General features: G+C 60.5%; 48 protein-coding genes and 1 pseudogene (2 of these 49 cut by a window edge). 15 read left to right on the top strand and 34 right to left on the bottom strand.

The window, feature by feature from the left end; translation table 11 throughout:
• From gltB to hemE, 3 genes are all read left to right on the top strand, one after another.
• Positions 1-3943, top strand: the 3' portion of a protein-coding gene (gltB, locus tag EJA70_RS04410; protein WP_158829905.1) for a glutamate synthase large subunit. Its footprint begins 503 nt before the window's first position; 3943 of the gene's 4446 nt are visible here — the last part of the coding sequence; the start codon falls outside the window, past its left edge; its stop codon occupies positions 3941-3943.
• A 126-nt stretch (positions 3944-4069) separates the two neighbouring features.
• Positions 4070-5488, top strand: coding sequence for an FAD-dependent oxidoreductase (locus EJA70_RS04415; protein ID WP_039757038.1), 1419 nt, complete (start codon positions 4070-4072; stop codon positions 5486-5488).
• Positions 5489-5735: 247 nt separating this feature from the next.
• Positions 5736-6803 carry a uroporphyrinogen decarboxylase gene (hemE, locus tag EJA70_RS04420; RefSeq protein WP_158829907.1) on the top strand — a complete coding sequence of 356 codons (1068 nt, stop codon included), beginning with the start codon at positions 5736-5738 and terminating at the stop codon, positions 6801-6803.
• 139 nt (positions 6804-6942) lie between these two features.
• Here hemE and EJA70_RS04425 read toward each other — a convergent pair whose 3' ends face one another.
• A complete protein-coding gene (locus tag EJA70_RS04425; protein WP_158829909.1) occupies positions 6943-8217 on the bottom strand; it encodes an MFS transporter in 1275 nt (424 codons plus the stop codon).
• A 118-nt stretch (positions 8218-8335) separates the two neighbouring features.
• Here EJA70_RS04425 and EJA70_RS04430 point away from each other — a divergent pair, with 118 nt between their 5' ends.
• On the top strand, positions 8336-9232 hold the full coding sequence (locus EJA70_RS04430) for a LysR family transcriptional regulator (RefSeq protein ID WP_158829911.1): 897 nt from the start codon (positions 8336-8338) through the stop codon (positions 9230-9232).
• A 54-nt stretch (positions 9233-9286) separates the two neighbouring features.
• Here EJA70_RS04430 and EJA70_RS04435 read toward each other — a convergent pair whose 3' ends face one another.
• Positions 9287-9724: an excinuclease gene (locus EJA70_RS04435; RefSeq protein ID WP_158829913.1), complete on the bottom strand. Its 438-nt coding sequence runs from the start codon at positions 9722-9724 to the stop codon at positions 9287-9289.
• 191 nt (positions 9725-9915) lie between these two features.
• Between EJA70_RS04435 and EJA70_RS04440 the strand changes: the two genes are divergently transcribed.
• Positions 9916-10299: a type II toxin-antitoxin system PemK/MazF family toxin gene (locus EJA70_RS04440; RefSeq protein WP_105706014.1), complete on the top strand. Its 384-nt coding sequence runs from the start codon at positions 9916-9918 to the stop codon at positions 10297-10299.
• Positions 10300-10508: 209 nt separating this feature from the next.
• Here EJA70_RS04440 and EJA70_RS04445 read toward each other — a convergent pair whose 3' ends face one another.
• The 21 genes from EJA70_RS04445 to EJA70_RS04545 form a co-directional block, all read right to left on the bottom strand.
• Positions 10509-10952, bottom strand: coding sequence for an excinuclease (locus EJA70_RS04445; RefSeq protein WP_158829915.1), 444 nt, complete (start codon positions 10950-10952; stop codon positions 10509-10511).
• A gap of 20 nt (positions 10953-10972) precedes the next feature.
• The gene (locus EJA70_RS04450; RefSeq protein WP_158829917.1) at positions 10973-12208 is read right to left on the bottom strand and encodes a beta-ketoacyl-ACP synthase; all 1236 of its coding nucleotides are present in this window, start codon (positions 12206-12208) and stop codon (positions 10973-10975) included.
• Positions 12208-12936, bottom strand: coding sequence for a 3-oxoacyl-ACP reductase FabG (gene fabG, locus EJA70_RS04455; RefSeq protein WP_008077232.1), 729 nt, complete (start codon positions 12934-12936; stop codon positions 12208-12210). The genes EJA70_RS04450 and fabG overlap by 1 nt, the downstream gene beginning before the upstream one ends.
• A complete protein-coding gene (locus EJA70_RS04460; RefSeq protein WP_158829919.1) occupies positions 12929-13393 on the bottom strand; it encodes a hotdog family protein in 465 nt (154 codons plus the stop codon). Before EJA70_RS04460 ends, fabG begins: the two co-directional genes overlap by 8 nt.
• Entirely contained in the window at positions 13390-14586 is a 1197-nt protein-coding gene (locus tag EJA70_RS04465; RefSeq protein WP_158829921.1) for a beta-ketoacyl-[acyl-carrier-protein] synthase family protein, read from the bottom strand. Before EJA70_RS04465 ends, EJA70_RS04460 begins: the two co-directional genes overlap by 4 nt.
• Positions 14583-15041, bottom strand: a complete 459-nt coding sequence (locus EJA70_RS04470; RefSeq protein WP_158829923.1) for a DUF3261 domain-containing protein — start codon at positions 15039-15041, stop codon at positions 14583-14585. Before EJA70_RS04470 ends, EJA70_RS04465 begins: the two co-directional genes overlap by 4 nt.
• A gap of 155 nt (positions 15042-15196) precedes the next feature.
• The gene (locus EJA70_RS04475) at positions 15197-15922 is read right to left on the bottom strand and encodes a class I SAM-dependent methyltransferase (RefSeq protein WP_158829925.1); all 726 of its coding nucleotides are present in this window, start codon (positions 15920-15922) and stop codon (positions 15197-15199) included.
• Positions 15919-17166 carry an NAD(P)/FAD-dependent oxidoreductase gene (locus EJA70_RS04480; RefSeq protein ID WP_158829927.1) on the bottom strand — a complete coding sequence of 416 codons (1248 nt, stop codon included), beginning with the start codon at positions 17164-17166 and terminating at the stop codon, positions 15919-15921. Before EJA70_RS04480 ends, EJA70_RS04475 begins: the two co-directional genes overlap by 4 nt.
• Positions 17153-18316, bottom strand: a complete 1164-nt coding sequence (locus EJA70_RS04485; protein WP_158829929.1) for a sodium:proton antiporter — start codon at positions 18314-18316, stop codon at positions 17153-17155. Before EJA70_RS04485 ends, EJA70_RS04480 begins: the two co-directional genes overlap by 14 nt.
• Positions 18313-20652: an MMPL family transporter gene (locus EJA70_RS04490; protein WP_158829931.1), complete on the bottom strand. Its 2340-nt coding sequence runs from the start codon at positions 20650-20652 to the stop codon at positions 18313-18315. Before EJA70_RS04490 ends, EJA70_RS04485 begins: the two co-directional genes overlap by 4 nt.
• Positions 20636-21238 carry an outer membrane lipoprotein carrier protein LolA gene (locus EJA70_RS04495; RefSeq protein ID WP_158829933.1) on the bottom strand — a complete coding sequence of 201 codons (603 nt, stop codon included), beginning with the start codon at positions 21236-21238 and terminating at the stop codon, positions 20636-20638. The genes EJA70_RS04490 and EJA70_RS04495 overlap by 17 nt, the downstream gene beginning before the upstream one ends.
• On the bottom strand, positions 21235-21660 hold the full coding sequence (locus EJA70_RS04500; protein WP_158829935.1) for a thioesterase family protein: 426 nt from the start codon (positions 21658-21660) through the stop codon (positions 21235-21237). Before EJA70_RS04500 ends, EJA70_RS04495 begins: the two co-directional genes overlap by 4 nt.
• Positions 21653-23197, bottom strand: a complete 1545-nt coding sequence (gene hutH, locus EJA70_RS04505) for a histidine ammonia-lyase (RefSeq protein ID WP_008077612.1) — start codon at positions 23195-23197, stop codon at positions 21653-21655. The genes EJA70_RS04500 and hutH overlap by 8 nt, the downstream gene beginning before the upstream one ends.
• Positions 23178-24125, bottom strand: a complete 948-nt coding sequence (locus tag EJA70_RS04510; protein ID WP_008077610.1) for a glycosyl transferase — start codon at positions 24123-24125, stop codon at positions 23178-23180. The genes hutH and EJA70_RS04510 overlap by 20 nt, the downstream gene beginning before the upstream one ends.
• Positions 24122-24856, bottom strand: coding sequence for a glycosyltransferase family 2 protein (locus EJA70_RS04515; RefSeq protein ID WP_008077609.1), 735 nt, complete (start codon positions 24854-24856; stop codon positions 24122-24124). The genes EJA70_RS04510 and EJA70_RS04515 overlap by 4 nt, the downstream gene beginning before the upstream one ends.
• A 77-nt stretch (positions 24857-24933) precedes the next feature.
• The gene (locus EJA70_RS04520; protein ID WP_158829937.1) at positions 24934-26613 is read right to left on the bottom strand and encodes an acyl-CoA synthetase family protein; all 1680 of its coding nucleotides are present in this window, start codon (positions 26611-26613) and stop codon (positions 24934-24936) included.
• Complete coding sequence (locus EJA70_RS04525) at positions 26610-27155, bottom strand: hypothetical protein (RefSeq protein ID WP_158829938.1); 546 nt, start codon at positions 27153-27155, stop codon at positions 26610-26612. The genes EJA70_RS04520 and EJA70_RS04525 overlap by 4 nt, the downstream gene beginning before the upstream one ends.
• Complete coding sequence (locus EJA70_RS04530) at positions 27152-27406, bottom strand: acyl carrier protein (protein ID WP_007909503.1); 255 nt, start codon at positions 27404-27406, stop codon at positions 27152-27154. The genes EJA70_RS04525 and EJA70_RS04530 overlap by 4 nt, the downstream gene beginning before the upstream one ends.
• Before the next feature lie 9 nt (positions 27407-27415).
• Positions 27416-27676 (bottom strand): phosphopantetheine-binding protein, encoded by a 261-nt coding sequence (locus tag EJA70_RS04535; protein WP_158829939.1) that lies wholly within the window; start codon positions 27674-27676, stop codon positions 27416-27418.
• Entirely contained in the window at positions 27657-28466 is an 810-nt protein-coding gene (locus EJA70_RS04540) for a 1-acyl-sn-glycerol-3-phosphate acyltransferase (RefSeq protein ID WP_008077599.1), read from the bottom strand. Before EJA70_RS04540 ends, EJA70_RS04535 begins: the two co-directional genes overlap by 20 nt.
• A complete protein-coding gene (locus EJA70_RS04545; RefSeq protein WP_008077597.1) occupies positions 28442-29167 on the bottom strand; it encodes a beta-ketoacyl synthase chain length factor in 726 nt (241 codons plus the stop codon). The genes EJA70_RS04540 and EJA70_RS04545 overlap by 25 nt, the downstream gene beginning before the upstream one ends.
• A gap of 356 nt (positions 29168-29523) precedes the next feature.
• Here EJA70_RS04545 and EJA70_RS04550 point away from each other — a divergent pair, with 356 nt between their 5' ends.
• Positions 29524-30294, top strand: a complete 771-nt coding sequence (locus tag EJA70_RS04550; protein WP_008077595.1) for a ParA family protein — start codon at positions 29524-29526, stop codon at positions 30292-30294.
• Positions 30295-30421: 127 nt separating this feature from the next.
• On the opposite strand, the gene trxC is transcribed toward EJA70_RS04550, so the two are convergent.
• On the bottom strand, positions 30422-30856 hold the full coding sequence (trxC, locus tag EJA70_RS04555) for a thioredoxin TrxC (RefSeq protein WP_158829940.1): 435 nt from the start codon (positions 30854-30856) through the stop codon (positions 30422-30424).
• A 193-nt stretch (positions 30857-31049) separates the two neighbouring features.
• On the opposite strand from trxC, the gene EJA70_RS04560 reads away from it, so the two are divergent.
• Both EJA70_RS04560 and EJA70_RS04565 read left to right on the top strand, forming a co-directional pair.
• A complete protein-coding gene (locus EJA70_RS04560; protein ID WP_158829941.1) occupies positions 31050-31346 on the top strand; it encodes a type II toxin-antitoxin system HigB family toxin in 297 nt (98 codons plus the stop codon).
• Positions 31343-31744 (top strand): type II toxin-antitoxin system HigA family antitoxin, encoded by a 402-nt coding sequence (locus EJA70_RS04565; RefSeq protein ID WP_158829942.1) that lies wholly within the window; start codon positions 31343-31345, stop codon positions 31742-31744. The genes EJA70_RS04560 and EJA70_RS04565 overlap by 4 nt, the downstream gene beginning before the upstream one ends.
• A 19-nt stretch (positions 31745-31763) precedes the next feature.
• Here the strand turns inward: EJA70_RS04565 and EJA70_RS04570 are convergent, their stop codons facing one another.
• The 7 genes and pseudogenes from EJA70_RS04570 to EJA70_RS31335 all read right to left on the bottom strand — a co-directional run.
• Complete coding sequence (locus tag EJA70_RS04570) at positions 31764-32255, bottom strand: hypothetical protein (RefSeq protein WP_158829943.1); 492 nt, start codon at positions 32253-32255, stop codon at positions 31764-31766.
• A gap of 32 nt (positions 32256-32287) precedes the next feature.
• Complete coding sequence (locus EJA70_RS04575) at positions 32288-33448, bottom strand: hypothetical protein (RefSeq protein ID WP_158829944.1); 1161 nt, start codon at positions 33446-33448, stop codon at positions 32288-32290.
• Positions 33449-33538: 90 nt separating this feature from the next.
• Positions 33539-35002: a protein adenylyltransferase SelO gene (gene selO / locus EJA70_RS04580; protein WP_158829945.1), complete on the bottom strand. Its 1464-nt coding sequence runs from the start codon at positions 35000-35002 to the stop codon at positions 33539-33541.
• 48 nt (positions 35003-35050) lie between these two features.
• Positions 35051-38404, bottom strand: coding sequence for a mechanosensitive channel MscK (gene mscK / locus EJA70_RS04585; RefSeq protein ID WP_158829946.1), 3354 nt, complete (start codon positions 38402-38404; stop codon positions 35051-35053).
• 34 nt (positions 38405-38438) lie between these two features.
• Positions 38439-40181 (bottom strand): potassium/proton antiporter, encoded by a 1743-nt coding sequence (locus tag EJA70_RS04590; protein WP_158829947.1) that lies wholly within the window; start codon positions 40179-40181, stop codon positions 38439-38441.
• Positions 40182-40471: 290 nt separating this feature from the next.
• Positions 40472-41344 (bottom strand): methyl-accepting chemotaxis protein, encoded by an 873-nt coding sequence (locus tag EJA70_RS31330; protein WP_371042268.1) that lies wholly within the window; start codon positions 41342-41344, stop codon positions 40472-40474.
• A 30-nt stretch (positions 41345-41374) separates the two neighbouring features.
• Positions 41375-42097 (bottom strand): annotated as a pseudogene (locus EJA70_RS31335) (MCP four helix bundle domain-containing protein); the annotation flags it as partial.
• A gap of 276 nt (positions 42098-42373) precedes the next feature.
• Here EJA70_RS31335 and EJA70_RS04600 point away from each other — a divergent pair.
• From EJA70_RS04600 to EJA70_RS04610, 3 genes are all read left to right on the top strand, one after another.
• Positions 42374-42604: a hypothetical protein gene (locus tag EJA70_RS04600; protein WP_008077586.1), complete on the top strand. Its 231-nt coding sequence runs from the start codon at positions 42374-42376 to the stop codon at positions 42602-42604.
• Entirely contained in the window at positions 42601-42906 is a 306-nt protein-coding gene (locus EJA70_RS04605; protein WP_008077585.1) for a cell division protein ZapA, read from the top strand. Before EJA70_RS04600 ends, EJA70_RS04605 begins: the two co-directional genes overlap by 4 nt.
• A 624-nt stretch (positions 42907-43530) precedes the next feature.
• Positions 43531-45468 carry a methyl-accepting chemotaxis protein gene (locus EJA70_RS04610; protein ID WP_158829949.1) on the top strand — a complete coding sequence of 646 codons (1938 nt, stop codon included), beginning with the start codon at positions 43531-43533 and terminating at the stop codon, positions 45466-45468.
• A 201-nt stretch (positions 45469-45669) separates the two neighbouring features.
• On the opposite strand, the gene EJA70_RS04615 is transcribed toward EJA70_RS04610, so the two are convergent.
• Entirely contained in the window at positions 45670-47472 is a 1803-nt protein-coding gene (locus tag EJA70_RS04615; RefSeq protein ID WP_158829950.1) for an acyl-CoA dehydrogenase, read from the bottom strand.
• A gap of 274 nt (positions 47473-47746) precedes the next feature.
• Entirely contained in the window at positions 47747-51700 is a 3954-nt protein-coding gene (gene putA, locus EJA70_RS04620) for a trifunctional transcriptional regulator/proline dehydrogenase/L-glutamate gamma-semialdehyde dehydrogenase (protein WP_158829951.1), read from the bottom strand.
• A gap of 456 nt (positions 51701-52156) precedes the next feature.
• Here putA and putP point away from each other — a divergent pair, with 456 nt between their 5' ends.
• From putP to EJA70_RS04640, 4 genes are all read left to right on the top strand, one after another.
• Positions 52157-53641, top strand: a complete 1485-nt coding sequence (gene putP / locus EJA70_RS04625) for a sodium/proline symporter PutP (protein ID WP_158829952.1) — start codon at positions 52157-52159, stop codon at positions 53639-53641.
• 351 nt (positions 53642-53992) lie between these two features.
• Positions 53993-56008 carry a type VI secretion system tip protein VgrG gene (locus tag EJA70_RS04630; RefSeq protein ID WP_158829953.1) on the top strand — a complete coding sequence of 672 codons (2016 nt, stop codon included), beginning with the start codon at positions 53993-53995 and terminating at the stop codon, positions 56006-56008.
• Positions 55998-56711 carry a DUF4123 domain-containing protein gene (locus tag EJA70_RS04635; RefSeq protein WP_158829954.1) on the top strand — a complete coding sequence of 238 codons (714 nt, stop codon included), beginning with the start codon at positions 55998-56000 and terminating at the stop codon, positions 56709-56711. Before EJA70_RS04630 ends, EJA70_RS04635 begins: the two co-directional genes overlap by 11 nt.
• A 335-nt stretch (positions 56712-57046) precedes the next feature.
• Complete coding sequence (locus EJA70_RS04640; RefSeq protein WP_158829955.1) at positions 57047-57367, top strand: hypothetical protein; 321 nt, start codon at positions 57047-57049, stop codon at positions 57365-57367.
• A 94-nt stretch (positions 57368-57461) separates the two neighbouring features.
• On the opposite strand, the gene EJA70_RS04645 is transcribed toward EJA70_RS04640, so the two are convergent.
• Positions 57462-57671: the 3' portion of a hypothetical protein gene (locus EJA70_RS04645; protein WP_158829956.1), read on the bottom strand. Its footprint extends 207 nt past the window's final position; 210 of the gene's 417 nt are visible here — the last part of the coding sequence; its start codon lies off the right edge, out of view; its stop codon occupies positions 57462-57464.

Below are 57671 nucleotides of genomic sequence, written 5' to 3' on the forward strand. Positions count from 1 at the left end.
GGTGGCCAACGCCGTCGACTCCGACCACTACATCTGCAGCTTTTCGCACAAGACCATCATCTATAAAGGCCTGATGATGCCGGCCGATCTGGCCGCGTTCTATCCAGACCTGAGTGACGAGCGCCTGCAAACCGCGATCTGCGTGTTCCACCAGCGCTTCTCCACCAACACCCTGCCGAAATGGCCGCTGGCGCAGCCATTCCGCTTCCTCGCCCACAACGGCGAGATCAACACCATCACCGGTAACCGTAACTGGGCGCAGGCCCGTCGGACCAAGTTCACCAACGATCTGATGGATCTGGAAGAGCTCGGCCCGCTGGTCAACCGTGTCGGTTCCGACTCTTCCAGCATGGACAACATGCTCGAGCTGATGGTCACCGGTGGCATCGACCTGTTCCGTGGCGTGCGGATGATCATTCCGCCAGCGTGGCAGAACGTCGAAACCATGGACCCGGATCTGCGTGCGTTCTACGAGTACAACTCGATGCACATGGAACCGTGGGACGGCCCGGCTGGTGTTGTGATGACCGACGGTCGTTACGCGGTGTGCCTGCTCGACCGTAACGGTCTGCGCCCGGCACGCTGGGTCACTACCACCAATGGTTTCATCACTGTCGCTTCGGAAATCGGCGTCTGGAATTACCAGCCTGAAGACGTGATCGCCAAGGGCCGTGTCGGCCCGGGTCAGATCCTCGCCGTGGACACCGAAACCGGGCAGATCCTCGACACCGACGCGATCGACAACCGTCTGAAGTCCCGTCATCCGTACAAGCAATGGCTGCGCAAGAATGCCCTGCGCATTCAGGCGACAATGGAAGACAACGACCACGGCTCGGCGTTCTACGACGTCGATCAGCTCAAGCAATACATGAAGATGTATCAGGTCACGTTCGAAGAGCGCGATCAGGTACTGCGTCCGCTCGGCGAACAAGGCTACGAAGCCGTTGGCTCGATGGGCGACGACACGCCGATGGCCGTGCTCTCGCAGCGCGTGCGCACGCCGTACGACTATTTCCGTCAGCAGTTCGCGCAGGTTACCAACCCGCCGATCGACCCGCTGCGTGAAGCGATCGTGATGTCGCTGGAAATCTGCCTCGGTGCCGAGCGCAACATTTTCCAGGAGTCGCCGGAACACGCCTCGCGCGTGATCCTCAGCTCGCCAGTGATCTCGCCGGCCAAGTGGCGCTCGTTGATGAACCTCGACCGTCCGGGTTTCGAACGGGCGATCATCGACCTCAACTACGACGAAAGCCTCGGCCTCGAAGCGGCAATCCGCAACGTTGCCGATCAGGCTGAAGAAGCCGTGCGCGCCGGTCGTACCCAGATCGTCCTGAGCGACCGCCATATCGCCCCGGGCAAGCTGCCGATCCACGCTTCGCTGGCGACCGGTGCGGTGCACCACCGCCTGACCGAAAAAGGCCTGCGTTGCGATTCCAACATCCTCGTTGAAACCGCGACCGCCCGTGACCCGCATCACTTTGCGGTGCTGATCGGTTTCGGCGCCTCGGCGGTCTATCCGTTCCTCGCGTACGAAGTGCTGGGCGACCTGATCCGTACCGGTGAAGTGCTGGGCGACCTCTATGAGGTGTTCAAGAACTACCGCAAAGGCATCACCAAAGGTCTGCTGAAGATCCTCTCGAAGATGGGCATTTCGACCATCGCTTCGTACCGTGGTGCGCAGCTGTTCGAAGCCATCGGCCTGTCCGAAGAAGTTTGCGACCTGAGCTTCCGTGGCGTGCCGAGCCGCATCAAGGGTGCGCGTTTCGTCGACATCGAAGCCGAGCAGAAAGCACTCGCCACCGAAGCCTGGAGTCCGCGCAAGCCGATCCAGCAGGGCGGTCTGCTGAAGTTCGTCCACGGTGGCGAATATCACGCCTACAACCCGGACGTGGTCAACACCCTTCAAGCCGCCGTGCAGCAGGGCGACTACGCCAAGTTCAAGGAATACACCTCGCTGGTGGACAACCGTCCGGTGTCGATGATCCGCGACCTGTTCAAGGTCAAGACCCTCGACACGCCGCTGGACATCAGTGAAATCGAGCCGCTGGAATCGGTGCTCAAGCGCTTCGACTCCGCCGGTATCTCGCTGGGCGCCTTGTCGCCGGAAGCTCACGAAGCCCTGGCCGAAGCCATGAACCGCCTCGGTGCGCGTTCCAACTCCGGCGAAGGTGGTGAAGATCCAGCACGTTACGGCACCATCAAGAGCTCGAAAATCAAGCAGGTTGCGACTGGCCGTTTCGGTGTAACCCCGGAGTATCTGGTCAACGCCGAAGTGCTGCAGATCAAGGTCGCGCAAGGCGCCAAGCCGGGCGAGGGCGGGCAACTGCCGGGCGGTAAAGTGAACGGTTTGATCGCCAAGCTGCGTTACGCAGTGCCGGGCGTAACCCTGATTTCGCCACCGCCGCACCACGACATCTATTCGATCGAAGACTTGTCGCAGCTGATTTTCGACCTGAAACAGGTCAACCCGAAAGCACTGGTTTCGGTGAAGCTGGTGGCTGAAGCAGGCGTCGGCACCATCGCCGCCGGTGTGGCCAAGGCTTATGCGGACTTGATCACTATCTCCGGCTACGACGGAGGCACCGGTGCTTCGCCGCTGACCTCGATCAAATACGCTGGCGCACCGTGGGAACTCGGCCTCGCCGAAACCCACCAGACCCTGCGTGGCAACGACCTGCGCGGCAAAGTCCGGGTGCAGACCGACGGTGGCCTGAAAACCGGCCTCGACGTGATCAAGGCAGCCATTCTCGGCGCTGAAAGCTTCGGCTTCGGTACTGCGCCGATGATCGCGCTGGGCTGCAAATACCTGCGTATCTGCCACCTGAACAACTGCGCCACCGGCGTCGCGACGCAGAACGAGAAGCTGCGCAAGGATCACTACATCGGTACCGTCGACATGGTGGTGAACTTCTTCACCTACGTCGCCGAAGAAACCCGTGAGTGGCTGGCCAAGCTCGGCGTGCGCTCCCTCGAAGAGCTGATCGGTCGTACCGATCTGCTGGAAATCCTCGAAGGGCAGACCGCCAAACAAAACCATCTGGATCTGACGCCGCTGTTGGGCAGCGATCACATCCCGGCGGACAAGCCGCAGTTCTGCGGCGTTGAGCGCAACCCGCCGTTCGACAAAGGCCTGCTGGCCGAGAAAATGCTCGAGATGGCCTCGTCGGCGATCAACGACATGAGCGGCGCCGAGTTCGATCTGGATATCTGCAACTGCGACCGTTCGATCGGCGCGCGGATCTCCGGCGAAATCGCCCGCAAGCACGGCAACCAGGGCATGGCGAAAGCGCCGATCACCTTCCGTTTCAAAGGCACTGCCGGTCAGAGCTTCGGCGTGTGGAACGCCGGCGGTCTGAACCTGTACCTGGAAGGCGACGCCAACGACTACGTCGGCAAAGGCATGACCGGTGGCAAGCTGACCATCGTGCCGCCGAAGGGCAGCGTTTATAAGACTCAGGAAAGCGCCATCATCGGCAACACCTGCCTGTACGGCGCCACCGGCGGCAAGCTGTTCGCCGCCGGCACCGCAGGCGAGCGTTTCGCCGTGCGTAACTCCGGTGCCCACACGGTTGTGGAAGGCACTGGCGATCACTGCTGTGAGTACATGACCGGTGGTTTTGTCTGCGTTCTGGGCAAGACCGGTTACAACTTCGGCTCTGGCATGACCGGTGGTTTCGCCTACGTGCTCGATCAGGACAACACCTTCGTTGACCGGGTCAACCACGAACTGGTGGAAATCCAGCGGATCAGCGGCGAGGCGATGGAAGCCTATCGCAGCCACCTGCAAAACGTGCTGAACGAGTACGTCGCGGAAACCGACAGCGAGTGGGGTCGTGAACTCGCCGAAAACCTCGATGACTATCTGCGCCGTTTCTGGCTGGTCAAACCGAAGGCGGCGAGTTTGAAATCTCTGCTCTCCAGTACTCGTGCGAGTCCGCAATAACGGCGCAGCTGCAAGCCACTGGCTTCGAGCGGCAAGCTGGAGCCAGTGCGCGCTGTAACGGACTAATGTGATTTTCTTGCAGCTTGAAGCTTGTAGCTTGGAGCTGTCGTGTAAGAGGTTTTGAAGATGGCCGAACGTCTCAGTAACGACTTTCAATTCATCGATGTCGGGCGCAAAGATCCGAAGAAGAAACTGTTGCGTCAACGCAAGAAAGAGTTCGTCGAAATCTACGAACCGTTCAAACCCCAGCAGTCGGCCGATCAGGCCCACCGCTGCCTGGGTTGCGGCAACCCGTATTGCGAATGGAAGTGCCCGGTGCACAACTTCATTCCCAACTGGCTGAAGCTGGTGGCCGAGGGCAACATCCTCCAGGCCGCCGAGCTGTCGCACCAGACCAACACCCTGCCGGAAGTCTGCGGCAGGGTTTGTCCGCAGGATCGTCTGTGCGAGGGTGCCTGCACCCTTAACGACGGCTTCGGCGCGGTGACCATCGGTTCGGTCGAGAAGTACATCACCGACACCGCGTTCGCCATGGGCTGGCGCCCGGACATGTCCAAGGTCAAGCCGACCGGCAAACGTGTCGCGATCATCGGTGCAGGCCCGGCGGGTCTGGGTTGTGCCGACGTGCTGGTACGTGGCGGCGTGACCCCGGTGGTGTTCGACAAGAACCCGGAAATCGGTGGTCTGCTGACCTTCGGCATCCCCGAGTTCAAGCTGGAAAAGACCGTGCTGAGCAATCGTCGCGAAGTCTTCACCGGCATGGGCATCGAGTTCCGTTTGAATACCGAAGTCGGCAAAGACGTGACCATGGAACAACTGCTCGCCGAATACGATGCGGTGTTCATGGGCATGGGCACTTACACCTACATGAAGGGCGGCTTTGCCGGTGAGGATCTGCCGGGCGTTTATGACGCACTGGACTTCCTGATTGCCAACGTCAATCGCAACCTGGGCTTTGAAAAGTCGCCTGAAGATTTCGTCGACATGAAAGGCAAGAAGGTTGTGGTACTCGGCGGCGGCGACACCGCGATGGACTGCAACCGCACGTCGATCCGTCAGGGCGCCAAATCGGTGACCTGCGCTTATCGTCGTGACGAAGCGAACATGCCCGGCTCGCGCAAAGAGGTGAAGAACGCCAAGGAAGAAGGCGTGAAGTTCCTCTACAACCGCCAGCCGATCGCCATCGTCGGTGAAGACAAGGTCGAAGGCGTCAAAGTGGTCGAGACCCGTCTTGGCGAGCCGGACGCCCGTGGCCGTCGCAGCCCCGAGCCGATCCCGGGTTCCGAAGAGATCATCCCGGCCGACGCCGTGGTTATCGCCTTCGGTTTCCGCCCGAGCCCGGCGCCGTGGTTCGAACAGTTCGAGATCCAGACCGACAGCCAGGGCCGCGTCGTTGCGCCTGAGCAGGGTCAGTACAAGCACCAGACCAGCAACCCGAAAATCTTTGCCGGTGGCGACATGGTGCGCGGTTCCGACCTGGTGGTAACGGCAATCTTCGAAGGCCGCAACGCCGCCGAAGGGATCCTTGATTACCTGGGCGTCTAAACCCGTCTAGCTGACTGCAATGCAATACCTGTGGGAGCTGGCTTGCCAGCGATGCAGACACCTCGGTTTGTCAGGCAAACCGAGGTGATGCTATCGCTGGCAAGCCAGCTCCCACAGTTGTTTGTGGTGTTGCGAAGATCTGTATTTATAACGATAAATTGACCCGATAGACAAAAGGCTGACCTGCATCCGTGCCTTTTGCGTCGCGCTCTGAGAAAATGCCCGCACTTTTTTTCCGGATGCCGACATGACTGCCCTGAAGAACGACCGTTTCCTCCGCGCCCTGCTCAAGCAACCCGTTGACGTCACCCCGGTGTGGATGATGCGCCAGGCCGGCCGCTACCTGCCGGAATACCGCGCCAGCCGCGCCCAGGCCGGTGATTTCATGAGCCTGTGCATGAATCCGGAATTCGCCTGCGAAGTCACCATGCAACCGCTAGACCGCTATCCACAACTGGACGCGGCGATCCTGTTTTCCGACATCCTCACCATCCCCGATGCCATGGGCCAGGGCCTGTACTTCGAGACCGGTGAAGGTCCACGCTTCAGGAAAGTCGTCAGCACCCTCGCTGACATCGAAGCGTTGCCAATTCCTGATCCACACAAAGACCTCGGCTATGTGATGGACGCGGTCAGCACCATCCGCCGCGAGCTCAACGGGCGTGTGCCGTTGATCGGTTTCTCCGGCAGCCCGTGGACCCTGGCGACCTACATGGTCGAAGGCGGCTCGTCGAAAGACTTCCGCAAGACCAAAGCGATGCTCTACGACAACCCGCAAGCCATGCACCTGTTGCTGGATAAACTGGCGCAGTCGGTGACCTCGTACCTCAACGGCCAGATCATGGCCGGCGCGCAAGCGGTGCAGATTTTCGACACCTGGGGCGGCAACCTGTCGGCGGCGGCGTATCAGGAGTTTTCGCTGGCCTACATGAAGAAAATCGTCAGCGGCCTGATCCGCGAAAACGACGGTCGCAAAGTGCCGGTGATCCTCTTCACCAAAAACGGCGGCCTGTGGCTGGAAAGCATTGCTGACGCTGGCGCCGATGCACTGGGTCTGGACTGGACCTGCGACATCGGCAACGCCCGCGCCCGCGTTGGCGACAAGGTTGCCCTGCAAGGCAACATGGACCCGACCGTGCTCTACGCCAAACCGGAAGCGATCCGCACTGAAGTCGGGCGTATTCTGGCCAGCTACGGCAAGGGCAGCGGTCACGTATTCAACCTTGGCCATGGCATCACGCCTGAGGTTGATCCGGAACATGCCGGTGCGTTTTTGCGCGCAGTACATGAGTTGTCGGCGCAGTATCACGAGTGATCGCCACACAGCTCTAAATAACAGAAAACAAAACGCCCGGCTTATGCCGGGCGTTTTTTCAAGATCAAAAGATCGCAGCCTTCGGCAGCTCCTACATGGGATTAATGTAGGAGCTGCCGAAGGCTGCGATCTTTTGCTTTCAGGCTTTGACACCACCGAGTGGCGGCAACTTCGCCAGTTTCAACGCCACCAGCAGCGCGATCAGCAACAACGAACCGATAAACAGGCCAATCCCGTTCCACCCGCCCATATGCCAGAACACCCCACCCGCCGTGCCGGCGATGCTAGACCCTGCGTAATAGCTGAATAGGTATAACGACGACGCCTGTCCCTTGGCCTTGGTCGCGCGCCGACCGATCCAGCTGCTCGCCACCGAGTGCGCGCCAAAGAAGCCAAAGGTGAAAATCAGCATGCCGACAATCACCAGCAACAGCGGCGTAAACATCGTCAGCGCGAGGCCGGCGAACATCAGCGCAATGGTCGCCCACAACACTTTGCGTCGCCCCAGCTTGTCCGCCAGCGACCCAATTTTCGCCGAGCTGTAGATCCCCGACAGATACACCACCGACAGCAAGCCTACGAACACCTGATCAAGGTTGTACGGCGCCGCCAGCAAGCGATAACCGATGTAGTTGAACAACGTGACGAACGCGCCCATCAGCACGAACGCTTCTAGAAACAGCAGCGGCAGACCGGCATCGCGAAAGTGCATGGTGAAACCATCAAGCAAGCTGCGCGGATGCAGCGAACGCGAGCGGAAGTTGCGTGATTCCGGAAGGATCTTCCAGAACACCGCTGCGGCAATCATCGCCAGACCGCCAATCACCAGCATCGCCGTGTGCCAGCTGACAAAGTCGATCAGCACGCCGGTGATCAAGCGCCCGCTCATCCCGCCAATCGCGTTGCCGCCGATGTACAAACCCATCGCCAGGCCAATGTGCTGAGGATGAATCTCCTCACTCAGATAAGTCATTGCCACCGCCGCCAGCCCGCTCAACGACAGCCCGATCAGCGCGCGCATGATCAGCACGCCGTGCCAGCTCGGCATCATCGCGCTGGCCATGGTGCACAGCGCCGCCGCGAACAACGCGGCAACCATCACCGGTTTGCGCCCGACCCGATCGGAAATCGGCCCGGTGATCAGCAGGCCGATGGCGAGCATGCCGGTGGCCACCGAGAGGATCAGGCTGCTCTGTGCGGCATTGATCCCATATTCGTGCGACAGCAACGGCATCATCGGCTGCACGCAATACAACAGCGCGAACGTCGCGAAGCCGCCGCTGAACAGCGCCAGCACCGTGCGCATGAACATCGGCGTGCCTTTTTCGATGTAGATCTCTTGCAGTTCGGCGACGACATCGTCCACCGCAGCAGGCGGGACTTCATGGGCTAGGGGCGCAACAGCAGTTTTCACTTCAGACCTCGGAGGGCACGGCCGGGCAGGCAATGAAAAAATCATATAGCTGGCTAATGTTTCTATCCAATATATTGTTCGACCTGTTTGAGAGCTTTTACGACCTAATGGGGTTTCCATGGAATTGCGACATCTGCGCTACTTCATCGCCGTCGCCGAAGAACTGCATTTCGGCCGTGCCGCTCAGGTGCTGGGCATCTCCCAGCCGCCACTGAGCCAGCAGATTCAGGCGCTGGAGCAAGAGGTCGGCGCGCGATTGTTCGAGCGGACCAATCGTCGGGTCGAGTTGAGCGAGGCTGGCCGATTGTTTCTCGAAGAGGCGCGATTGGTGCTGGCCCAGGTCGATAAAGCAGCGGACGTCGCCCGACGTGCGCAACTCGGTGAACTGGGCGAGTTGAAGATTGGCTTCACCTCTTCGGCACCGTTCAATTCGACCATTCCGCAGGCAATTTTTGCCTTTCGCCAACGCTTTCCAGCGGTGCACCTGAACCTGCGCGAGATGAGTAGCACGATGGTCGCCGATGCCTTGGTCGATCAGTCGATCGAGGTGGGGATCATGCGCCCGCTGGGATTGCCGGATTCGTTGAGCGTGGTCGAGTTGATGCGTGAGCCGCTGGTCGCGGTGCTCAGTTCCAAGCATCCGCTGGCGCAGGGCTCGGAAGAGGGATTGTTTCTGGCGGCGCTGGCCCACGAACCATTCGTGTTTTTCCCACGCAGTTACGGCAGCGGTCTGTACGCGCAATTGCTCAGCTTGGCCCGCGACGCCGGGTTCAGTCCGCATTTCGCGCAAGAGGCCGGCGAAGCGATGACCATTATCGGCCTGGTGGCAGCGGGGTTGGGCGTGTCGGTGATGCCGGCGTCGTATCAGCGGATGCGCATCGATGGCGTGGTCTATCGGCCATTGCTCGATCCAGAAGCGGTGACGGCGGTGTGGCTGGTGCAGCGCAAGGACCAGAAGTCGCCGATGGCCAAGGCCTTTGTCGAGCTGCTCACGCGCAAGGTCGAGTCCGCCTAAAAGATCGCAGCCCTGTAGGAGCTGCCGCAGGCTGCGATCTTTTGATCTTGGCCATTACGGCAACCGCACCAAATCCCCCTTCAACGCCACCCGCGTGACAAAAATCCCTGCCCGGCATTCGTACGTATTCAAATCCTTGCGCACATGCTGGTCGTAATAACTGACGAGATTGACCACCGCATTCGCCCCGACCCGTTTGGCGTCCGCCTGCAACTTGATCAGGTTCGACTGCAACACCCACTCGCAGGAATCATGATCGCTCTTGTTGAAACCATTGGTACCCAGATCACTGATCACATCCCGGCGCAGCAACTGCTGAGTCCCCTGCGGCCCATTGCCGGCCAGATAAAACTTCACACTGCCATCCAGCCGCCCGGCCCGCAGCGCGTCCGACACGACGGTTTCGAACGGCATGTACATGAGGTTGGTGGCATGGCTGGCGCCCGGTAACAGAGCGAAAAGCGTGGCGGCGATCAGAGCTTTCACTTGCATGGTCATCTCCTTGACGGTGAAAGAGAAGCGCGGGCAGGCATGGTGCTGATGTGGTTTGAGGGAGTGTAGATGCTGCGTGTTCAGGTTGCAGGTTGAAGTCAGTAGCGAAACTTACATTTTCAGTAACGGAACAGCCTTAGTGAAAACTCCGTTTTTTGCGCAAAATCGGTTCTTTTCAGTGAGCGCAACGGATGCCACTTCGTTACCAGCCCAAGGAGGGCAGTGTGCTGATTTGTGATTTTAGGGGGTATGAAGTCCCTGAGATGGTCAAGATCAGACCCGTAGTTGTCATACGTAAACACAGGACTAACAGCTTGTTGGTAACCGTCGTGCCACTGAGTACTACGGCGCCCGATATCATGCTTGGTCACCACCTTGAACTCGCAAGTCATCTGCAGGGCGCCAGCCCCACATGCTGGGCAAAGTGCGACATGGTGGCGACAGTTAGCCTTTCTCGGCTTGACCGTATAAAAAGCAAGGATCGAGAAGGACGGCGCGTTTACCTGATTTCACATCTTGCAATAGACGAGTTTTCTGCGGTCAAAGCCGCCGTTAGACTCGCGCTTGGGCTGTAATGGCAGCAGGGGTGGCACGGCAAGGCCAAACGCCAGCCGTTGTCCGGCAATCCAATTCAGGCAATACTGTGGGGGTTCCCGTAAGGGGCTTGTGAGACTCTGAGGATCCTGGGTAACCAGCCATCGCAGAGCCAGACAGGTAATCGGCCATGACAAGCCAACCTGTCTGTGAAAGGGCGCCGAAAGGCGCCCTTTGTCGTTTTTGGCGGTTACTGGACCTTGGCCAGATCACCCTTCAACGCAACACCGGCCATGATGGCGCCGGCGTGGCATTCGTAGGTCTGCGAGTCCTTGCGCTCGTTGCTCTTGTAGAAGCTGACGATGTTGGTCACGGCATTGGCGCCGGCGCTTTTTGCGGCCTGGTGCAGGCTGATGATGGCCGACTGTGCAACCCATTGGCAGGCTTCTGCGTCGGACTTGTTGAAGGCGTTGGTCTTCTTGTTGGTCACGGCGCCGGGGCTGATGACGCTGACTTTGCCGGCCGGGGTGTTGCCGGCCAGGTAGAACTTGACGCTGCCATCGATTTTTCCGGAACGCGTGGCTTCGGCGACGGCTTTGTCGAACGGCAGGTAAACCGCCGTGTCACGGGCCTGGCTGACGGTCGGCAGGGCGCAGAGCAGCAGGGTGGCAACAGCGAGTTTCTTGAAGTGCATGGAGGTCTCCTTGACCCGGATTAATTCGGTTGCGGCCAGCGGCGGAAAATCAACGAGGTGTTGACGCCACCAAAAGCAAAATTGTTGTTCATCACGTAGTCGTGGTGCATCTGGCGAAATTCGCCGCGCAGGTAATCGAGTTTGCCGCAGTGCGGGTCGACCTCGTCGAGGTTGAACGTGTGCACGTACTGGTCGCTGTTGAGCATTTCGATACTGAACCACGATTCCAGCGCCCCGCAGGCGCCGAGCGTATGGCCGAGGAAGCTTTTCTGCGAACTGATCGGCATGCGCTCGCCGAACAGGCTGCTGGTCGCCAGTGTTTCGGCAATGTCGCCCTGTTCTGTAGCGGTGCCGTGACCGTTGACATAGCCGATCGCGTCCACCGTCAGCCCGGCGTCTTCCAGCGCCAGCTCCATCGCGCGACGCATGGTCACTTGCTCCGGGCGGGTGGTGTGCTGGCCGTCGGCGTTGCTGCCGAAACCGACGATCTCGGCGTGGATGTGCGCACCGCGGGCGAGGGCGTGTTCGAGCTCTTCGAGGACCAGCATGCCGCCACCTTCACCGATCACCAGACCATCGCGGCCCTTGTCGTACGGGCGCGGGCTGGTCTGCGGCGCATCGTTTTTCAGGCTGGTGGCGTAGAGCGCGTCGAAGACCATGGCTTCGGTCGGGCAGAGCTCTTCGGCACCGCCGGCGAGCATCAACGGCAGGCGCCCGAACTTGATCGCCTCGTAGGCATAACCGATGCCCTGGCTGCCGCTGGTGCAGGCGCTGGACGTCGGAATCAGGCGCCCGGTGAGGCCGAAGAAGATGCTGATATTCGCAGCGGTGGTGTGCGGCATCATCCGCACGTAAGAGTTGGCGTTAAGCCCCTCGGCCACCGAGTTGAGCAGCATGTTGCCGAAGGCTTTAATCTCGTCGGTGCTGCCGGTGGACGAGCCGCAGGCCACACCCATGCGCCCGTCCTTGATCGATTCATCGCCGAGCAAACCGGCATCGCCGAGGGCTTTTTCCGCCGCGCCGACCGCCAGCCGTGACACCCGGCCCATGCTGCGCAGTTGTTTGCGCGTCCAGTGCGCCGGCACGACAAAATCATCGATCGGCCCGGCCAGGCGCGTATTGAGTTCGCTGAAGCGATCCCACTCGTCCATCCGGCGGATGCCGCTGCGGTTGGCCGCAAAGTTGCCGGCGATGGTCTGCCAGTCGCTGCCCAGCGAAGTGATACCGGCCATGCCGGTGACGACGACGCGCTTCATCAGCACAAGCCTCCGTTGACCGCCAGGACCTGGCGGGTGATGTACGAGGCTTCCGCCGACATCAGGAAATTCACTGCACTGGCCACCTCTTCAGGTGTGCCCATGCGTTGCGCGGGGATCATTTTCATCAGTTCTTCCACCGGCACGTTTTCGTCGAGCATTGCGGTGTCGATCAGACCCGGCGCGACGCAGTTAACGGTGATTTTGCGCTTGCCCAGCTCGATCGCCAACGCCTTTGCCGCGCCGATCACGCCGGCCTTCGAGGCGCTGTAGTTGACCTGGCCACGGTTGCCGATCAACCCCGAGACGGAAGTGATGCAGACAATGCGACCGGCGGCGCGACGACGGATCATCGGCATCATCACCGGGTGCAGGACGTTGTAGAAACCGTCGAGGTTGGTGCGCAGCACCACGTCCCAGTCGTCATCGCTCAGCGCGGGGAATGCGCCGTCGCGGGTCAGCCCGGCGTTCAACACCACGCCGTAATAGGCGCCATGGGTTTCGACGTCGGCTTCGAGAATGCTTTTGCAGGTTGCACGGTCGGCAACGTCGAATTGCAGGATGCGCGCCTGGCGCCCCAGCGCTTGGATTTCAGCCTGCACCGCTTGCGCCTCAGTCACGCCGCTGCGGCAATGCAGAACAATGTCGTGGCCGGCTTGCGCCAGGCGCAGGGCAATGGCGCGGCCGATGCCACGGCTGGAGCCGGTGACCAGTACGGATTCAGTCATCGTTCGACTCCTTTTTTTGCACAAGATAATCAGCCGCTTCAGGCGGACGGAACACATTCAACCGGGCAGTCGCTGCGATGCCGGGGGCGTTGATATGGCATTCGAAAACGCCCATGCCGTTGTCGTCTTCCAGTGAGCGGATGCCATGAATGGTCAGCTCGCTGCCCACGGGAAACGCGGCGACGTTGCACTCGAACTTGCGTGTGCCGAGCAGGAAACCCAACTCCACCGCATTGCCTTTCTGGCGGGCGTGGCAACCGGCGAAGGCGGCGACACTTTGCGCCATCAGCTCGACGCCGACCCAGGCCGGCAGGCTGCCGTCGGGCAGGTTGAACAGACCGTCAGGCTTGACGGTGAGCCGGGTGAAAATCTGCTCATCGTCGAAACTGAGGATCGTATCGATCAGGATCATGTCGCCGGCGTGGGGCAGCAGTTCGGCGAGCGGCCAATCGGTCATGGGGCGTCTCCGATAATCAGGCTGACGTTGTTGCCGCCGAAGGCAAACGAGTTGCTCATCAGGTAGCGGGGTGCAATGGACGACAGGCGTTGGCTCGCGGTCACCCATTTCAGCGGTGGCAGAGCGGGGTCTGCCTGGCCGTCCCAGACGTGCGGCGGCAAGGCGTGATCGATGTTGTCGGCGCTCAGGCTCAGCCAGCAGAACGCCGCTTCCAGCGCGCCGGCCGCACCGAGGGTATGGCCGGTCAGCGGTTTGGTCGAGGAACAGGCGACGCCGGCGGGGAACAGCGTGGCCACCGCCAGGCTTTCCATGGCGTCGTTGTGCTGAGTGGCAGTGCCGTGCAGGTTCAGATAGTCGATCTGATCGGCCTGCAGTCGGGCGCGGCCCAGGGCTTTTTGCATCGCTTGCAGGGCGCCGCGACCGCTCGGCTCCGGGGCGGAAATGTGATGCGCATCGGAGCTGGCGCCCGCGCCGAGCAGGGCGATGGCCGGGCCGTCGCCTTGCTGTTTGCTCATCAGAAACAGCACGGCCGCCTCGCCGATGTTGATGCCGTTGCGATTGGCCGAGAACGGATTGCAGCGCTCGTCCGATACCGCCTCCAGCGACGAGAAACCGTTGAGCGTCAGTTTGCACAAGCTGTCGACGCCGCCGCACAGCACCGCGTCGCACAGGCCCAGATCGAGCAGGCGCTGGGCGCTCATCAGTGCACGAGCGCTGGAGGTGCACGCGGTGGAAATCACGTAGGTCGGACCGCTCAGTTGCAGCCAGTCGGCGAGGAAGTTGGCCGGGGCGCCGAGTTCCTGTTGTCGATAGTCGTACTCGGCCGGGAATTGCTGTTCGCGAATGAAATGCGCCAGGCCACGGCTGGCTTCGTCGATCCCCGAGGTGCTGGTGCCGAGCACCACGCCGATACGTTCGCGGCCATACGTCTGGATCGCCTGGTCGATGTCATCGCGAATCTGCAACGCGGCTTCGAGCAGCAGCTGATTGTTGCGACTGCTTTGCTCTGCGAGTTGCGGGGGAATCGGCGCCAGCTCACCCTGCACCGCCGCCACAGGCAATTCACGCTCGGGCACCCAGCCAGGCTCGCGACGCATGCCCGAGCAGTCGCCGGCAAACAGATGGCGTGCGACTTGCGACTTGTCGCGACCCAGCGAGCAGATCACGCCGAGGGCATTCAGGTAAGCGGTCATGGCGTCGATTCACTCAGCGGAGAAACGCGATAGTGCGGGCCTTGGGGCAGGTTCAATTCGAAGCTCGACGGTTGTGCATAACGCACGTCCCAGCGTGCTGGCAGGGAGCGTTGCTGACCCTGTTGCACGGCCGCAGGATAGTTGCGCAACAGCTCGCCCGACGGCGTCAGCGCGAACAGCAGCGCGGCAAACAATTCCCGGGCCTCCGGGTTCGGCGGCAGCAGACCATCGGCCTGCCAGCGACCGTCGATCAATTGCTGACGCGCCAAGGGAATGCCCAGTGGGTCCATCATCGACCAGCGAATGCCGGGGCCTTCGCGCTGGATCACCAGCAGCCAGTCCTGGCGTTGCCCGGCTTGCTCGCGCTCGATGTGCAGTTGCAGGGGTAGGGGCAATGTCGGGTTGCCTGCTGGCAATGGCGCGTGACTGGCGCAGGCACTCAATAAAAGCACCATGCAAAACACAAAAAGTCGCCACACCCTGGACCCTGTGGGAGCTGGCTTGCCAGCGATGGCGGCGGCACATCGAGCATTGGGGTTGACTGATACACACCAATCGCTGGCAAGCCAGCTCCCACAAGGTTCCAGGTGTGCAGGTTGACGGTGTTGCATCAGATAGCGCCCTCAAGCGGCTTGCGCGCCACGACGTTGACCAACGTCTCTTCGCGCTGCCCAAACGGCTTCGGCTTGCGCAATCCAGACCGCTCCAGCAAGCCAAAATCCTTCGACCGGCTCCACCACAGATACGGGTACGAGACGTTCTGCTCGGCAAACTCGAAACCCTGCCCGCGAATCATCTCAAGGTACTGCGCGGCACTCTTCTGCACGTGCATCGGATGGCGAAACAACCAGCGAATTACCCAGGTATCAATGTAAGCCTCGGTGGACTCGGCGAACAGCAGATAACCGCCGGGTTTGAGTACGCGATAAAACTCGGCCAGCGCTTGTTCCTGCTCGACCAGATGATGAAAGGTCTGGTGGCAGAACAGCAGGTCAACGCTGGCGTCCGCGACATTGAGGGTCGCGCAATCGCTGCCGATCAGTTCGACGTCCAGGCCCTGACGCGCCGCTTCTTCGCCGCTCAGTTCAAGGCTGTGTGGGTCGGCGTCAACGCCGATCAGGCGTTGCGGGGCAAAGGTCTGGCGCAGATGAGCGAACGACTTGCCCTGACCGCAACCGGCGTCGAGCAGCACCGGATGCTCCGGCAGCGCTTCGCTGAACAGCCCGCGCAAATCATTGATCGCCACGCGCAAGACATGGTGCTGCCAGGTATGGCTGCGCAGGAACCAGAAGCCGAAACGGGTTTCCTCGACGTAGCTGTCGCTCAAGTAATTCATGTGGCGTCCTTTGCACAGAGTTCGGAAATCATCTTCAAGCGACGGCGCGCTTCGCTGACAAACGGGTTGCGCTCATCCCAGGCGTAACCGGCGAGGATCGAGCAGATCATCCGGCGAATCTCGGCCTGGCTGTCCTCGTAGAAAATCACGTCCTGAAAGGTGCCCGCGTACCAGCCTTCGACGTAGCAGCGGAAGGTGTCGACGCCGCGCTTCAGCGGCTCGGCGAACTCGCTCTGCCAATCGACCGTTTCGCCTTGCAACTGCCGATGCAGCACCGCCGCCGCCATGCTCGCCGAACGCATGGCGATGGTTACACCGGAGGAGAACACCGGGTCGAGGAATTCCGCGGCGTTGCCCAGCAGTGCGAAACCCGGGCCATGCAAGGTTTTGACGTTGGCCGCGTAGCCGCCGAGGGTGCGCGCCGGGGTGTCCCACACGGCGTTGTTCAGCACGCCGGCCAGGCTTGGGGTTTCAGCGATGAAGCTGCGCAGGCAGGCGTCGAGGTCGGCATCGCGACCGGCAAAATGCTCGGCGGCAGCGACCACGCCTACCGAGCAACGACCGTTGCTGAACGGGATCGTCCAGAACCAGATATCGCGATGCTCCGGATGGGTGGTGACGAGGATTTTTTCGCGGTCGAACGCCGGGTGGTCGATGTTATCCTCAACGTGGGTGAACACCGCTTGGCGCACCGGGAAGTTCGACGGTGCCTCCAGATCGAGCAGGCGCGACAGCACGCGACCGTAACCGCTGGCATCCAACACGAAATCCGCTTCAACGCGGTATTCGCTACCGTCTTCGCGGCGCACGTCGAGGTGCGGTTTTGTCCGGTCGAAATCGACGCTGACGATGGCATCGCCATAACGAATCTCGGCGCCTTGCAGGGCGGCTTGATCCGCCAGCAGCTTGTCGAAATCGGCGCGCTGCACCTGGAAGGTACTCGGCTTGCCTTCGCTGAAGGTGTCGCTGAAATCGAATGCGCTATAACGCTCGCCCCAGGCGAATGCCGCGCCGGTCTTGCGCTGGAAACCGGCGGCGTTGACGGCCTCGAGCATGCCGGCCTCCTCGACAAAATCCAGGCAATGGCTGAGCAGGCTTTCACCAATGGAAAAGCGCGGAAAGTGCTGGCGTTCAATCACCAGCACATCGTGGCCCTTGCGCTTGAGCAATGCCGCGGCAATGGCGCCGGAGGGGCCTGCGCCGATGATCACGACCTGACGGGATTCCATTTCAACGATTGGCACGCGAGCTCCGGGGCAAATGATGTTCAAGGTTAAGCGGGGCGCGATGCAGGCCGATCACGGCCGGCAACAGCGTTGCGATCAGACCCATCAGCATCAGCGCGAAATACAGCGCCGGGGTGATGAGTTGTTGTTGCAGCAATAAATTCAGAAAGACGATTTCGCTCAGGCCACGGATGTTCAGCAGCACGCTTTCGCGCCAGCGGCTGGCGCCCTCGAACGAGGCGCCGGCCCAACCGAGGCCGAGCCAGTTGCCGAGCAGTTTACTGGCGATCGGCAACAGCAGCAGCGCCGCCCATTGCAGTGCGCCGAGGCTGGCGAGGGCGCTGTGCACATCGATCTGGACGATGCCGAAAGTGAGGATCAGCGGGATCGCGATCCACGTCTGCAAACGGCTCATCCAGCGCGCCGGCAACGGCAGCACCAGCGGCACTTTCAGTGCGGCCATGCACAGCAGATAGCCAACGCCGAAGATCAACGCATTGAGTTTGTAATGCTCGGCCATCACCAGCAGGGCGAAAAAACCGAGGCTGTAGGTCAGCGGCCGGCGCACCCCGACCACACGCAGCAACAGCGGCACGCACGCGAGCCCCAGCGGCAGCAACAGACTACTCAGGTGCAAACTGCCCTGAGCGAGGCCGAACACGGTCCAGCAGGTGAGGTCGATCAGGATCGCTGTCTGCACCAGCCGTCGCGTGGCGGCGGGCGGGTAGTCGATATGGCGCAGATACAGGTACAGCACCGGGATCGCGGTAATCGCGAACACCAGGCCGATCGCCAGCGAGTTCAGCCACGGTTGCGCCGGCAACAGCCAGGCCGCGACGGCGACACCGCAGGCAAACGGCACGGCGAAACTCGGCAGCGCGATTTTCACGCTCTGGCGATCCAGGCGCAGGTCAATCACGTCACTGAGGATATGCCCGAGCAGCACGGCAAAACTCAGGCTGTAGAGGTTTTTCAACCAGTCTGGCGCAATCAGGGCAGCGCCGCTGAGCTGCCAGCCCGGCTCGATCCAGAAATACATCAACAGCGGCAGGCCGAAGCTCGCCAGCAGCAACTGGCTAACAATCGGGATCAGACCGAAGTGGCGACCGACACGGGTGGCCACGGCAAACAACGCCAAGGCCAGTAACCAGAACGCAACGACCATCATGCTGCCGACTCGGTGGCGCTGACGGCGTGTGGCTGGCGTCCGGCCCACGGCGCGAGCATGAAGCTGAAGGCCAGGCCGAGGCTGACCGACAAGCCGAAGTTGCTCACCGCCGGCGTGCTCGAAACCGCCAGCAAACCAAACGACAACCATGTCGTCAGCGCTGCCAGCAAGGTGCCCAGCAGACTGACCGCCGCGCCGCCGACCTGTTCGCGCATGAGGATGGCGTAATCGACGCTGATCGCCGTCACCAGCAGCAGGCCGAACAGGCTGAACAGGGTCAACGGCTGGCCGAGCCAGCCGAGACTGGCGAGGCTGCACAGCGCCGCAAGCAGCGGCAGCGCGACGATGCGCAACGCGCCACCGAGGCCGAACGGCAGGATCAACACCAGCACGATCAGCACGCAGGAGGCGAGTTTCAGTTCGGCAGCGCTGATCTGTGTCGCGGCGAAGACTTCATTCAGTTCGCCGAGCCGATCGACCAGCATCACCCCCGGCAAGTCCAGCGCCTGCACCCGCAGCAAGGCCGGGTTGTTCAAGCCTTGCAGGCTGGTCATCGCCGCCACGCCGTCTTCGGTCGCGCCGAGCCAGAGGGTGCGATAAGGCTCGCCGAGCGGCCCGGCCAGTGCGGCGTCGATGTCTTCGGCGGGCACGGTCTGCAACTGTTGCAGCTCGGTTTGCAGCGCCGCGAGCGGCACGCCGAGGTCGAGCAGCGGTTGCCAGTATTGCGGCAGTTTGTTCAGCGCGGCGCGCACTTGCTCCTGTTGGCTCGGCGGGCTGACCAGTTGATCGAGGGCCAGATAACCCTGCAACTTGTCGAGGTTGACCAACTGTTCCAGACGCTCGCTCAGCGCAGCCTGACGCTCCAGCAGTTGTTGCTGGTTGGCCGCGCGCACGAGGAAGAACTGGCTGGTCGGTTGATAGCCGGTAATTCGCGCAATGGTCTGTGCTTCATCGGTCAGGTGCTGCGGTGCACCGACCCATTGGCGGATGTCGTTTTTGCTTTGCAACTGCACCAGACCGCCGGCGCAGAAGGCGATCAACAACGCCAGCAGCACCGGCGTACGCACATGTTCGAGAAGTTTTTCGCGCAGCGTCACCAAGCGTTCGGCCAAGCGCAGCGGCCATTGCGCCGGGCGCAGTTCGAGATTGTTCAGCAGCGCCGGCAGCAGGCATACCGCCGACAGGTAGGCGCCGAGCAACCCGGCAGCAGAGAACACCGCAATCTGCGTCAGTGCCGGGAACGGCGTCCAGGCCAGCGCCAGGTAGCCGATGGCGCTGGTGATCAGGCTCAGCGTCAGGCCCACCCAGGTCAGGCGCAGCGCCGGCCAACTGCGCCAGGGTTTCAGGCTCCAGCTCTTCGACAGATAGTGCAGCGGGTAATCCACCGCCACGCCGATCAGGCTTGAGCCGAGTACCAGCGTCATCACATGCATGTGCCCGAACAGCGCCACGCAAGCGACTGCGCCGAACAACATGCCGACCAGCACCGGCACGAAGGCCAGCAGCACACGCCAGCGGCGGAAGGCGAGCAACAGCAGCAACAGAATGCCGACGGTGGCGCCGCCGCCGACCCAGGTCATCTCGCGAGTCGCTTGTTGCTGACCATTGGCGGCGTACAGCAGGCCACTGGCAGCGAGCAGTTGCACGTCGTCTTTGGCCGCCTGTTCACGGCTATGCTGGAGCAGAGCCGCCACTTGCAACGGCAGGTTCATGTCGAAGGCATTGCCGGTGGTGCGTGCTCGCAGCAACACCCAACTCTTGCCATCGGCGTCGGCGATCAACGCGCCGCTGCCGATGTCCAGTTGCACCGCGCCGTGCTTCGGCTGGCTGTTCTGGATACGCCCGGTGAGGCCCAGCCAATCGTCCTGACTCGGCACCAGGCTGAAGCCGTTGAACGGGTCGAACAACGCTTGTACGCGCTGCTGAATAAAGACGTCGGGGTGTTCGACCAGCAATTGCCGATCATCCGCCGAGAGCATCGCCAATCGCCCTTGCAGCAATTGCGTGCGCAGCGCGGGGAGATCCGCTTGCAGGTTCCACTGGACTTTTTCGAACAGGCCGCTGGCTTGCCATTGCTCGCCCAGCGTCTGCGCCATGGCCACTGCTTGCTGACGATCGGCATGGCCGACCAGCACCAGCATTTCGCGGTTGAGCGGCTCCTGCATGCGTTGTTCGGCGCGCAGTTCAAGGGCGTCAGGATTGGTGCCGGGCACCAGCTCCATCAGGTTCGCCGACAGCGGCGCGCCGTCGCGCCACTGCCAGCCGGCCAGCGCCACAACTGCCAGCAGCAGGATCAGAAACAGCCAGGGCAGCCTGCGTTCACTCGGCAAAGTCATGTTGCTCCGCGTCGCTCAATGGTTGGCCAGCGGTGCTGTCCTGCATGCGCAGCACGGTGCTGTCGCCCTGGGTTTCCAGTAGTTCGATGGTTTGCACCAGTGCGCCGCCGTCGATGTTGATCTGCTTGAACACTTGCTTGAGCAGCAGCGAGCGCGGGGTCAGCGTGAGTTTCCACTGTTGGGCGTCGCCGCTCAGGGCCAGTTCGAAGTCGCGTTGCAGGCCGCTGCTGTCGCCTTGCAGCACGGCAAGGAACAAGCGGTTCTGCTCCGCCCCGGCGCTCTTGTTCGGCAACATTTGCCAGCCGTTGTCGTCGCGGCGGGCGATGCCGTTGGCGCTGATGCGGTAATCCTGCTGCAGCGGAGTTTTCAGCAGCCAGAGCAGGCCGTGATTTTTTGCGAGGACGAAGCTGCCCTTGCTGATCAACGGTTGCGGCAGGGCGCGCAGGTGTTTTTCCTGGATGAACTGGCCGTGGATTACGTCCGGTTTCGCCAGTTGCTCGCTGAGTTGTTGCAGGTCAAAGGCGTTGGCCAGCGCTGACATCGTCAGCAGCGCCAATACGCTCAAACTTTTAACAAAAACATTCATCGCAGCATCCTTTCCACGGCATCGGTGAAAACTTTCGGCGAAGCCAGCTGCATTTCGCGGCTGTTCACGTCGACGGCGACCTGCACAGAGCAGGCACGGGTCAGGCGCTCACCCGTTTGCAGGTCGGTGATCAGGTAATTGATCTTCAGACGGTTTTCCCACTCGACCAGATTGGCGCGCACATTCAGTCGTTGACCGAACACCGCGCCGCGCACATAGCGCAGTTGCAGGTCGATGACCGGCCAGGCGAACCCGGACTCGACCATGTGCGTGTAGTTGTGGCCGATCTTGTCCAGCAGCGCACACCGCGCGACTTCGAGGTATTTGACGTAATGGCCGTGCCAGACCACGTGCATGGTGTCGACGTCAAAAAACGGCACGAGGATTTCGGTGTCGGCGTGAAGTACTCCGGCGCTACGCATGCAGCCTCCAGTGTTGCGCGGCGATGCGTTGCAGGCACAGGCGCAGTTCGCCTTCCAGTGCGCGGTCTTCAATGACCGGCGGGAAGTCTTTTCCGAGTTCTTCGTGCATCGCTGCCAGCGATGGTGGCAGCGGACGGGCGTCTTCAGCCTGCGCACGCAGCCATACGCCTTGATTGGCGGCGAGCAGGGTCGCGGCGGCGACCTGCTCGGTCAGTTCCAGCACACGGATTGCATCGCGGGCGGCGATGGTGCCCATGCTCACCTTGTCCTGGTTGTGGCACTCGGTGGAGCGCGAGAACACGCTGGCCGGCATGGTGTTTTTCAGCGCTTCGGCGGTCCAGGCGCTGGTGCCGATCTGCACGGCTTTGAAGCCGTGGTTGATCATTGCGCGATCCGCTGGCGCGCCGGATAGATTGCTCGGCAGACCGTGGTTGTAGCGTTCGTCGACCAACAAGGCGAGTTGCCGGTCGAGCAGGTCGGCGACGTTGGCCACGAGGTTTTTCAGGCTGTCCATGGCGAACGCAATGTGCCCGCCGTAGAAGTGTCCGCCGTGCAAAACGCGCTCGGCTTCGGCGTCGATGATCGGGTTGTCGTTGGCGCTATTCAGTTCGATTTCGATAAACGAACGCAGCCAGTTCAGGCTGTCGGCCAACACACCGAGTACGTGCGGGGCGCAGCGCAGCGAGTAGCGATCCTGCAAGCGATGCAGTGGCGCGGTCGGTGCGTCGATCGCCAGATCTTTGCGCAGCCACGCGGCAACCTGCATTTGTCCCGGATGCGGTTTGGCGGCGAACAGACGTTCGTCGAAGTGCTCCGGATTGCCTTGCAGCGCGACGACATTGAGCGCGGTGATGCGCGTGGCCAGTTGCAGCAGGTAATCGGCGCGGGCGAACGCCAGACAAGCGAGGCCAGTCATCACGGCGGTGCCGTTCATCAGTGCCAGCGCTTCTTTCGGACGCAGCACCAACGGCGTCCAACCGAGTTCACGATGCACCTCGGCGGCCTGACGGCGTTCGCCACGGAACATCACTTCGCGTTCACCCGAGAGGGTGGCGGCGACGTAAGACAGCGGCGTCAGATCGCCGCTGGCGCCGACCGAACCTTCTTCAGGAATCAGCGGCAGAATGTCGTATTCGAGGAATGCGTGCAGACGCTCGAGCAATTCCACGCGCACCCCGGACACGCCGTGGCACAACGACTGCAAACGCGCCGCCAGCACCGCGCGGGTTGCTTGCGCGTCGAGCAGTTTGCCGAGGCCGCAACCGTGGAACGTGTAGAGATGACGCGGCAACGCTTCGACGTGATGCAGCGGCACCGCGACCACGCAGGAATCGCCGTAACCGGTGGTCACGCCGTAGATCACGCCTTCCTTGTCCAGCAGCGAATCGAGGAACCGCGCGCCTTTGGCGATGCGCTCGCGATAGTCGGCGTCACTCTGCAACTGCACGGGCGCCTGACGGTTGGCCAGGGCCAGCACGTCTTCGATGCGCAATGGGCGTTCGCCGAAGGTTACCGGCTCATGGGTTGGCGTCGTCATCGGTCTTCCAGAAAGGGTAAAAGTTGAACCATTGTTGCGGCGCTTCGAGGCAATAGTGACTCAGGCGCTGCGCATAGCGGGTGGCCCACTGATGAATGACCTGCTCGCGCTCGCTGCGCTTCCACACGATGGTGTCGGCAAAGGGTTCGAGGGTCAGGCGATAGTGGCCGTCCGGCTGTTTCAGGCACATCAACAGATTGACCGGGCATTTCAGCAGACCGGCGAGCAACCACGGACCTTGCGGGAATGGCGCCGGGTGGCCGAGAAAGTCCACGGTGACACTGCGCCCGCCGTGCAGCGGCACGCGATCGCCGGCAATCGCCAGCCACTCGCCGCGCTCCAGCCGTTCGTGCAGTTGCAGCATGATCACCGGGTCGAGCTCACTGACCTGAATCAGGCGCAGGTTGGTCGCTCCGGCTTCGCCGAGCAGGCGGTTGAATTGTTCAGCGTGCTTGGTGTGTACCAACACGTTCATCGTGACCTTTTCGCCGATCTCCGCCAGCGCGCGGCAGACTTCGAGGTTGCCCAGGTGCGCGCCGACCAGCAGTTGCCCGCGACTGCCGCGCAATTGATTGCGCAGCAGTGCCGGGTCGACGATTTCGATCTGTTCGATGCGCAGCTTGCCGTTCCACACGTCGAGCTTGTCGAGCATCGAATCGGCGAAGGCCATGAACTGGGCGAACACCCGCCAATGGCTCGGGCGCAACGCTTCGCGCTGGCTCCATGCGGCCAGCCGTTGCTGGTACTGCCAGGCGCTGCGGCGCGCCGTGCGGCCGAACAGGAAAAAGTACAGAACGATGCCGTACAGCAACGGACTGAGCAGACGGCGGCCGAGGACTTTGGCGGCGAACGCGGTGAATTTCATCAGCAGAAAGCTGCCGCGTTCTTCGCGGTCGGCCCAGTGCTTCTTGTCGGTTTCGCCGGTCATGCTCGCCACCGTCGCCAGAGGATCACCGGAAAGCGCAACAACATGCCGAAGAACAAGCGGGTGTGCATGCTCGAAATCAGCGCGTTGTCGTGGAACAGCCGGAAGTGCGACACGCCGTCCAGCGGGTAATGCACGCTGGTCTGCAGCCAGCGCATCGGCTGATTGCGCCACGCCAGGCGCACGAGAATGTCCGAGTCGAAATCCATGCGCTTGCCGACTTTCGCGGTGTCGATCAGCGCCAGTGTCGGCGCCAACGGGTACACGCGAAAGCCACACATCGAGTCGCGGATCTGCAGCGACAGCGTGTTGATCCACACCATCACGTGGGTCAGATAGCGCGCGTACAAACGGCCTTTCGGCACGCTCTCGTCGAACAACGGATAGCCGCAGATCATCGCGTCGGGGTGAGCTCGGGATTCTTCGACGAAACGGGCGACGTCGTGCAGGTCGTGTTGACCGTCGGCGTCGACCTGCAACGCATGGCTGAACCCCAGCAACGAGGCCTCACGCAGCCCGGTCATCACCGCGCCGCCCTTGCCCTGGTTGGCAGCAAGACGCACCAGATGCACGTTGTCGCGTTCGGCCAGAGCATCGAGTACACGCGCACAGGATGGCGTGCTCGCATCGTCGACCAGAATGCACGGCAGACCCTGCGCGAGCAGAGCATCGACCACCGTACCGATCGCGGTTTCGTGGTTATAAACCGGAATCACCGCGCAAGGGTTATGCATAACAGTTCTCCTGTGGAAAACCGCGATCCCTGTAGCAGTGAGCCTGCTCGCGATTGAGTGCGCAGCACTCACCAAGGTCAATCATGCTCTACATCCAAAAGAATCCGCCCGCTGGAGCATGTCGCCGTGTCATTGCGATAAGCGAAATACAACTTGCTGCGCTCCGGATCAAAACGCAGATGCAGCTGAATTTCATCCCCTGGCCGCACCAGTTGCTGGAATTTCAGCACTTCCATCCCGGCAAACGCGCCACCCAGATTCAGCAATTGCCGCCCAAGATTGAGCGCCCATTCCACCTGCACCACGCCTGGCAGCACCGGGGCCTTGGGGAAGTGGCCGCTAAAGTAGGCCAGATCCGGGGGCACACTCAGTTGCAAACTCCATTCACCCTCGGTCTCGACCTGCGACAGCACTTCCGGCGCTTTCGGGCGCGGGGCCAGCAGCAACGCCTCGACCTCGGCCTGCGGCAGTTTGCCTTGGCTGTTCAGCGGCAATTGCCGCACCAGACGCCAGCGTCGTGGCAGGGCCAGCGCTTCACAGTGTTGGCTCAAATGCTTGCGCAGGCCTTCAGTCAGGCTGCGCCGGCCGTGTTCACGCAAGGCAAACAGGCCTGATTCGCTGAGAACCAGCAGGGCACCCAGCGATGCACGATTTTCCTGCACCACGCCCAGCCGCGCTTCGGCGACCCAGGCGTGGGCGACCAGGGCTTGCTCAAGCATCGGCAGGGAGATGCGTTTTTCTTCCAGTTTGACGATCCGGTCCAGACGTCCAAGCAGCTCGAAACGACCGTCGGCGGCGATGCGCGCGGCATCGGCGGTGTGTTCGATGTGGCCGGCAGGTAGATAAGGCGACGCAATCAGCAGTGCACCGTCGGCGTCCTGACTGAGTTCAACACCGGCGAACGGCTGCCACAGTTGTTCGCCCTGACGCCAGGCGATACCGCCGGTTTCCGAGCTGCCAAGAATCTCCGTCGGCCATTGTTGCAGGCGTTGCTGCAGGCTCTGCGCGGCTTCTGCCGGCAGCGCGCCGCCGGAGGAAAACACCCGGCGCACGGGGCTCAGCGCGGGCCAGTCGAGGTTGTCGCCCATGCGCTTGAGTAGCGCCGGGCTGGCGACCCAGGCGAAGGCCGGATGCTCGCGGCTGGCGCGCTGCATGTCTTCGGGGAATGCCAGTTGCTTGCGCACGAACGGCCGTCCGGCGCACAGCGGCCACAACACACGAAACAGCAGTCCGTAGATGTGCTGGGTGGCAACGCTGCCGATGATGCAGGCTTCACCGAGATCCGCGCCCCAGAGTTGTTCCAGCGCCTCGACCTCATTGGCCAACTGGCGCAGGGTTTTGTCGATGCGCTTGGGCTCACCGCTGGAGCCGGAAGTGCACAGGCTCAACTGACATTGATCGAGATCCAATTGCGCAGCGGGCAATGCTGGCTGCTGGAAGTCGTTCAGTTGCGCGTCTTCGGCGTGATCGGTCAGCCAGAGATCGACTTCACTCGACCAGCGCTGGCGGGTCTGCGGTTGCAAATCAGACGGCAATAACACGCTAACGCCTGCGCGCCACGCGCCCAACAGGGCAATGGCCAGATCAGCGGCGTCTTCCAGGTGTACGGCCAAACGCTTCACGCCCTGCGCTTGCAGGCCGGCGGCAACGCTCAGCGCCTGAGCGTGCAGTTGCGCGTGATCGAGTGCCGGCGCAGCGCAGATCGCCCGCGCCGGCAGAGCCTTGAGCAACAGCTGCTCAAGTTTTATCCAGTTCATGTACGGCCTCTTACCCGTTGTCGTATCAGCCATTCAATGGCAAACATCAGGCCGATCAATCCATAGGAGATCAGGCCGGTGTACAACATCCACCAATTCAGCGGCGCCCACAGGGTCAGGAGGGCGGCGCACAAACCGTTGCAGAAGAAAAACACGCTCCAGGCCACCGTGACCTTGCGCGTATAGCGAATCGCAATGTCCGGCAACTCCGGCTCGCGCAGGCGCGCCAGGCGCTCGACCATCGGCGGGCCGTATTTCAGACTCAGGCTGAACAGCGCCAGCATGAAGCCGCTGATCAATACCGGGTACCAGCGCAGCAACAGCGGACTGTCGAACAGCGCCAACAACACGCAGAAGACGATCGCCACACAGGCCATCCACAAGCTGCCGGGTTTGCGCTCGCCGGTCAGCGCTCGCGCCAGCCACAGGCCGCCCAGCAGCAAGCCGAACTGCCACGGGGCAAAGTGCTCCATGCCGAAATACACCGCGAAGGGGTAAAGCAGACCGGCCAGCAGCAGGCCGAGGCCGATCAATCGACTCATGCGGCGGGTTGAACCAGACGGTAGACCGCCTCGACCACGTCACCGACGGTACGCACTGATTTGAATTCTTCGGCGGCGATTTTCTTGCCGGTCTGGCGTTTGATGTGGTCGATCAGATCGACCGCGTCGATGCTGTCGATTTCCAGATCCTGATACAGGTTGGACTCCAGACTCACACGGGCCGGATCCAGTTCGAACAGCTCGACCAGGGCATCGCGCAGGGTGTTGAAAATGTCGTCACGAGTTTGCATGGTCCGGTCTCAAGCTGCCTGTTTGGCCGTGACGAACGCCGCAAGGCTGGCCACGTTGGTGAAATGGTTGCGGGTGTCTTTGGCGTCGGCGTCGATCTTGATGCCGTACTTTTTCTGGATCGCCAGACCCAGTTCCAGCGCGTCGACGGAATCCAGGCCCAGGCCTTCGCCGAACAGCGTCTGGTCGTCGCCGATGTCGTCGGCGCTGATGTCTTCAAGGCCGAGGGCGTCGATGATCAGCAATTTGATGTCACGGTGTAGTTCGCTCATCTTCGGCGAGCTCCTTGATGAAGTAGGTATGCAAATAGTCATTGAGCTTGCGCGATGCCTGCGGTGCAGGCCCCTGCGCAGCGAAAGTCTGTGGGTCTATATCGGCCCCGACACGAAAACTGAAGTGCACGCGGCGATGAGGGATCCGATACCAGGGTTCGGCTTTGGTCAGGGTGGTCGGGCTGACCTTGATGATCACCGGCGTGAGGATTTTCGCACCGCGCAAGGCAATCGCCGCGGCGCCCCGATGAAAGGCCGGTGCCTGTCCCGGCTGAGTACGCGTGCCCTCGGGAAAAATGATCAGGGTCTGGCCGTTTTGCAGGGACTCGGCGGCAGCGTCGAGCATGTCCATGCTGCCGTCGTTACTGATGTATTCGGTGCTGCGCAGCGGGCCGCGGGTGAAGGGGTTTTCCCACAGGCTTTTCTTCACCACGCAATTGGCCTGGCGCACCAGGCCGATGAGAAACACCACGTCGATCAGCGACGGGTGGTTGGCAATGATCATCTGTCCCGGACGGCCAAGGCGTTCGGCGCCTTGAATGTCGTAAGTCAGCACGCCTGTGCGGGCCATGAACCGGACAAAAAACCAGAACAGCCGACTGACCATCTGCCGCGCGCGCCGGCGGTGAGCCAAGGCATCGCCGGGCAGGCAGCCGAGGATCGGGAACACCACGAGGCGCAGGCACAGCCCGCCGAGCCCGAACAGGGCGAAGCTTGCGGCGGTGGCCAGCAACCGCCAGTAATAGGCGTCGCGGTTTTTCTCGGTCACGGGCTGCGTTGCCAGGTCCATAGACGATTTTTCCAGGCATGTTGGCAAAGGGTTTGCTGGCCGAGCAGGGTTCGCAGCAGATTGAGCGCGTGGGGCCAGTGCGTTTTGGACAGTGCTTCTGTAGTGCTGTTCAGGGTCAGCCGCCAGTCGGTACCGGGGGTGAGCAACAGGCCGAGCGCGTAGGGAAACGGCACGTCATCGATCCACTGCGAATAGGCCTCGGGCGGTTGTTCTTCGGTGATCACCAGCAGCACCGCCGGCGCGCCTTCATTGAGTAGCGCCGCCGCTTCGAGCATGCCGTGTTCAAGGCCGTCGCCTGCGGCGGCGAGGGCGGTCATTTCGCTGGTTTCGCCGCGCATGATCGACCACAGGCCAATGATCGCGTTATGCACCGACAGGCTGAACTGGGTTGGAGACAGTGGCTGATGGGTCGCCAGATCGCTGAGGATCTCGTAGGTGCGCGGGGTTTCTCCATGACGGGAAACGAATACCAGCGGCAGGTTGTCCCGTCCGTCGGCGAGCGGCCAGCCCACGCTGAAAGCCATGCGTGCCAGGCGACTGAGACGGCGGCGTTGCATGGCCGGCAAAAACGACACATCGGGCGCGGCATCACTGCGCTGGAGCACCACCGGCTGTCGGCTCCAGGCCTGCCAGGCGTCCACGCTGTCGAGCCCGGGAGCCCACGCGCGCCATTGGGCGATGTTGAAGTTGATCACGGACATTCATCCCGCCCCTGCGGGCATTTGTTGACGCGTTGAGTCGCCGGAGCCGCAGCAGGCTTGACGTGGCGCTGGGCGCCGGGTGGCGCGCATTATCCCGGTGCGAGGAGTGTGTAGCAAATGCTGGTTACATTTTGCCCAACGAAATGTACCGATTGGTTCGCGAAAAAACTGTCACTTGGCCATTATCCAGATTATCAGCGGCCTGTCTGTCGGCCATCTCGTCGATCAAAGGCAGTTTTTACGCCGTCAGTCTGTGGATATTTGCACCTGACCCTGTAGTCCATGTCCGAGAAGGTAGCGAAGCGAGGTCGCGCGCATCTACACTCGGTCATTCTTTGATACACGGAGGTTTTGTCATGCGGCGCGTGGTGTTCAATCAGAAAGGTGGTGTAGGCAAATCCAGCATTGCCTGCAATCTGGCGGCGGTCAGCGCCAGCGAGGGTTATCGCACGCTGTTGGTGGATCTCGATGCCCAGGCCAACTCCACTCAGTATCTGACCGGGCTCACTGGCGACGACATCCCGATGGGCATTGCCGACTTCTTCAAGCAGACGCTGTCCTCGGGGCCGTTCTCGAAGAAGAACCAGGCGGATATCTACGAAACCCCGTTCGACAACCTTCATATCATCACCGCCACCGCCGAACTGGCCGACTTGCAGCCCAAGCTTGAGGCCAAGCACAAGATCAACAAGCTGCGAAAGTTGCTCGATGAGTTGGCCGAAGATTACGACCGGATTTACCTGGATACGCCGCCGGCGCTGAATTTTTACGCGGTATCAGCGCTGATTGCTGCTGATCGAGTGCTGATTCCCTTCGATTGCGACAGCTTCTCGCGTCAGGCGCTATACGGTTTGATGGCTGAAATCGAGGAACTGAAAGATGACCACAACGAAGGCCTGGAAGTCGAAGGCATCGTGGTCAACCAGTTCCAGGCCCGCGCCAGCCTGCCGCAACAGATTCTCGACGAGCTGATTGCCGAAGGATTGCCGGTGCTGCCGGTGTACCTGACCAGTTCGGTGCGCATGCGCGAGTCGCACCAGGCCAGCACGCCGCTGATCCACCTCGATCCGCGCCACAAGCTGACCCAACAATTCGTCGAATTGCACAACCTGCTCGAAGACCATTGATCTTTCGCAACCCCCCCATTCCTGTGGGAGCTGGCTTGCCAGCGATGAGGTCGGAAGATTCAGTATCTCTAGTGACTGATCCACCGCAATCGCTGGCAAGCCAGCTTCCACAAGGTTCGGTGGTGGGTCAGATGCCCTGGCTACGCAGCCACGCCATCAATTGCGGCAGCGGGAATGCGCCACTCTGCCGCGCCACCTCGCGGCCGTTCTTGAACAGAATCAGACTCGGAATCGAGCGAATCCCCAACTGCGCCGACAACTGCTGATTCGCCTCGCTGTCGAGCTTGGCCAACCGACACTTGCCCGCCAACTGTGCCGCCGCCTGCTCGAACACTGGCGCAAACGACTTGCACGGCCCGCACCAATCCGCCCAGACATCCACCAACAACGGCAGATCGCCCTCGATCTGACTGGCGTAATCGCCTTGCTTGAGTTCGAAAGGCTTGCTCAGCAGGACTGCGGATTTGCAGCGTCCGCACTTGGGTTGATCGGCGAGGCGCTCGGCGGGGATGCGGTTGAGGCCGTTGCAGGAGGGGCAGGGAATGAGGAGTGGGTCGGACATGATCGAGTTCCAGTTAAGAGCGGATAACAGCTAATTGGAGACGTTTGCTCATATTTTCAATCGTGCAGTGTTCGACGTTGAATCTAGGCTGAGAGGAGTGAGCGCGGCCACTGGTCTGCCTATCGTTATCGCAACTTGCGATAATTTTGGTTTGTGATTAACTCCCCATAGCAGAATGCGATAAGGATGTTGCATGCATGTGTTCAGTGAAAAACCCATTCGAGAGGCCAAGGAGCAGTGGCCGCAGGCAGCAAGCGCGTTGGCGCAGTGGTTTCGTCTGGCAAGTAGGACCTGTCCAAAAGACTTCTCGGCGATGAAATCGATATTTCCTGCAACTGACAAGGTGGGTGAGTTTCACGTCTTCGACATCGGTGGTAACAAACTCAGGCTGATCGCCTTTGTCAGTTACCGATCCCAGCGTCTCTACATAAAGCATGTAATGGATCACCGTGAATATGAGCGCGGTAAGTGGAAGGAGAAAAGCGTATGAATGCTTTGATCAGAACGGTTGCCGAGCACTGGGAGTTTGTTTCTCCATTGTTGCGCAAACCAAAGAACGAAGAGGACTACGACGCCCTGGTGCGGGCAGTCGACGAGTTGCTTGAGATGACCGGCGATGATGAGTCGCATCCGTTGATGAGCCTGGTCGATATCATCGGGGACTGGATCGAAGAGTGGGATCACACCCATCACCCGATGGCCCAAGCCAGTGGTGAGGAGGTTCTCGGCTATATGATGCGCGAACACGGCCTGACTCAGAGCGATCTGCCTGGCGTCGGAACGCAATCGGTCGTATCGGAAATCCTCAATGGCAAACGCAAGCTCAACCTGCGCCAGATCCGCTGGCTGGCCGAGCGCTTTGGTGTGCCCGTAGACGTGTTTATCTAAGCCAGGCGTTTATCACTTGCTATTGCGCTCCTGCGCCAAACATTCGTTGCTTCAACGCGGCGCTTGCATCGACCAATGAGTAACTGTCGTTACAGGTCAGGACGATGCCGACGTTCTTGCAAAAGGCCACTTCGACCGTGTTGTGTTCGCGGGTGAAGTCCGTCAACTGATCCAGCGCCATGAACACTGCAACGCGCTGTATCGAGTAGTGCACTTCCCCGCCCCATTGCGAGTTGTAACCGGAGATCTTCAATGGGCCGCGCAGGGTGTAGACCCCGGCCGCTTTGCCTTGGGCAGTCTCCAGTTCGCGGAAGGGCAGGACGGTCGTGCCGACCATATGAATGAAGCCGATCGCGCGACTGTCCATAAAGGCCAGCGCGGCTCTCTCGGCATCGTTCAATTCGCGGCACGGCTGGGTGTTGGCGATAAACCGGCGGGTCGACCAGGACAGGGCAACTAGTTTCCAGAGAAATATCACCGCCGGTGCGATGAGTAGGACGACGAGGGTCATCAGTGCAATCAGTTCAAACTCTGCCTTCCCCATCACGAAGTACTCAAACGATCGGACACTGGCCGACGTTGCCACAGACGTCTGATCAGGTTGATGCCATAAGCGATGCACAGCCCGCCGCTGGCATATTCGATCCACGCCTGGGCATTGCTGCGATCCACTTCAGGGTAAGACAGATGCGCGACGAACCATGAAAGCGCGAGCAGCCCGCACATCACGGCGTTGCCGAGCCACTTTTCGTGTTCCTGGTAGCGCCAGCCCGCGTAGGTGTCAGGCAGACCTTCTACGTTGAGCACCCAGTCATACCAGCCCTTATCAGCGTTGACGGTGATATGCGCAATGACGGTCTGACCTTCCTTGAGGTGGTCGGTGATTTGTTGCCAGGCCGATGATTCGGCGTATATGCGTCTTTTGCCGATGGTCATTCCCACGTCCGGTGCCTTGCGGTAAACACCTTGAACCCGGTTGACCTTCTCACGGGGTCGATGCTTTTCCATGACCATGGGCAGCAAGCCTGTAATGGCAATGAAGAAGAAAGGGACAAACCATTCCTTGGCGGTCAGCCACCCGAAGGCCATTGTCCAGAACAGCAACACGCTCGCGACAACAGCGCATGAGCCCAGCAATCGTCTGATGCAGGGCATGTGCTCATTCATCTCATAGGCGAGGCGGCGTCGCTCTTGTTTGGTGGTGCGCCGTTGGCCCAGGATCAGCGTCTCCTCGTCTTCGAGGCAGGGGCCTGGAATGCCGAACTTCCATTGAGCAGACACTCTCTGGGCTGTTTCGACACGCAGCGCTAAGGCTTCGATGTGGTAGTCGTCGTTCAAACGGATCACATACGCGCGCTTCTTGCCGCAGATGACTTCAGCGCGGTTGTTGCCTTCTTTTTTCAGGAATTTCAAGGCCAGTTCAGGCAGAAACACCGGCAGCTCGGCGATGCGGTCCATGCCAGTCTGGTCTTTCATGGTGCCGGTTTTTCGATGGCATCCGTTGATCAAGTGAACGTCGCGGTCGAACGTTTCCTTCGGATAGTAGAGAGCGAGTAAGCGTTGCTCCTCTATCGTTGCACAGCGCAACGGTTCATTACGGCGCAGCGCATTCAGCCTGAACTGGCAGGCCCAGATACCGCCGATGTAAAAAAGCAATGAAAGCGCCTGGAACAGCGTGATGCCAACGGAAAGCCAACCTGCCACGGAAACGTCCTTGTCCTGTATTGCCGCGATGTCCGATGCGCAGCGGTATTTTATGAAGCAGAAATGCCAGGTTTCGTCACAGACAATGACTTATGACGAACAACTGATCTCCAAATGCTTGCCCCACTCCGGTGGCCGCTCCGCATAACCCTCCATCCCCGGCTGCTCCTCAAACGGTTTGCTCAGCACCGCATGCAGTCGGCGTACCTCGGCGTAATCCCCTTGTTCCGCCGCATCAATAGCCTTTTGCGCCAGATAATTGCGCAGGATGTACAGCGGATTCACCGCGTGCATCCGCGCTCGGCGCTGCTCTTGATCGGCGTCGCCATCGCGGGCAACCCGGACGATGTAGCGCTCGCCCCAAGCATCAAAACCCTTGATGTCGACGAAATCGTCGCGCAAACGGACTACGGCTTGTTCGGCTGACTCTTCGCCAAGTCGGCGGAAAAACAGTGTGTAGTCGACGCCGCTGTTCTGCATCAGTTGCAGCAAGTCTTCCAGCAGCTTCTGGTCATCGTCTTCAGTCGTGGTGAAACCAAAGCGTCGGCGCATCAAGTCCAGGTAGTGCGCCTGAAACAGCGGCAGATACAAACCCAGCGTTTCGCGCAGGGCTTCGACACTGATAAACGGTGTCAACGCCTGCGCCAGCGCGCTGAGGTTCCATTGGCCGACCGGCACCTGATTGCTGAATGAATAACGGCCCTGATCATCTGAATGGTTGCAGATGAAGTTGGCGTCGAAATCATCGAGGAAAGCGAACGGGCCGAAGTCAAAGGTGATGCCAAGAATCGACATGTTGTCAGTGTTCATCACGCCGTGGCAGAAGCCGTAGGCCTGCCACTTGGCGATCAGTTCGGCGTTGCGCTCGACGATCTCGCGGAACATCGCCAGATACGGTTCCGGCTGCTCAAGGCATTCCGGAAAATGCATGGCCAGCACGTGCTCGCCGAGTTGCTTCTGCTGCTCCGGGCGCTTGGTGTAGTAGAAATATTCGAAGTGGCCGAAGCGGATGTGGCTCGGTGCCAGACGCAGCACCATCGCCGCGCGTTCCTGCTTTTCGCGCCAGACCGGGGTGTCGGAGCCGATCACGCAGGCTGCCCGCGAGGACGGAATGTTCAGCGCGTACAAGGCTTCGGAAGCGAGGAACTCGCGGATCGATGAGCGCAGCACCGCACGACCGTCGCCCATGCGCGAAAACGGTGTCTGCCCGGCGCCCTTGAGGTGCAAGTCCCAGTGCTCGCCGGCTGCGTTGTAGACCTCGCCCAGCAGCAAACCGCGACCATCACCCAATTGCGGCGTGTAGCCGCCGAATTGATGCCCGGAATAGACCATCGCGCGCGGCTCGGCATCGGCCCACAGTTTGTGGCCGCCAAACAGTTCGGCAAATTCCTGTGTTTCAGCGGTCGCCGGATCGAGATCCAGCAAGGCCAGGGCTGCCGGGCTGGCGACGACCAGGCGCGGATTGTCGATCGGCTCGGGCAGCACGTGGGCGGAGAACGCGTCGCCTAGGCGGGCGAAGCGATTGTCGAAGGTCAGTTCGTCGAGGGCTTTCAAGGGCCGGCTCCAGCAGAATGTCCGAGCATTCTGCTGGGAATAGACCGGTTAGTCGAGTTTGCTCGACGGCGGCTCTTGCAGCGGTTTTTGCTCGTCAGGCACCGCCACGATGGTTTTCGCGTCCGCCTCGATCGGCACCAACTTGTATTCCTGGCCGTGCAGGTTCTTCAGGTAAACCTCCATCTGGCGGAACGAGATGTTGATGTGCTGCTTCTTGAACTCGCGATTGATGAAGCGGTTGACCTCATCGAGCACCGGGTTACGGTCGCCAAGGTCGCGCACGTGCATGCGCAATTCGTGGTCGAGGGTGCTTTCGCCGAAGTTGAGGAAGTACACGTGCGGCTCGGGTTCTTTGAGCACGCGCGGGTTCTCGCGGGCAGCCTTGAGCAGCAGTTCCTTGACCAGATCGAGATCGGAACCGTAGTCGACGCCGAGTTTCAGCGTGACGCGGGTGATGGTGTCGGTCAGCGACCAGTTGATCAGTTGCCCGGTGATGAACGTCTTGTTCGGGACAATGATGTCCTTGCGGTCGAAGTCGGTGATGGTCGTGGCGCGGATGCGGATCTTGCTCACCGTGCCCGAGAGGTTGCCGATGGTGATGGTGTCACCGATCCGTACCGGGCGTTCGAAGAGGATCATGATGCCGGAGATGAAGTTGGCGAAGATCTCCTGCATACCGAAACCGAGACCGACCGACAGTGCCGCCACCAGCCATTGCAACTTGTCCCAGCTGACGCCAAGCGTCGACAGGGTCGAGACGAAACCGACACCGGCGATCACATACGACAGCAGCGTCGTGGTCGCATAGGCACTGCCCTGCGCCAGATTCAGCTTCGACAACACGAACACTTCAAGCAGACCCGGCAAGTTGCGCGCGAGGGCGAACGTGATGCCGATGATGATCAGCGCGCCGAGCATGTCGCCGATGCTGATCGGCACCATGCTCATGTTGGCGCCGGTGCCGCTGGTGTATTCGTAGAGGGTGATGTTGTCGAGGTACGAGAACACCGAAATCAGGTCCGACCAGACCCAGTACAGCGCGGCGATGAAACCGCCGAGCAGGGCCAGACGGATCAGGCGCAGGGACTGTTCGTTGACCTTTTCGATGTCCAGGGTCGGCTCTTCGATCACCGCTTCGCCGTCGCCGGCTTCTTTCGCCGCCTGACGTTTGGCCAGGGCGCGCTGATAGGCCAGGCGACGCGCGGCGACACTCAGGCCTCGGACGAAAGTCGCTTCGATCACCAGCCAGAACATCAGCAGGTACAGGGTGTTGATCAAGCGGTCACTGAGTTTCAGCGCGGTGTAGTAGTAACCGAAGCACACCGCCACAAACAGGGCGATGGGTAGCAAGGTGAACATCACGCCCACCACTTTACGGAACAGCGAGGCGTTTTCGTGGGCCGGGCTGCTGATCAGCAGACGACTGAGCAGCCACGCCATCAAGGCGTAGCAAATCAGCACCACCGGCATGCCCAGCACGTCGTCGGCCAATGCCGCCGGTTGCAATTCGGCCACGGCGACCACCGCCACCAAGGCCAGAACCACGAGCCCCAGTCGACGGACCCAGCCCTGGAGGAATTCGACCTGGGGTTTTTCCCAGCGAAAGTGCAGTTCCGCCACGCCGCCCGGCGCCAGGATCCGGTAAGCGGTGTAGAACACCAGCCACGCCTGACCCATTTGCAGGAGTGCCGCGCCCATGTTGGCGTTTTGTCCCCGGGCGTCGATCTGCAGGGCCAGACCACACAGCGCCAGACCCAAGGCTACTGGCATCGCCAGCAGAATATTGATCAGGATCGCCTGCGGCGTGTGCCATTGGCTGTCACGTTTGAAGTGACCAATGTCCTGGTGAACCTTGTTGAGTTTCCCGTAGAGACTTTTGCGACGCCACAGCAGCGCGCCGATCAGCAATGCCAGGGGCAGGAACAATAGCGGGCGCTGGGTCAGGCCGTCGGTCAGCTCACTCAGGCTGGATGCCCACGGCAGTGTGTCGACCTGCCGCTTCAGACGCTCCGGCACACCGCGCATCCACTCCACGTCCAGTGGCTTGTTGCTGGGGATCCAGAACATCTGCTCATCGAGGGTCGCGCGCAGGCTTTGCGCGGTGCTCAGCAGTTGTTTCTGATTGAGTTGCAGGGTGATCGATTCGTTGAGCACCGCGCTCAGTTCGCGGTTCAGGCGCTCCAGCAAGTCGGCGCGGGTATTGGCCAGATCGAGCAGGCTCTTGCGCAGTTGCGGGGTGATCTGTTCCGGCGGCTGGGTCGCCAGCAGGTTGTCGACGTAAGTCGCCGGGTTGCTGAGCAATTCGCGTTGCTGGCTGACTTCGAACTGATACAGACGAATGTCGGCGATCTGGTCTGCCAGGTCGCGGTCGACCTTGAGGCGCGGCAGGGCTTGTTTCTGTTTATAGAGAATCTTCGACAGCAGCAGGCTGCCCTTGAGCACGTTGATCTGCTCGTCGAGGGCCGAATCGCTCTGGGTCAGGGTATCGAGTTGCTGCTTGGTCTGCAGATTCTGCTGGGTGACTTCGTTGAGGCGGTCGGTGCTTTTCAGCAGGTAGTCGGAGAGCTTGAGGTTGGCCGTGCTTTCGCTGGCGAGCAGGCTGCTGCCGCCGGCCTTCTGCGCTTCGATCGATTGCTGGGTCACGGTTTCCTGCGATTGCGCCAGACGCTTCTGGTTGATCAGGGTCTGCAGTTCCTGAATCTCGCGGTCGAGGCGGTCGGACTTCTCCGAGAGCAAGTCATGCTGAGCATTGCCCAGATCCTGCAACTGGCTGTTGCCGGCCAGTTCCTGACGGCGCAGCGGGATCAGCGCATTCAGCGCGGCAAGCTCGGCGTTCAACTGGTCGCGCTGCTCGGCGCTGACGGTCTTGCCCGCGTCCTTGCCGGACTTGAGGATGTTGTTGATCTGCTGAATGCGCGTCTGGCTGGCGGAAATTTCCGCCTGCGCACGCTCCGGGCGGGTCTGCGCGGTGATGATCAGGCTGTTGGCGTCGGCCAGGGCTTTTTGCAGGTCACTTTGCTGGGTCGAGCGATCGGTGAGGATCTGCTCCAACTGCGGAATCGATTCGCGCGGGAAACGCTGCGCCACCGGCACCACGGCGGTGGCCTTGAGACGCGTCAGTTCGCGGGCGTTTTCGATGGTCTGCTTGGGCGCCGTCGCCAGTTGCTGTTTGAGATCGATCAGCTTCTGTTCGTAATCACGCTGGTTGTTCAGCTGATTGAGGGTGTTCTGCAGGACGGATTGCAGGGTCTTTTTGTCGGCATCCGGCAGTTTGCTGTCGGCAAGCTTGTCGAGGCTGGCCTGTACGGCTTCGCTGGACGGCGGTTCGGCGGCGTACAGCGGGCCGACAGTAAGACTCAGGCCCAGCAGGGCCGCGGCGAAAAAGGAGCGCAGGGTAGGCATAGAGACCGGTCAAGCAAGTGAGAGTGGACGCAGTTTAGAGGAAGAGTCCGGGGCCCGGGCGACTTCCTTCGGGGAATCTGACGCCCACTTTGCCAATCTTGTTCCCGTCCATGACCGCGACCGTCCAGTGGGTATTGTTCCACTCCACCTGGTCACCGACGATCGGTGCACCACCGACTTTATGGGCGATGAAGGTGCCCAGGGTCATGTCCGGATCAATGCCTTCAGCCGGCAACCCGTAAAGCGCTGCAACCGCTTTAAGCTGGGCGTCTCCTTCGAGCACGAAGTCGCCGAAGAAACGCAGATCGAGACCGCGTTGCGGCGCTTGGCTGAAGAGTTTTCCGAGCGCTGGCAAGTTGTGTTCATGGCCGATAACACACAGCAAATCATCGACTTCCAGCACCGTACTACCCGACGGATGGAGCAATTGCTGGCCACGAAACAGGGCCGCGATGCGCGTGCCTTCGGGCATTTTCAGCTCGCGCAGGGGCGAACCGATGCACCATTTCTCCGCGCCGAGCTTATAAACGAACAACTCCCACTCGCTGGTGACGTGAACTTCCAGCGCCGCCCGGGAAATCGGCGCCGGCTCCGGCGGTACCGTCACTTTCAACAGCTTGGCGACCCACGGCAGGCTCGTGCCCTGCACCAGCAGCGACACCAGCACGATGAAGAACGCGAGGTTGAAGTACAGCTGCGCATTCGGCAGCCCGGCCATCAGCGGGAACACCGCCAGAATGATCGGTACTGCGCCACGCAGGCCGACCCAGGAAATAAAGGCTTTCTCGCGACCGTGGAAGGCCTTGAACGGCAGCAGGCCGACCATCACCGACAGTGGCCGCGCAAACAGAATCATCCACAGCGCCAGGCCGAGGGCGGGCAGGGCAATCGGCAGCAAATCGTGCGGCGTTACCAGCAGCCCCAGCACCAGGAACATGCCGATCTGCGCCAGCCACGCCATGCCGTCGAGCATGTGCAAAATACCGTGACGGCTGCGCACCGGGCGGTTGCCGATGACCAGCCCGCACAGATACACCGCAAGGAAGCCGCTGCCGTGCAAGGCGTTGGTCAGGGCGAACACCACCAGACCGCCGGCAATGACCAGAATCGGATAGAGACCGTTGGCCAGATTGATCCGGTTGACCAATTGCAGCATGACCCAGCCGCCGCCGAGACCGATCACACCGCCGATACCGAATTCGCGGATCAGGTGCGTCAGCAGGCTCCAGTGCAGGCCGGTCTGGCCGCTGGCGAGCATGTCGATCAGGGTCACGGTGAGAAACACCGCCATCGGGTCGTTGCTGCCGGATTCGATTTCCAGGCTGGCCGTAACCCGTTCGTTCAGGCCTTTGCCGCCGAGCAGCGAGAACACCGCGGCGGCGTCCGTGGAGCCGACGATGGCGCCGATCAGCAGGCCTTGAATCAGGTTCAAGTCGAACAGCCATGCGGCCGCCATGCCGGTCAGCCCGGTGGTGATCAACACCCCGACCGTGGCCAGCGATAGCGCCGGCCATAACGCCACGCGGAAACTCGACACCCGCGTGCGCAAGCCGCCGTCGAGGAGGATCACCGCCAGTGCGAGGTTGCCGACCAGATAGGCCGTCGGGTAGTTATCGAAAATGATCCCGCCGCCATCGACCCCGGCGGTCATGCCGACCGCAAGAATAATGACCAGAATCGGAATGCCGAGACGGGAGGAGAGAGAACTGACGAGAATGCTTGCACCTACCAGCAACGCGCCGATCAAGAACAGGCTGTTGATGGTCGTCGCATTCAAAGGCACTACTCCAGAGACATAAAGACGGGCGCAAACTGACCATGCAGTCTGCGTGCCAGCGATTCTAACCTGTTGAAATGTGATGCTGTCAAAAAGCTTTTTGCGTTGGCATCACATTGAACGTTTGCCGAGTGATGACTGTGGCGAGGGGATTTATCCCCGTTGGGTGGCGAAGCCGCCCCAAATGCTGAGTGCGAGGTGTATCAGATACACCTCGCGCGAGGGATTTACGACTGCTGCGCAGCCGATCGGGGATAAATCCCCTCGCCACAAAGGAGTTTCTTCAGCAATTAGAGGCTGAAACGCCCAACCATGTTGTTCAGATCCAGCGCCAGCCGCGACAGCTCGTTACTCGCCGCGCTCGTCTGGTTCGCGCCGGTCGCCGATTGCACCGACAAATCACGAATGTTCACCAGGTTGCGATCCACTTCGCGCGCCACTTGCGCCTGCTCTTCGGCCGCGCTGGCGATCACCAGGTTGCGTTCGTTGATCTCGACGATCGCCGTATTGATTGTGTCCAGCGACATGCCGGCGCCACGGGCGATGTTCAGCGTCGATTCGGCGCGTTCGGTGCTGTTGCGCATCGAATCCACGGCGTGCTCGGTGCCGCTCTGAATGCTGCCGATCATCCGTTCGATTTCGCTGGTCGACTGCTGGGTGCGGTGCGCCAGGGCACGCACTTCATCCGCTACCACGGCAAAACCACGACCGGCTTCACCGGCACGCGCCGCTTCGATCGCCGCGTTCAGGGCCAGCAGGTTGGTCTGGTCAGCCAGGCCACGGATCACGTCGAGCACCTTGCCGATGTCACGGGACTCATTGGCCAGATCACCGATCAACGAGGCCGTGCTCTGCACATCGGCGCTCATGCGTTCAATGGCGCTGACCGTTTCCTGAACCAGATCACGACCGTCACCGGCCGACGTTGTGGCGTTCTTCGAGGCTTCCGACGTGCTCACGGCGTTGCGTGCGACTTCTTCCACGGCGCTGGTCATTTCATTGACCGCGGTGGCCGCTTGCTCGATTTCGTTGTTCTGCTGCGTCAGGCCGCGTGCGCTTTCATCGGTGACGCTGTTCAGCTCTTCCGCTGCCGACGCCAGTTGCGTGGCCGAACCGGAAATCCGCTGCAGGGTGTCACGCAGTTTCGATTGCATCTTGGCCATCGCCGCCAGCAGGCGACCGGCTTCGTCGCTGCCATCGACGTGAATCGGCTGGGTCAGGTTGCCTTCGGCGATGGTTTCCGCAGCGTCCAGTGCTTTGGAAATTGGCTTGGTGATGCTGGAGGTCAGCAACCAGGCGAAGAGGAAGGTCAGGCCGGTCGCGATCACCAGCAACGTCACCACCAGATCGAACGCCGACGAATACTGATCGGCTGCTTGCTGATTGGTCTCGCTGATCTGCTCGCCGTTGATCTGCATCAGGCGGTTGAGCACGGTGTTCATCGCTTCGGAATTGTTGAGCAACTCGGTGTTGAGCAGGTTACGCAGCTCGTCCACCTGATTGTTGCGCGACAGGCTTTTCATGCGGTCTTCGATCTGGCGGTATTGACCGAGCAATTGCACGTACTGGTCGTAGGCCGAACGTTCCTCGGGGCTGCCGATCAGTGGCTCGTAGGCCGTTTGAGCGGCGCGGATCTGCTGGTTGCGCATGTCCAGCAACTCAACGGTCTTCTGCTGCACGTCCGGTTCGCGGTTGACCAGCAAACGGTACGACAACACCCGCAGGCGCAGAGTCAGTTGGGTGAACTCGTCGAGGTTTTTGATGCTCGGCACGCTGCTCGACGAGATGTCCTCGGCGGCGCCGCGGATTTTGCTCATCTGGTTCAGGGCGAACACGCCAAGAATCAACATCAGGCCGCCGATCAGGGCAAAGCCAGTGAACGCCCGAGGGGCGATATTCATATTGCGAAGGGACATGTGCGGATACCAGGAAGGGCCGCGTCCATGCGGGCTGAAACTGCTGTATGGGTGACTTATCGGTCAGCCCAATGAACTCTTTAGTCCATGTGCGTATTTGTCGCAGACAGCCTTGATCGACGAAGTGCAGGAACAAGATCGGCAAATCACAGTCTTTAAAGCTCGCGGGAACGCTCGCCCGCCAGGAAAATCAAGGCCTTGCGCCGGTTTAACCCTGGCATCCGTGGTGACTTTTCTTTATCGTACGCGCCCTTTGAAAATGCCTGGAAGATCAAAATGTTGGAAGCATCCCTCAGCCAATTGGAACAGCTCGTCAGCGACCTGGTGCAACAGAACCAGACCCTCGCGCAAACCAACCAGAATCTGTCCACCGAACTGGCTCAGGCCAAGGATGAAAACGAAAGCCTGCAACTGAACCTGATGGAACAGGAAGAAAAGCACGGCGCCACCGCAGCACGCATTCAAGCCCTGGTTGATCGCGTCAACGCGGGTCCTGTCAGCGCATGAACCACCACACAGCAGGGGTAAAAGTCATCTCCATTCTCGGGGAGGACTATTCGATCAAGGCACCGGCCGGGGAAGAACAGACCCTGCTGGACGCGGCACTGATGCTCAAGGCCGCTTTGGCCGACACCAAACGCAAATATCCGACGCTGATCGGCGACCGCTTGCTGGTGCTGGCAGCGATGAATCTGTGTTCGCAGCAGATCGAAATGAAGAAGCTGCATCAGGAAGAACTCGACCGTTACCAAGAGCAAGTCAGCGCCACGGTCGACACCATCGCCAAGACTATCGGCCAGCAAGGCTGATGAAGGTAAAGGGCGCCTCTGGGTCAGGAGGCGTCACTATCTTCGAAGCAGGCAAATGATCATCCCTTTTCCCAAGTGGCGTATTTGACCCATAGGTGGCCGTCTTTTTGGTACCACACTGAGTCTGCCACGCTGATGTTTCCGTTCGAGTTTATGTAGTCACCCTCGCGTATAAGATTACTGAGCTCCTCGTGGGTAATTGAATGTGTGGTGGTGGAGGTTTCGCCAGTGTCCAAGGTAATTTGGACGAGATAATGGCTGCCGCTCACCTGAAATTCTTTTTTGACGACACTGTGTTTTTTTCCGGCGATCCTGACCTCGTCTCCAACATTCACAAATTTTAGAACGGCGTCGGTTTCCTGAGTGGTCAGTGGCTGTCAGGATTCCAATGGTTCGTCGTGCATGACGGCCCCTCTCTGCTTAATGCAATCGAGTTGTGCGTGCCCAAATTGGCACTTCTCAAAACATACCCAGCTATTCGATGCTTGTAACCTGTTAGATATGACAGGTTTTTCTTATTTGCATGCGAAAAGAGCTGCTGATTGAGATTGATTGTCTGCATCTTTGTATACAATCGGCACGACAGTTGCAGTGTTTCCGCCTCTTATCTCCTGGGGGTGCTCCATGCAGTTGTGGCGACGCAGTATTCAATGGCAGCTGATTCTCAGCATGGGCACCGCCCTGCTGGTCAGTATCCTGATTGTGGTTGGCATTTATACCCTGGTAGTCAATCGCCTCGCCCAGAGCTATCTGGTCGAGCAAGCCCTGCCGTCGAGCATCGAAGCGACGCGCAACGACATTGAACGTATCCTTGTTCAGCCGCTGACGGCGGCCAAAGATATTGCCAGCAACACCATGGTTCGCGACTGGCTCGCATCGGGTGAAGACAGCGGCAAAACAGCAGCCTTTGCGCAGTATCTGGAAGGCATCCGCGCCGAACACAAAGCGTTTACCGCTTTGATCATCGGCACCGATTCCAATCATTACATCACCGAAAAAGGCCTGGATCGCACCCTCAGTCGCTCCAAACCGGCCGATGCCTGGTTCTATTCTTTCCTCGACAGCAATCAGCCGCGCACCTTGAATATCGACAACGACGGTGCCACTGGAGAGTTGGCGCTGTTCATCGATTTGAAGGTCGAGCAGGCCGGCAAAGTGGTGGGTGTGGCGGGGCTTGGGCTGAGCATGAAAGAGCTCTCGGAGCTGATTCACAACTTCAGCTTCGGTGAGCGCGGCAAGGTCTATCTCGTGCGTTCCGACGGTTTGATTCAGGTGCATCCCGAAGCGCAGTTCAGTGGTAAACGCACCTTGACCGAGCAGATCGGCGCCAATGCAGCGCAGGCCGTCATGGGCCAGAAAACGGCGATCAGCAGCAGCTTCCAGAGGGATGGCGAAGACTTCCTCGCCTTCAGCCTGCCCTTGCGTGATTTAGGCTGGACCCTCGTGGCCGAAGTGCCGCAATCACAGATCTACGCCGAGGCCCGCAAAGCGATGTGGATGAGCGGCGGAATTGGTCTGGCGGTGGCGTTGGTGTGCCTCGCCCTGGTGGTGTGGCTAGCGCAAGGTCTGGTGCGGCCGATTCGTCAGGTAACAGCCGCGCTGGTAGCAATCGGTAGCGGTGGGGGAGATTTGACCCACCGGTTAGATTCCAGTCGCGCTGACGAACTGGGCGACCTCGCCCGGGGTTTCAACCGCTTTCTCGACAGTCAGCGCGGGATGATCGGCGAAGTGCTGGCCACCAGCGAGCGTTTGCGCACAGCTGTCGGGCAGGTGGCGAAAGTCGTCGAGAACACCGCAGAGCGTTCCGGTCGTCAGCAGGAAATGACTGACATGGTCGCGACGGCGGTTCATGAAATGGGCCTGACCGTGCAGGAAATCGCGCAGAACGCTGGCAACGCGGCGCTCGCCTCGCAAACTGCGCGAGATGAAGCGATGCAGGCGCGGGAAGTGGTCGGTGGCTCGATTCGGCATATTGAAAGCATGTCGGACGAGATTGGCTTGGCGGCAGGCGCGGTGGGTGAGCTGGCGCATCAAGTGGCATCGATCGACTCGGTGCTGGCGGTGATTCGCGGGGTGTCCGAGCAAACGAATTTGCTGGCGCTGAACGCGGCGATCGAAGCGGCGCGTGCTGGCGACATGGGCCGGGGTTTTGCCGTCGTCGCCGATGAAGTGCGCACCTTGGCGCGGCGCACGCAGGCGTCAACCGACGAGATTCAGCAGATGATCGGCAGCCTTAAACAGGGCGCGGAAAATGCCGTGTCGTCGATGCGCACCGGCCAGGCCGCGACGGGCACCGGGGTTGAGTCGAGCCAGCGCACCGGGGCTTCATTGACTGCGATTACCGGGCAGGTCGAGCGCATCAGCGACATGAACCATCAGGTGGCGACGGCGACGGAAGAGCAGTCGGCGGTGACTGAAGAGATCAACCGCAATGTGCAGGGGATTTCCGATCTGGCGCGGGCGACGGCGGGGGAGGTTCGCGCTTGTCGTGAGGATTGCCAGATGCTGCAGAAACTGGCGGATGATCTGGCGCGGCAGATGGGTGGGTTCAGGTTGAGCTGAGTGTTGAGCCAGAAAAGCCCCTCACCCTAGCCCTCTCCCGGAGGGAGAGGGGACTGACCGAGGTGTCTTTTGCTATACATCGACCTGAAAACGCCAGTCGATTATGGATTCGGTGAGCCTCTTTCAGGTCGATGGAGTATTCAAGCATCCCCCGGTCGGCCCCCTCTCCCTCCGGGAGAGGGCTGGGGTGAGGGTAGCTTTTCAGAACCAGGTATCCTGCATCGCCAGGCACGTATCATCTCGCGTCTCCAGCAACGCCAATTCATGGTGGCAGCCCGGCACTTCCCACGTCAGAAAATACCGCGCCGCCTGCAACTTGCCTTTATAGAAGTCAGCATCCGCCGCAGTGCCCTTGGCCAAGCCTTCCTCCGCACGAATCGCCTGCTCCAGCCAGCGCCAGCCAATCACCGTGTGCCCGAACACTTTCAGGTACAACGCCGAATTCGCCAGACTGCTGTTGACCTTGCCCTGCGCCAGATCCGTCAGCAAACCAATGGTCACCGTTTGCAGGCGTGCTACGAGTTTCTCAAGCGGTTCACGCAGTGCTGTCAGCGAATCGTGCGCAGTCGAGCGTTCGGCCGTATTGGCAATCAGGCGAATCAGCTGCTTCAGCCCCGCGCCGCCGTTCTGCGCCAATTTACGCCCGAGCAAGTCCAGCGACTGAATACCGTGGGTGCCTTCATGGATCGGGTTCAAGCGGTTGTCGCGGTAGTACTGCTCCACCGGGTATTCACGGGTGTAACCGTGGCCGCCAAGAATCTGGATCGCCAGTTCGTTGGCCTTCAAACAGAACTCCGATGGCCAGGATTTGACGATTGGCGTGAGCAAATCCAACAGCTCATGCGCCTGTTTGCGCTCGGCTTCGGTCTCCAGCGTGGTGGTGTCATCGAACAAACGGGCTGCATACAAACCGAGGTCAAAGGCGCCTTCGACGTAGGATTTTTGCGTCAACAGCATGCGTCTTACATCGGCGTGCTGAATGATCGCCACTGGCGCGGTAGTCGGATCCTTGCTGTCCGGCACGCGACCCTGCGGACGCTCGCGGGCGTACTCCAGCGAGTACAGGTAACCGGCGTAACCGAGCATCACCGCACCCATGCCGACGCCGATTCGCGCCTCGTTCATCATTTGGAACATGTAGCTCAAACCACGATGCGGCTCGCCGACCAGATAACCGACACACTCACCGTTATCGCCGAAGTTCAGCGCTGTGGAAGTGGTGCCGCGCCAACCCATCTTGTGGAACAACCCGGCGAGCAGCACGTCATTACGTTGGCCGAGGCTGCCGTCATCGTTGACCAGAAACTTTGGCACGATGAACAACGAAATGCCTTTAACGCCCGCAGGCGCGTCCGGCAGTTTGGCCAGGACCATGTGCACGATGTTTTCCGAGAGCGGGTGATCGCCACCGGAAATGAAGATCTTGTTGCCCTTGAGGCGATAGCTGCCGTCAGACGCCGGCTCGGCGCGTGTACGAATATCCGACAGCGACGAACCAGCGTGGGGTTCGGTCAGGGCCATGGTGCCGAAGAAGCGCCCGTCGATCATCGGTTGCAGGAAGCGTTGCTTCTGCTCGTCAGTGCCAAAGCTTTCAATCAGATTTGCCGCGCCCATGGTCAGGAACGGGTACGACGTCGAAGCCGCATTGGCCGACTGGAAATGCGCGAAGCAGGCTTGCGACAGCAATGTAGGAAGTTGCATGCCGCCGGCGTCGAAACTTCTCGCGGCGTTGAGGAATCCAGCCTCAAGGAAGGCATCCACCGCCGGCTTCACTTCAGGAATCAGAATCGCCTTGCCGTCTTCATAGCGCGGCTCGTTCTCGTCACCCTTGCGGTTGTGCGGCGCGAAGTACTTCTCGGCGATGTTGCGCGCGGTGCCGATGGCGGCGTCAAAGGTCTCGCGGTTGTGCTCGGCAAAGCGCTCACGCCGGGTCAGGCCCTCGGCATCAAGGACTTCATACAGCTCGAAAGCCAGATTGCGGGAACTGAGCAGCGTCTCGGACATGGCGGCCTACCTGAAATTGGGGTTGGGCCGAGTCTAAGACGCGGGAATAGAGGCTGAACAGGATGATTGATCGCGGTGATGTTAGAGCCGAGCACCAACTTAACAAATGCCCCAAAACACTGTGGGAGCTGGCTTGCCAGCGATGGCGGCATATCAGTCAACATTAATGGTGACTGAAAAATCGCTATCGCTGGCAAGTCGAATCGTCGCACCGCAGCTCCCACAGGGGTTGTTGCTATGCCGGGCACCAATGCAGGTGCCCGGTTTTTCGGTGTTAGCCGATAGTCATCAGACTGGCATTACCACCCGCTGCCGCAGTGTTAACGCTCAACGCCCGCTCAATCACCAGTCGCTCCAGCGCAATGTTGGTCTCGCCCTGGGACAAGCCCTGAACCCCAACGATCGCGCCGGCACGCTTGGCAATCTGCTGGCAAACGCCGCGCAACTGGTCGGAATGGCCGTGATGCAGAACCGCATCGAACACCACCTCATCCTTGTTCCAGTCAGCAACCAGCTTGATCCGCGCCTGAATGTCCTTCGGCAGGCGTGCGAACAATGCCTTGCTGATGTCGGACTCCGGCCATACCGCCGAGCCGCCTACCGCCAGCACCGCTGCCAGTTGCGTCAGCAGATCGCCTTCAACCTCGGCCAGGCACAGCACGTGCTCGCGCGGCAGGATGGCGTAGCTGTTTTTCTCACCGGTCGGGCCGGCCAGCACGCGGGTGATGCCGCTCTGCGATTGCGCCGCGTACTGCACGCACAGGGTGCTCAGATCGGCGTACTTGCTGCTTTCAGCCCAGGCTTTCAGGGCGTTCAGCGGTTTGCTCATGGCATCGCGCAGACGAACGTCCGGGGCGACAACAGCATCACCGCGAGCGAAGGATTGTTCGATGGCATCGGTAGGACGGGTCGCCAGCAAACGATACAGGTACAGCTGGCCGCCAGCTTTCGGGCCAGTGCCCGACAAGCCTTCGCCGCCGAAAGGCTGCACGCCGACCACAGCACCAACGATGTTGCGGTTGACGTAGACGTTACCGGCGTGGACGTTGTCGATCACCTTGGCGATGGTCTCGTCGATGCGCGTGTGTACGCCCAAGGTCAGGCCATAACCGGACGCGTTGATCTGGCCGATCAGTTGATCGATCTCTTTGCGCTTGTAGCGCACCACGTGCAGCACCGGGCCGAAGATCTCGCGTTGCAGCTCGTCGAAGCTTTCCAGTTCGATCAGGGTCGGCATGACGAAGGTGCCGCGTTTGACCTCTTCGGTGTCGGCGATCGCCACTTGATAGACGTTGCGACCTTTATCGCGCATGCCCTGGATGTGCTTGTCGATGCCCGCCTTGGCTTCGGCGTCGATCACCGGGCCGATGTCCACGGACAGGCGCTCCGGGTTGCCGAGACGGCTTTCCGCCATGGCACCTTTGAGCATTTCGATGACACGATCCGCGGAATCTTCCTGCAAGCACAGTACGCGCAGCGCCGAGCAACGCTGGCCGGCGCTGTCGAAGGCCGAGGACACCACGTCGATCACAACTTGCTCGGTCAGTGCCGAAGAGTCGACGATCATTGCGTTCTGCCCGCCGGTTTCGGCGATCAGCGGAATCGGGCGGCCCTGGCTGTCGAGACGGCCAGCGATGTTGCGTTGCAGCAGACGCGCGACTTCGGTGGAGCCGGTGAACATCACGCCTTTGACGCGCTCATCACCAACCAGACCGGCACCGACGGTTTCACCGCGACCCGGCAGCAGTTGCAGCACGCCTTCCGGAATCCCGGCTTCGAGCAGCAAGCGCACGGCTTGCGCGGCCACCAGCGGAGTTTGCTCGGCAGGCTTGGCCAATACCGGGTTACCGGCAGCCAGTGCCGCAGCGACTTGGCCGCTGAAGATTGCCAGCGGGAAGTTCCACGGGCTGATGCACACCACCGGACCCAGTGGGCGGTGGGCGTCGTTGCTGAAATCGTTGCGCGCCTGCACTGCGTAATAACGCAGGAAGTCGACCGCCTCGCGGACTTCGGCGATGGCGTTGGCGAAGGTCTTGCCGGCTTCGCGAGCCAGCAGGCCCATCAGCGGCTGGATCTCGCCTTCCATCAAGTCAGCGGCACGTTCCAGAATCGCCGCGCGTTCGGCCGGCGGAGTGGCCTGCCAGATCGGTGCTGCGTTCAGCGCGCATTGAATGGCGTTGTCGACGTCTTCGACAGTGGCTTCCTGAACATGACCGACCACATCACGGTGATCTGCCGGGTTCAGCACTGGCGCAGGGGTTTCAGTGCTGGACGCGCAACCGAGCATCGGCGCAGCTTTCCAGTCGGTGTGGGCAGTGGCGAGCAAGGCGCAGGACAGTGATGCCAGACGATGTTCGTTGGCCATGTCGATGCCGCTGGAGTTGGCGCGCTCAGTACCGTACAGATCACGCGGCAACGGAATGCGCGGGTGCGGCAGGCCGAAACCACCTTCCACGGTCGCCATCTGCTCGATCTGCGCCACTGGATCGGCCACCAGCTCCTGAATCGAAATCGACTGATCGGCAATACGGTTGACGAACGAAGTGTTCGCGCCGTTTTCCAGCAAGCGACGTACGAGGTAGGCGAGCAGGGTTTCGTGAGTACCGACCGGCGCGTACACGCGGCACGGACGGTTCAGCTTGCCTTCGGAAACTTTGCCTACAACTTGTTCGTAAAGCGGTTCGCCCATGCCGTGCAGGCACTGGAATTCGTACTGACCGGGGTAATAGTTCTGACCGGCAATGTGGTAAATGGCCGACAGGGTGTGGGCGTTGTGCGTGGCGAACTGCGGGTAGATGACTTCCGGCACCGACAGCAGTTTGCGTGCGCAAGCGATGTAGGAGACGTCGGTGTACACCTTGCGGGTGTACACCGGATAGCCTTCCAGGCCTTCGACCTGGGCGCGTTTGATTTCGCTGTCCCAGTACGCGCCTTTCACCAGACGGATCATCAGGCGATGACGGCTGCGACGGGCCAGATCGATCACGTAGTCGATCACGTACGGGCAACGCTTCTGGTAAGCCTGGATGACGAAACCGATGCCGTTCCAGCCGGTCAGTTGCGGCTCGAAGCACAGGCGCTCAAGCAGATCCAGCGACAGTTCGAGACGGTCGGCTTCTTCGGCGTCGATGTTCAGGCCGATATCGTATTGCTTGGCCAGCAGGGTCAGCGACAGCAGGCGCGGGTACAACTCGTCCATCACGCGCTCGTACTGCGCACGGCTGTAACGCGGGTGCAGTGCCGACAGCTTGATGGAAATACCCGGGCCTTCATAAATCCCACGACCGTGGGAGGCTTTGCCGATCGAGTGAATGGCTTGTTCGTACGACGCCAGGTACTTCTGCGCGTCGTGTTCGGTCAGCGCCGCTTCACCGAGCATGTCGTAGGAATAACGGAAGCCCTTGGCTTCGAACTTGCTCGCATTGGCCAGCGCTTCGGCGATGGTTTCGCCGGTGACGAACTGCTCGCCCATCAGGCGCATGGCCATGTCGACGCCCTTGCGGATCATCGGCTCGCCGCTCTTGCCGATGATGCGGCTCAGCGACGAGGTCAGGCCGGCTTCGTTGTGCGTCGAGACCAGTTTGCCGGTCAGCAGCAGGCCCCAAGTGGCAGCGTTGACGAACAGCGACGGGCTGTTGCCCAAGTGCGGGTGCCAGTTGCCAGTGCTGATCTTGTCGCGGATCAGTGCGTCGCGAGTGCCCTTGTCCGGGATACGCAACAGCGCTTCGGCGAGGCACATCAGCGCCACGCCTTCCTGGGACGACAAGGAAAATTCCTGCAGCAGACCCTGAACAATGCCTGCACGACCGCCGGCACTTTTCTGGTTACGCAGTTTTTCCGCGATGGAGGCAGCAAGCTTGTTGGTGGCTTCAGCCATGGCGACCGGCAGGCGGGCCTGTTCGATCAGCATCGGCACCACTTCCGGCTCAGGGCGACGGTAAGCAGCGGTGATCGAAGCGCGCAGAACGGACTGCGGCAGGATGCTCTCGGCAAATTCGAGGAAGCATTGGTGGGCGTGATCGGTGTGGACTTCGCCTGCCTCATCGGCGTCCTTGGCGGTCAAACCGTTCAGCTCGGTCAGGGTTGCACCACCCTCGAGTTTCTCCAGGTAATTGAAAATTGCCTGCTTGATCAGCCAGTGCGGTGTGCGATCAATCGAGGTCGCGGCCGCCTTCAGGCGCTCGCGTGTCGGGTCATCGAGTTTGACCCCAAGGGTGGTGGTAGCCATATTTTTATCCTCATGGTTGCCACAGTTGCGTGGCATCAGCTGGCCGCAAGATTAGCCGCGCGCTGAAAGAGGTGCAACCGGGTGCAACCCTTTTTTTGTCGGAAAAATAAACGCTTCGTCAGGAATTATTTTCTGGTACTGAAGTGCCGCACTCGCTTGGTGCTTTTGCTTCTAGCAAAGCGCTCGGACTGCGCTAAAAGGGAGCAAAAACCGCTTATTTCTCGGTATATCCGACTAGGTGCAACTAATTCTCACGAAACTGGTTGCACCTTTTTTACTTTGTTGCATAGCATTCGCGCCCAAGGTGCAACCGGTATAAACCGGTGCATCGGCTGGTGGCTTTCCTGGGGAAACATCAGTCCTAAATGCGCGGGATCTGAAATCGTCTGCCAAACGTCGTCGTTTGCGTGCGGTTGATCACCGCTGCTACATAAAAACAAAGCCAGGGCGTAACTAATGAGCGTAAGCAATCCAACACTGATCACGTTCGTGATCTACATCGCAGCAATGGTGCTGATCGGCTTCATGGCCTATCGCTCCACCAACAACCTTTCTGACTATATTCTTGGCGGCCGTAGCCTGGGCAGCGTTGTTACTGCACTGTCTGCCGGTGCTTCCGACATGAGCGGCTGGTTGCTGATGGGCCTGCCGGGCGCCATCTACATGTCCGGTCTGTCCGAAAGCTGGATCGCCATCGGCCTGATCGTCGGTGCCTACCTGAACTGGTTGTTCGTCGCCGGCCGTCTGCGCGTGCAGACCGAGCACAACGGTGATGCCCTGACCCTGCCGGACTACTTTTCCAGCCGTTTCGAAGATAAAAGCGGCTTGCTGCGCATTATTTCAGCGATCGTGATTCTGGTGTTCTTCACCATTTACTGCGCATCCGGCATTGTCGCTGGCGCCCGTCTGTTCGAAAGCACCTTCGGCATGTCCTACGAGACCGCGCTGTGGGCCGGTGCTGCAGCGACAATTGCCTACACCTTCGTCGGCGGTTTCCTCGCGGTAAGCTGGACTGACACCGTACAAGCCACGCTGATGATTTTCGCGCTGATCCTCACGCCGATCATCGTGCTGCTGGCCACCGGTGGCGTCGACACCACGTTCCTGGCGATCGAAGCACAGGACTCAAGCAACTTCGACATGCTTAAAGGCACCACCTTCATCGGCATCATCTCGCTGATGGGCTGGGGTCTGGGCTACTTCGGTCAGCCGCACATCCTCGCGCGTTTCATGGCGGCGGATTCGGTGAAATCGATCGCCAAGGCGCGTCGCATCTCCATGACCTGGATGATCCTGTGCCTGGGCGGCACCGTGGCGGTGGGCTTCTTCGGTATCGCGTACTTCTCGGCGCACCCGGAAGTGGCCGGTCCCGTCACCGAGAACCACGAGCGTGTGTTCATCGAACTGGCGAAAATCCTCTTCAACCCATGGATTGCCGGTGTGTTGCTGTCGGCGATTCTGGCCGCCGTGATGAGCACCCTGAGCTGCCAGTTGCTGGTGTGCTCGAGCGCCCTGACCGAAGACTTCTACAAAACCTTCCTGCGTAAATCCGCTTCGCAACTGGAGTTGGTCTGGGTCGGCCGCGCCATGGTGCTGTTGGTTGCACTGATCGCGATCGCCCTGGCGGCCAACCCGGAAAACCGCGTATTGGGCCTGGTGTCCTACGCCTGGGCGGGTTTCGGTGCCGCGTTCGGTCCGGTGGTGCTGATCTCGGTAATCTGGAAAGGCATGACTCGCGACGGTGCACTGGCCGGTATTCTGGTCGGCGCAATCACCGTGGTGGTCTGGAAGCATTTCGAGGTGATGGGTCTGTACGAAATCATCCCGGGCTTCATCTTCGCCAGCCTGGCCATCTTCATCGTCAGCAAGCTCGGCTCGCCGACCACTGGCATGGTGCAGCGCTTCGAAGCGGCGGAAAAAGATTTCCACCTGAACAAGTAATTGTTCTGAGCTGACGCTCACCTGAAAACGGCCCGTTTCCTACAGGAGACGGGCCGTTTTTTATTGCCTGCAATTTCTTGCGGACACTGGAGAAACCTTTGGGAGCTGGCTTGCCAGCGATGAGGTCGACACATCCAACACATTGGGTGACTGACGCACCGCCATCGCTGGCAAGCCAGCTCCCACAGGGTTTGGTGGTGAAGTTGGGGATTTGTCTGTAGTCGAAGGCGCCGGTTTTTGCAGGGGCTTTCGTAAATGGAAGTAGGGCAAATCTGATTTCCCCGTCACCCACTCAATACCCCTTGCCCCTCATGCAGAATCGCCCGCCCTCACTCTGCAGAGAAACATCGGATGTTCGCGCCTGCCAATCAACCGCGCTTCACGTTGACCCTCGAAGGCGCCCAACATGACCTCAAGGTCCTTGAGTTCACGGGTAAGGAAGCCATCAGCCAACCCTTTCGTTTCGAGCTGGAGCTGGTCAGTGAGCGACCCGATCTGGACCTTGAAAGCCTGCTGCACTGTCAGGCGTTTCTGAGTTTTGATGCCGACGGTTCCGGCGTCCACGGTCAGATTTATCAGGTCGGGCAGGGCGATTCCGGGAAACGTCTGACGCGTTATCACGTAAGCCTGGTCCCGCGTCTGACGTACCTTGGGCATCGGATCAATCAGCGTATTTTTCAGCACCTCAGCGTTCCGCAAATCATTGAGCGGATCCTCAAGGATCACGCGATCCTGCGCGATGCCTTCCAGTTCCAACTCGGCAGCGACTACCCGCCGCGTGATTATTGTGTGCAGTACGCCGAGAGTGATCTGGCGTTCATCCAGCGCTTGTGCGCCGAAGTCGGCATTCATTACCACTTTCAGCACAGCCCGGAAGGCCACTTGTTGGTGTTCGGCGATGACCAGACCGTGTTTCCGCGACTCGCCGAGCCGACGCTGTATCTGCCCGGCAGCGGTATGGCCGGTGGCGCCCCGGCGATCAAGCGTTTCAACGTGCGCGTGGAAACCCGCAGCAGCGTGGTCACGCGGCGCGACTACAACTTCATCAAGCCGCGCCTGCAGCTGGAAAGTCGCGTTGACGGCGAGCAACGCCCGGTACTGGAGGATTACCACTTTCCCGGCCAATTCAACGACCGTGAAACCGGCAAACACCTCGCCCAGCGCGCGCTCGAAAGGCATGTTGCCGATTACCGTCAGGCCGAAGGCATCAGCGACGAATCCTCGCTGGTGTGCGGACATTTCCTGCAACTCACTGACCATCCGCGCCACGACTGGAATGATCTGTGGCTACTCACCGCCGTCGAGCACCATGGCCGTCAGCCGCAAGTGCTGGAGGAATCGGTCACCAGCGATGGGGAAGAATTCCAGGGTTACCGTAATACCTTTCTCGCCACGCCGTGGGCAGTGTTTTTTCGCCCGCCGCTGGGTCCGAAAAAACCGCGAATGCTCGGTTACCAACCGGCCGTTGTCACCGGCCCGAAAGACACCGAGATCCACTGTGATGAGTATGGCCGGGTCAAAGTGCAATTAGCCTGGGATCGTGATGGCGAGCTGAACGAGCATTCCAGTTGCTGGCTGCGCGTTGCCACCGGCTGGGCCCATGATCGTTATGGCAGCGTGCTGATTCCACGGGTCGGCATGGAAGTACTGGTCGGCTTCATCGACGCCGATGCTGACAAACCGCTGGTGATGGGCTGTCTGCCCAACGCCGCGACGCCGGTGCCGCTCGATCTTCCGGCCGACAAGACTCGCAGTATCTTCCGCAGCCAAAGCAGCCCTGGCGGCGGCGGTTACAACGAACTGCGCATCGAGGATCGCAAAGGCGCCGAAGAAATCTACCTGCGCGCCCAGCGCAACTGGACGCAGCACGTGTTGCACGATCAACAGGTGCAGGTCGATAACCAGCGCAGCATTGTCGTCACCGGCACCGCGCGGCATGAATTGAAGGCCGATGAACAACGCATCACCCACGGCCAGCGGCAAACCGCAGTGCGGCAGGACGATCACCTGACCGTGACCGGCGACCGGCATATTCGCGTCAGCAGTCAGGCGCTCAGTGCCAGCGGGCAATTTCATGTCAGCGCTGGCCAGCAAGTGGTCATCGATGGTGGTGCGAGCGCAACCATTCAGGCCGGTGGGCAGTGGATCAACATCGGCCCTGGGGGGATTTTCAGCAGCGTGCCGATCATGGTCGGTGGCGCACCGATGGTGCCCATGAGTGCCGCGCCCGTTATGCCGGGGTTGCCGGAGAAACTGGCGGCAGCGCCCGCCGCCATGCTCACGCCGGCACAGATCATGAGCCTGAAAGGCGATGCACCGTTCTGCGAAGAGTGCGCGCGGTGTAAGGAGGGTGTTTGTGCCGTCTGAATGTCTAGCGCCGTCGGCGTGGCTGGCGAACGTACCGCTGAAACCGTCGGAGCAATTGTTCGCGATTTTCAGCAAAACCAGCGACGCCAATCCATCCAGGGCTTGGCAAGGGGCGTCGAGCCCAATCTGGGCGGACACTATTTACGCCGAGTGGGATGCGGTGATGCCCTTCGTGGGAATTGTCGCTGTGGACAGTGAGTTTCTCGATTGGGTGGCGGCTACCGAGTCTGTTGATTGGGGGTGGCTGGCGGTTTCCTCGGCAAGCCTTGAAGCGGTGGTTGAGCATTTTCGCAGTCTGACTCAGGTGCTGATGCCGGACGGCAAAGCGGTGTTTTTCCGGTTTTGGGATGGGCGGTTTTTTTCGCCGATCCTGCAGTCCGAGGCGGTCAGCGCGGCGCAGTTGTTGCCGGTGATTTCGCGTGGGCTGATTAACGGTCAGGCCATTGATATTGGAGGAGCGGCGCCGGTTGGCGGGCGGGTGTTTCCATGGTGGACAGTGCCTGATTCGGTATTGGCGGCGGGCGGAGCTGATGTTCAGGTCGGTAATGCTGTGCCGTGGCTGAGTGAGGAACATCCGGCGTTGTTCGAGGCGTTTCCGGAGGCGGTTTTGCGCTGCAAGGTCAGGCAGTTTTTTCAGTTTTCGGCGTCGGAAGATTCGACGCAATCGGCGTTATTGGCGTTTTTGCTGGCAGAGTCGGTGTGAGTTTTCCGGGCGAAGGCTTCGGACGTTTCCTTCGAGTTGCGGCGGTTTTCATGAACTGGTGGGCGGTGGGTTGCAGGGATAGTCTTTTCGTTGTCACTGCGAGAGTGGTGGCGGGTGTAGGAACCCTGACAAATTCACCGTGCATCAGCGTCGACGTTTCATTACGGCACTTAAATTCGTGCCCGTAATATCTTTCACGGCGGCTGTGCGCGGGAACGCTTCGGCGTAGCTGAGTTTGGTGGGTTTCTCAGTTTCCTACTCTCGCGTACGGCTGCCACCCAAACCTGTAGGAAGGTCATTGGCAGGCTCATTTAACCTATTGAGGTGCAACTGATATGGCTAGGATTAAACCCGATCCACCCTACGAAAAGATCACTCCCCATCCCGCCAACCGCTTCATGGCCCTGACCAGCAATTGCAGCGACATGCCCACCCTGTTCGTCGACACCCACGCGCCCCTCGACATCCTCCTGGACGCCGCCAGCTACCGCCTCCGCGCCGTGGTTCAAGTGTTGGAGAACCTGTGCATGCGCGGCTCGGTCGAGTGCGATTCGATCATCCTCAGCGACTTCGCCATGCTCTGTGCGATCCCGCTGCGCGATGGCTGTGATGTGCTGGATGTTATTGGGCGCAGGTTGGGCGGCATGCCGTCCTGACGGCTCAAGATCAAAAGATCGCAGCCTGCGGCAGCTCCTACAGGGGTTATGTAGGAGCTGCCGAAGGCTGCGATCTTTTGACTCTCAAAAAGGCTCAATCAACAACGATGTAAGCATCCTGAGCCCGAATGAAACGGTCGAACGCTTCTGAGTTGTAAACCTGCAGGCAAGCATGGAAGACCATTTTTTCATCGGAGTATTTGCTGTTGGCGGAGGTCAGGTCATACGCCGCAGACACATGGTTCCTCGTCTCGTTATAGGGATCGTGCAGTACCTGCAGCGTGTCTTCATTTTGCAGGACGGT

The organism is Pseudomonas sp. PB103, assembly GCF_009764635.1.
Lineage (GTDB): Bacteria > Pseudomonadota > Gammaproteobacteria > Pseudomonadales > Pseudomonadaceae > Aquipseudomonas.

What these genes read in the sequence shown, in the direction of transcription:
- EJA70_RS04530 (WP_007909503.1), bottom strand. Translation starts at nt 27,406, where the DNA reads ATGCAAACTCGTGACGACATTTTCAACACCCTGCGCGATGCCCTGGTC.
- EJA70_RS04565 (WP_158829942.1), top strand. Translation starts at nt 31,343, where the DNA reads ATGAATGCTTTGATCAGAACGGTTGCCGAGCACTGGGAGTTTGTTTCT.
- EJA70_RS04475 (WP_158829925.1), bottom strand. Translation starts at nt 15,922, where the DNA reads ATGAATTACTTGAGCGACAGCTACGTCGAGGAAACCCGTTTCGGCTTC.
- EJA70_RS04560 (WP_158829941.1), top strand. Translation starts at nt 31,050, where the DNA reads ATGCATGTGTTCAGTGAAAAACCCATTCGAGAGGCCAAGGAGCAGTGG.
- hutH (WP_008077612.1), bottom strand. Translation starts at nt 23,197, where the DNA reads ATGACGACGCCAACCCATGAGCCGGTAACCTTCGGCGAACGCCCATTG.
- EJA70_RS04490 (WP_158829931.1), bottom strand. Translation starts at nt 20,652, where the DNA reads ATGACTTTGCCGAGTGAACGCAGGCTGCCCTGGCTGTTTCTGATCCTG.
- EJA70_RS04535 (WP_158829939.1), bottom strand. Translation starts at nt 27,676, where the DNA reads ATGAGCGAACTACACCGTGACATCAAATTGCTGATCATCGACGCCCTC.
- EJA70_RS04615 (WP_158829950.1), bottom strand. Translation starts at nt 47,472, where the DNA reads ATGTCCGAGACGCTGCTCAGTTCCCGCAATCTGGCTTTCGAGCTGTAT.
- EJA70_RS04525 (WP_158829938.1), bottom strand. Translation starts at nt 27,155, where the DNA reads ATGAGTCGATTGATCGGCCTCGGCCTGCTGCTGGCCGGTCTGCTTTAC.
- EJA70_RS04610 (WP_158829949.1), top strand. Translation starts at nt 43,531, where the DNA reads ATGCAGTTGTGGCGACGCAGTATTCAATGGCAGCTGATTCTCAGCATG.
- EJA70_RS04500 (WP_158829935.1), bottom strand. Translation starts at nt 21,660, where the DNA reads ATGCGTAGCGCCGGAGTACTTCACGCCGACACCGAAATCCTCGTGCCG.
- EJA70_RS04435 (WP_158829913.1), bottom strand. Translation starts at nt 9,724, where the DNA reads ATGCAAGTGAAAGCTCTGATCGCCGCCACGCTTTTCGCTCTGTTACCG.
- EJA70_RS04600 (WP_008077586.1), top strand. Translation starts at nt 42,374, where the DNA reads ATGTTGGAAGCATCCCTCAGCCAATTGGAACAGCTCGTCAGCGACCTG.
- EJA70_RS04540 (WP_008077599.1), bottom strand. Translation starts at nt 28,466, where the DNA reads ATGGACCTGGCAACGCAGCCCGTGACCGAGAAAAACCGCGACGCCTAT.
- EJA70_RS04495 (WP_158829933.1), bottom strand. Translation starts at nt 21,238, where the DNA reads ATGAATGTTTTTGTTAAAAGTTTGAGCGTATTGGCGCTGCTGACGATG.
- putA (WP_158829951.1), bottom strand. Translation starts at nt 51,700, where the DNA reads ATGGCTACCACCACCCTTGGGGTCAAACTCGATGACCCGACACGCGAG.
- hemE (WP_158829907.1), top strand. Translation starts at nt 5,736, where the DNA reads ATGACTGCCCTGAAGAACGACCGTTTCCTCCGCGCCCTGCTCAAGCAA.
- EJA70_RS04515 (WP_008077609.1), bottom strand. Translation starts at nt 24,856, where the DNA reads ATGCATAACCCTTGCGCGGTGATTCCGGTTTATAACCACGAAACCGCG.
- fabG (WP_008077232.1), bottom strand. Translation starts at nt 12,936, where the DNA reads ATGACTGAATCCGTACTGGTCACCGGCTCCAGCCGTGGCATCGGCCGC.
- EJA70_RS04440 (WP_105706014.1), top strand. Translation starts at nt 9,916, where the DNA reads ATGCCACTTCGTTACCAGCCCAAGGAGGGCAGTGTGCTGATTTGTGAT.
- EJA70_RS04605 (WP_008077585.1), top strand. Translation starts at nt 42,601, where the DNA reads ATGAACCACCACACAGCAGGGGTAAAAGTCATCTCCATTCTCGGGGAG.
- EJA70_RS04640 (WP_158829955.1), top strand. Translation starts at nt 57,047, where the DNA reads ATGGCTAGGATTAAACCCGATCCACCCTACGAAAAGATCACTCCCCAT.
- EJA70_RS04460 (WP_158829919.1), bottom strand. Translation starts at nt 13,393, where the DNA reads ATGACCGATTGGCCGCTCGCCGAACTGCTGCCCCACGCCGGCGACATG.
- EJA70_RS31330 (WP_371042268.1), bottom strand. Translation starts at nt 41,344, where the DNA reads ATGGCCAAGATGCAATCGAAACTGCGTGACACCCTGCAGCGGATTTCC.
- EJA70_RS04445 (WP_158829915.1), bottom strand. Translation starts at nt 10,952, where the DNA reads ATGCACTTCAAGAAACTCGCTGTTGCCACCCTGCTGCTCTGCGCCCTG.
- mscK (WP_158829946.1), bottom strand. Translation starts at nt 38,404, where the DNA reads ATGCCTACCCTGCGCTCCTTTTTCGCCGCGGCCCTGCTGGGCCTGAGT.
- EJA70_RS04465 (WP_158829921.1), bottom strand. Translation starts at nt 14,586, where the DNA reads ATGACCGCTTACCTGAATGCCCTCGGCGTGATCTGCTCGCTGGGTCGC.
- EJA70_RS04485 (WP_158829929.1), bottom strand. Translation starts at nt 18,316, where the DNA reads ATGATGGTCGTTGCGTTCTGGTTACTGGCCTTGGCGTTGTTTGCCGTG.
- EJA70_RS04570 (WP_158829943.1), bottom strand. Translation starts at nt 32,255, where the DNA reads ATGACCCTCGTCGTCCTACTCATCGCACCGGCGGTGATATTTCTCTGG.
- putP (WP_158829952.1), top strand. Translation starts at nt 52,157, where the DNA reads ATGAGCGTAAGCAATCCAACACTGATCACGTTCGTGATCTACATCGCA.
- EJA70_RS04545 (WP_008077597.1), bottom strand. Translation starts at nt 29,167, where the DNA reads ATGTCCGTGATCAACTTCAACATCGCCCAATGGCGCGCGTGGGCTCCC.
- EJA70_RS04520 (WP_158829937.1), bottom strand. Translation starts at nt 26,613, where the DNA reads ATGAACTGGATAAAACTTGAGCAGCTGTTGCTCAAGGCTCTGCCGGCG.
- EJA70_RS04430 (WP_158829911.1), top strand. Translation starts at nt 8,336, where the DNA reads ATGGAATTGCGACATCTGCGCTACTTCATCGCCGTCGCCGAAGAACTG.
- EJA70_RS04550 (WP_008077595.1), top strand. Translation starts at nt 29,524, where the DNA reads ATGCGGCGCGTGGTGTTCAATCAGAAAGGTGGTGTAGGCAAATCCAGC.
- EJA70_RS04450 (WP_158829917.1), bottom strand. Translation starts at nt 12,208, where the DNA reads ATGAAGCGCGTCGTCGTCACCGGCATGGCCGGTATCACTTCGCTGGGC.
- trxC (WP_158829940.1), bottom strand. Translation starts at nt 30,856, where the DNA reads ATGTCCGACCCACTCCTCATTCCCTGCCCCTCCTGCAACGGCCTCAAC.
- EJA70_RS04630 (WP_158829953.1), top strand. Translation starts at nt 53,993, where the DNA reads ATGTTCGCGCCTGCCAATCAACCGCGCTTCACGTTGACCCTCGAAGGC.
- EJA70_RS04415 (WP_039757038.1), top strand. Translation starts at nt 4,070, where the DNA reads ATGGCCGAACGTCTCAGTAACGACTTTCAATTCATCGATGTCGGGCGC.
- EJA70_RS04470 (WP_158829923.1), bottom strand. Translation starts at nt 15,041, where the DNA reads ATGGTGCTTTTATTGAGTGCCTGCGCCAGTCACGCGCCATTGCCAGCA.
- EJA70_RS04510 (WP_008077610.1), bottom strand. Translation starts at nt 24,125, where the DNA reads ATGACCGGCGAAACCGACAAGAAGCACTGGGCCGACCGCGAAGAACGC.